This window comes from Falsihalocynthiibacter sp. BN13B15 (genome assembly GCF_041205415.1).
Lineage (GTDB): Bacteria > Pseudomonadota > Alphaproteobacteria > Rhodobacterales > Rhodobacteraceae > Falsihalocynthiibacter > Falsihalocynthiibacter arcticus.
In genome coordinates this window covers 115,344-172,563 of record NZ_JBGFCE010000009.1, presented here as the reverse complement: position 1 = coordinate 172,563, position 57,220 = coordinate 115,344, and the positions used below count along the sequence as shown (strand labels likewise).

Sequence of the window (57,220 nt, the reverse complement as noted above, 5' to 3'; positions counted from 1 at the left end):
ACTTTCGTATCTCAGCCGCTAAGGCCCCCCGAGGTAGGACCACATCTATTGATCTGATTGCAGGGGTGCAAGGCATATCCACTTGAGCCAAACGCAGGGGACATGTACAGATCAGAGCAAAGGAGCCGCATATGTCGATGAACAGTTTTGGACACCTCTTTCGCGTCACAACTTGGGGTGAAAGCCACGGACCTGCCCTTGGGGCGACGGTTGACGGCTGCCCGCCCAATGTAGAAATCAACGAGGCGATGCTGCAAAAATGGCTCGACCTGCGCAAACCCGGTCAGAATAAATACACGACCCAGCGGCGCGAAGCAGATGAAGTTCGGATTCTCTCGGGTGTTTTTGAGGGGAAAACCACTGGCACGCCCATTCAATTGATGATCGAAAACACCGATCAACGCAGCAAAGATTACGGCGATATTGTCGAGAAATTCCGCCCCGGTCATGCGGACATTACCTATTATCAAAAATACGGCATTCGCGATCATCGTGGCGGCGGGCGCAGCTCGGCTCGCGAAACGGCGGCACGTGTAGCCGCAGGCGGGATTGCGCGCGCGGTTCTTGCTACGCTTTTACCCGACCTCAAGATCAAGGGTTTCATGGTGCAAATGGGACCGCATTCCATTGACCGCGAAAATTTTGACTGGGATCAAATCGATCAAAACCCCTTTTGGACACCCGACGCGATATCGGCCAAGGACTGGGCCGCCTACTTGGACGGGTTACGCAAATCTGGAAGTTCCATCGGAGCGATTGTTGAGGTTGTGGCGCAGGGCGCGCCCGCAGGCCTCGGCGCGCCGGTTTATGCCAAGTTAGACACTGATTTGGCCGCAGCGATGATGAGTATTAACGCGGTAAAAGGCGTTGAAATTGGCGAGGGCATGCATGCTGCAGTACTGACGGGCGAAGAAAACGCCGACGAAATTCGTATGGGTTCGAACGGACCGGAATATACTTCAAACCACGCGGGCGGCATTCTGGGCGGGATTAGCACAGGCCAAGACCTCGTGGTGCGCTTTGCGGTCAAACCAACATCCTCGATCCTCACGACCCGCAAAACAGTGTCTAAAGCAGGCGAAGATACCGAAATTATCACCAAAGGCCGCCACGACCCCTGTGTCGGCATTCGCGCCGTTCCCGTGGGCGAAGCAATGATGGCCTGCGTGATTTTGGACCATTTTTTGCTTCACCGTGGGCAAGTCGGCACGAACCAAGGGAAGATCGGCTAGGCTGCGATTCCCGCATCCAACAGAGCTTTGATTTCTTCCTCGCTGGTGCCAAGGGTGACGCGGCCAATTTCTGCGTCGCCTTTTAGAACAACCAAAACAGACCGGCGTGGAATTTTCAGGCGGCGAGCTAATTCGTCTTTTGAATATTGATCCCAATCAAAATACACGAACAATAGACCCGCATCATAGGCCGGATTTTCCGCTCGTAACTTTTGAATTACGCGGTTCTGCGCCGCGCAGGTGGTGCACCAATCCGTGGCGAAATCGATGAAAACAGTTTTCCCTTCGGCGAGGGCTTTGTCGACCAATCCGGGCGTATAAGCCACCGAACCAGAATTCGCTTGGGCGCTTAGGGGAAGCGTTGCCAAGGCGGCAGTGAAGGCAAGAAAATGTCGTCTGTCCATTGGGACCTCCTAGATTGAAACGGAAAAATCAACGAGCCACGCAGGAAGGTTTTGCAACGCCCAGCGCTCGAGAATGATGTGAAGTTGAAAGTAGATTGCAGTGCCCACGAGGATAAAGGTGATCCCCATAATGACGCGCGACTTTGCCGCAATTCGGCGCATTAGAGCCTGCCGCTTGAGCAAAGTCGCGCGCGCGCCATAGGCCAATAACAGGATCACTGTCGAGACTCCGAGGGCAAAACTCACCATAATCAGCGTGGCCCAAACGAGGCTCTCTCCTTGGGTGGCAAGCGCAATCGCGCCGCCCAAGGTGGGTCCAACACAGGGACTCCAGACCGCGCCCAACAGTGCCCCGCCCCAGAACTGTCCCCAAAGCGACTCGCGATTTAAGCCGTCAATGTTTTGATCTGCTTTCTGTGAAAGGCCGGATGTCGCGCGGCTGAATTTATCGCCGAGCTTGGGCACCAGTAGAACTATGCCAAAGACCACCATCAACACCGCGCCGATACGGGCGACATCCTCTGGCAATATCCCCACCGCAAGGCCGATGGTGGAAAGCGCCACGCCAAGGATAACAAAGGTCAGCGACATGCCCGCAGCAAGGGCCAGCGGGCCGCGTGGACTCGCCTGAAGGGCCGTCGCCAAGACAATCGGCAATACCGGCAAAACGCAGGGGTTGATCAACGTTAGAAGTCCCGCCAGATATCCAAAAACTAATTCCATATTTCGGAGCTAGCAGGTTTCAAACGCCCTGTCAGGCGCGCGCGGTAAGGGTCGCGCGTTTGTGAAGCTTCGTTAGATTGGTTTTTGGCGCGCGAGTTGAACCGCAAGAATGCCAAGAGAAATTATCACCACGCCGATGATGTCCCACATGCCCAAAGTTTCGCCCAGCATAACGGCCGCCACCGCCGCCCCTAGGAACGGATTGAGAAAGTGGAATGTAGCCGCGCGGGTCATGCCAATGCGATCCACCAGTTTGAACCAAATGACCGTGGCCATCAGGCCCGGCACAAGAACAGTATAGGAAAACGCGGCAATCAGTTTAGGCGAGAAATTCACCGACATGTCTTCGCCAATCACAACGGAGGCAATCGCCAAAACAATCGCTCCGACAAACATTTGCAAGCCCACGATCATCATCACATTGCCGCCCGATGACGCGCCGCGCATCGAGAGCGTGGCGATCGTAAGGCCGAGCACACCAACGATACAATAGGCGACTCCGATCAGATCAACGCCACCACTTAAACGCGTTCCGAGAATCAGGAATGTGCCGACAAAGCCCGCGGCGAGACCCACCACCGCCTGTTTGGGGAGGCGTTCAGACAGAAATACCCAACCTGCGAAGGCCACAAGAAGCGGCATTGTCGAGGCAATGATCGACGCAAACGAGGCCTCAATGCGCTGCATCGCCATAAAGAACAGCCCGAGGTAGAGCGCATTTTGGCAGAGACCGAAAACAAATGTCGATTTCCATTGTGTGCGGGTGAGGTGCCACGTTTGCCCCATCGCGCGGGCGATCAAAACACCCAAGATTCCCGAGATGAAAAACCGAAACGAGAGGGAGGCCAAGGGCGGCGCGTCGGCAACAATGATCCGCGCCGATGTAAAGGCGGAACTCCATGCGAAGGCAAAAACAAGCCCCATCAACAAAGACCGAAAGTCCATCTGCGTCCCCTTTTTGGAAATTTCGTGAAGCCAATAGAAAAGGGCCGCCAAAAGGCGACCCTAAACAATTTCTGCGCCGCCACAAGGGCAGCACATCCGTTTAAAACAGCTTAGCCGTTCACGCTATCTTTAAGCGCTTTTGCAATTGTCATTTTGACAACTTTATCAGCTTCTTTTTGAATTTGCTCGCCAGTTGCTGGGTTGCGAACTGTACGCTCAGGACGCTCGCGGCAATAGATTTTGCCAACGCCTGGAAGTGTCACGGAACCACCAGCAGAAACTTCGCGTGTAATAATCGCGATTACGGCATCAAGTGCGCCGCCTGCGGATTTTTTGTCTGAGCCCATTTCCTCTGCGAGTGCAGCTACAAGTTGGGTCTTGGTCATTGGTTTTGCCATTTTATGGTCTCCTTGTTCTGCCCTTGATATTGGGCCTCATCGTCGGCATTTAACTGAATATTGTTGAACTACACAACGATTAGTGTCGAAAAAAGACACTTTTTCTAAGTTTTTTTCAAAAAAACGACGGTAATTTACAAAAATGCCGTTTCATCGAAGCTTCTGAGCTTGCGAGAATGGATTTTCTCCAAAGGTTGCGAGCGCAGACTCTCCATGGCCTGTATCCCGATTTGGAGATGTCTGGCCACCTGAGTCTTGTAAAAATCGCTCGCCATACCGGGGAGTTTGAGTTCACCGTGGAGGGGTTTATCCGAGACACAGAGCAGCGTTCCATAGGGGACACGGAAGCGAAAACCGTTGGCCGCAATGGTCGCACTTTCCATATCCAGCGCCACAGCGCGAGACTGTGAGAGCCGTTGAACAGGACCGGATTGGTCGCGCAATTCCCAATTCCGGTTGTCGATCGTGGCGACCGTTCCTGTCCGCATAATCCGCTTCAAATCATACCCCTTTAGTTGGGTCACAGATTCGACCGCATCCTCAAGGGCGATTTGAATTTCGGCGAGGGCGGGAATCGGCACCCAAGGTGGAAGATCATCGTCCAAAACGTGATCTTCGCGTAGATATCCGTGCGCGAGAACGAAGTCGCCAAGGCTCTGCGAATTCCGAAGCCCCGCGCAATGTCCCACCATGAGCCACGCATGAGGACGCAGCACCGCGATATGATCGGTGGCAGTTTTAGCATTACTCGGCCCGACGCCGATATTGACCAAAGTAATGCCCGAACCATCTTTGCGTTTCAGGTGGTAGGTCGGCATCTGTGGGGACTTTTCGGGCGGGATGATCGGCGTGTGCGGATCAGTAATCACAACATTGCCCGTGGACACAAAGGAAGTGTACCCAGAGGACTTGTCGGCCAAGACCTTGCGGGCATAGGCCTCAAATTCCTCAACATAGAACTGATAGTTGGTAAACAAGACGAAGTTCTGGAAATGCTCGGCCCGAGTTGCGGTATAGTGTTGAAGGCGCGCCAATGAATAATCGACACGTTGCGCGGTAAAGGGGGCCAAGGGGCCCGTGCCATCACTCGAAACCGTGTTGAACCCGTTGACGATATCGTCGTTTGTTGTAGCCAAATTGGGAACGTCAAACACATCGCGCAGGGGGAATCTCATCGCACCATCTTGGGGTACTGTCACATCCTCATCATTGGCGACGGCAAAATGCACCGGCATCGGAGTCGTCGAGATACCCACAGATACAGGCACGTTGTGGTTGCGGAGGAGCAGTCCGATTTGCTCAGTCAGATAGCCTTTGAACAAATCCGGTCGTGTGATTGTCGCGGCATAGGTTCCAGGTTCGGCGACATAGCCAAAGGACAAACGGCTGTCGGAAAGCGCAAAACTGGTCGTTGTGATTCTAATCTCCGGGTAAAAGGCGCGGTATTTTGCATCGGGGCGCGGGCCCAAAACTTTAGAGCTAAATTTTTCGCACAAAAAGCTGGAGGCTTCTTGGTAGAGTTCTGTAAGACGTGCGACCGCTGCCTCCGCCGAGTCAAAGTTTTCGGGCCGAGCTGTCGGTGGTGTGTGGACTGGTAAATTTAAGTCTTCGGTTCTCATTCTTTATCCTCAATCAAATCGGTCAGTTCGAATTTTGTTACATCCACAAGGCCTAGGTCGCTGATCCGTAACTCGGGGATCACAACCAACGCCAGCAAGGAATGCTGCATATACGCATTGTTCAGGGTGCAACCACAGTCCAACATCGCTTCGACCAATTTGTCAGCCTTCGCCGCCACAACTTTGGCAGGTAAATCCGACATAAGCCCAGCAATCGGAAGTTCGACCAAAGCCAGCTCCTTACCGTCCTGAAACACTGTCACGCCGCCGCCGACTTCGCCCAAACGGTTTGCCGCTGCTGCCATATTTGCGCGGTCCGTTCCAACGACAATCATATGGTGGCTATCATGCGCAACAGTCGAAGCAATAGCCATGCGGCCTTGATATTGGAATCCGGAAACAAAGGCATTGGTCACGCCGCCGGTGCCCAAATGACGTTCGACCAAAGCAATCTGGCAAACATCTTGTGCTTGATCCCCTTCGATCAAGCCATCAACCACCAAAAGATCCCGTGTTAGAGCCTTTGTCGGTGCTTGATTTTCAACCACGCCAATGACTTTAACAATCACTGCATTTGCCCCTTCGGGCGCTTTGATTTCGAAATCTTCAGCCACACGGTCACGACCAAGGTTCACAGTTTGCCGCGCATGTGTGGGCCACTCAAGATGGGGGCAATCGACCTTGATCTCTCCATCCTGTGCCACGGTCACGCCACGCGCAATCACGCGGTCAATCGGTAGAGTTGTCAAATCGCTCGTGAGGATCACATCGGCGCGCCTTCCTGGTGCAATAGAGCCTAATTCTCGCTCCAAACCGAAATGCGTGGCTGTATTGATCGTCGCCATTTGCAGCGCAATTACAGGGTCACATCCACAAGCAATCGCGTGGCGCACCACACGGTTCATGTGGCCCTCATTTACCAACGTCCCTGAATGGCAGTCATCGGTGCACAGAATAAAGCTGCGCGGGTCGAGGCCTTTTTCGGTCACGGCAGTAATTTGGCTTTCAACGTCATACCAAGCGGAGCCAAGCCGCATCATGTGGCGCATCCCTTGTCGCACGCGCGCAATCGCATCGGCCTCACAGGTTCCCTCGTGATCATCCGCTGGACCACCCGCCGCATAGGCATGAAAGGCAGGGCCTAAATCGGGGCTGGCATAGTGGCCACCAACCGTTTTATTCGCATTCTGGGTGGCGGCGATTTCGGCCAGCATTTTTGGATCGCCATTGACCACACCAGGGAAGTTCATCATCTCGCCAAGGCCGATAATTCCGGGCCAGTTCATCGCCTCAACCACATCCTCTGGCGTAATTTCAAAACCCGTCGTCTCCAACCCCGGTGCCGAAGGCGCACAGCTTGGCATCTGGGTAAACACGTTAATGGGCTGCAATAGAGCCTCATCATGCATCAAACGCACGCCCTCAAGCCCAAGGACATTGGCGATTTCATGGGGATCCGTGAACATCGACGTCGTACCATGGGGCACAACGGCACGGGTAAATTCAGCGGGCGTCAACATGCCGCTCTCGATGTGCATATGCGCGTCGCACAGACCGGGGATCATAAACGCGCCTTCGGCGTCAATGATCTCCGTGTCTGGACCAATGCAATGTTGCGCGTCAGGCCCACAATAGGCAAAGCGCCCGTCCGCGATGGCTAAATCATAACCTTCAAGCACTTCGCGCGTGTGAACATTGACCCATTTGCCATTGCGAATGACGAGGTCTGCGGCTTCTCTTCCGGCCGCGACAGCAACCAGTCGGGCTGCACTTTCGGGCCAAGTTTTAAGGGGGCTATTTTCCATAGGTCATTTGTTCCTAGATTTCGGGTATGTGCAAGTGAAGAAAATGCGACAATGGCGTTTCTCGCTTGCGGCCCGAAGCGAGATTTCGCATCCTATCCCGATGAAAAAACACCTCTTATCCTTCGGCCACGGCTACAGCGCACAGGCATTTGGTGCCCTATTAGACCCTGATCTATGGCAAATCACAGGCACAAGTCGTGCGGGTGGCAACCAGACCATAGCATGGCCGGGAACGTCGATTTCCCTCGCATTAGAAACTGCAACGCACGTGTTAGTGTCGATTGCGCCGGATGAGAATGGTGACGTTGTCCTCAATGCACTTGGCGATGAAATCGCCCGCGCTGCACCGCACCTTGAATGGGTTGGGTATCTTTCGACAACGGGCGTTTATGGCAACCATGACGGCGGTTGGGTTGACGAGGCTACCCCCCTCACCCCCTCAACTAAACGCGGCGAAATGCGCGTCTTGGCAGAATCTCAGTGGCAAAAACTGGCAAAATCAACGGGACTGCCACTTCATATATTTCGCCTTGCAGGGATTTACGGCCCCGGACGCGGACCCTTTGCGAAAGTCCGCAATGGAACGGCACGCAGAATTATCAAGAAAAATCAGGTCTTTTCGCGGACCCATGTCGCGGACATTGCGCAAGTTTTGGCGGCAAGCGTGGCGCACCCCAATCCGGGGGCAATTTATAACGTCTGTGATGATTTCCCTGCGCCGCCCGAGGACGTGATCGGCTTTGCCGCCGAACTTCTTGGCGCGCCAATCCCACCCGCAATTGATTTTGATACCGCAGAAATGTTACCGATGGCGCGAAGCTTTTATGCAGAGTCAAAACGGGTTCGAAACGACAAAATCAGAGTCGAATTAGGCGTAAATCTGTTGTTTCCCGACTATCAATCGGGCCTACGCGCCTTATTAGAGGAAGATTAAGCACGTTGACTTGAAATCTGTGCCACGCACAGCACATCCAGAACTTTTGCTTCAATATGCTCGCTGTTCATCGCCGCATCCGCATACATATCAACTGGATTTGCATGGTCGATAAACGTGTCCGGCAGCACCATTGACCGGAACTTAAGTCCCGTGTCAAAAACGCCCTCTTCGGCCAGCAATTGAGCCACATGGCTTCCAAAACCACCGATTGCCCCCTCTTCGATTGTGATTAGCGCTTCGTGGTCGCGTGCGAGGCGAAGGATCAATTCGCGATCCAACGGTTTCGCAAAGCGCGCATCAGCAATCGTTGGGGTGATACCCCGCGCGGCAAGTTTCTCTGCGGCTTTTTCGACTTCTGACAGACGTGTCCCAAACGAAAGGATCGCAACCCGTGCGCCTTCTTGGATCATGCGCCCCTTACCGATTTCAAGCGGAATACCCCGTTCGGGAAGGTCAACGCCCACGCCTTCGCCGCGTGGAAAGCGGAAGGCACTGGGGCGGTCATTAATGCTGGCGGCGGTCGCGACCATATGCACTAGTTCCGCCTCATCTGCGGCGGCCATCACGACAAAATCGGGAAGGTTGGCCAGAAAAGCGATGTCAAAGCTACCAGCGTGGGTCGCGCCATCAGCCCCAACTAGGCCCGCGCGATCAATCGCGAACCGGACCGGAAGGCGCTGGATTGCCACGTCATGAACCACCTGATCATAGCCGCGTTGCAGGAAAGTGGAATATATCGCACAGAAGGGCTTTATCCCACCGGCAGCAAGGGCAGCGGCAAATGTAACGCCATGTTGCTCGGCAATTCCGACGTCAAAACAACGGCTAGGATAGCGTTCGGCGAAGAGGTTTAGGCCCGTACCGTCCGGCATCGCGGCCGTCACTGCCGCGATTTTGTCGTCTTTTGCTGCCTCGGCGAGCAATGCCTTCGCAAAAATATTGGTATAGCTTGGAGCATTCGAAGGCACTTTTTTCTGCTCGCCCGTCAAAACGTCGAATTTCGCAGTCGCATGCCCCTTGTCGCGGGCGCTTTCGGCAGGGGCGTACCCTTTGCCTTTTTTCGTCAGCACGTGAATGAGCATCGGCCCCGTCGCACGGGATTTCACTGTCCGTAAAACCGCCAATAGCGCGTCCATGTCATGGCCATCAATCGGACCGACATAGGAAAAGCCAAGTTCCTCAAAAAGCGTGCCGCCTACGGTCATGTGTTTGACCATTTCCTTGGCGCGTTTGGCCCCTTCTTGGAAGGGATGCGGCAACAGGCTCACCGCCCCACGCGCAGCCGCTTTCAATTCTTGAAACGGTGCGCCCGCGTAAAGGGAGCTTAAGTAGCTCGACATCGCACCAACGGGGGGCGCAATCGACATTTCATTATCGTTCAAAATGACGAACATGCGTTTTTTCAAGTGACCCGCATTGTTCATGGCCTCATAGGCCATGCCCGCGCTCATGGACCCATCGCCAATCACCGCGATTGCGTCGCCGATGCCGTGCTCAGGGGCGCCGCCCAAATCGCGCGCCACAGCAAATCCCAACGCTGCCGAAATCGACGTGCTTGAATGCGCCGCACCGAAGGGATCGTACGGGCTTTCGCTGCGCTTAGTGAAGCCCGACAGACCGCCTTTTTGGCGCAAAGTCCGAATGCGATCACGGCGACCCGTGAGAATCTTATGGGGGTAACACTGGTGGCCCACGTCCCAGATCAAACGGTCCTTGGGCGTATCGAAAACGGCATGGATCGCGGTTGTCAGTTCAACAACGCCTAGACCCGCCCCAAGATGGCCTCCTGTGACGGAGACAGCTGAGATCGTCTCTGCGCGCAACTCGTTCGCAAGTTGAGTCAGCTCAGGGTCACTGAGGGCTTTCATGTCGGCGGGGGCCGAAATGCGATCAAGAATAGGCGTGACTGGTCTTTGGCTCATGCGGCCCTCCTACGGGCTTAACTTTCGCGTGCAATAACGAAACGCGCGGCTTCGCGCAAGTTCTGTGCATTGTCGCCGAAGGGTGCAAGGGCGGATTCGGCCTCATCAATCAGGTCAGATGCGCGTTTTTTCGCCTCATCCATCCCCAAAAGCGAGACAAACGTTGCCTTTCCGGCCTCGGTGTCTTTGTTCAGGCGTTTCCCAGCTTTTTGCGCGTCGCCTTCAACATCCATGATGTCATCTGCGATTTGAAACGCAAGGCCGAGCGCATTGGCATAGTGACGCAGAGGCCCCACATCCTGCCCCGCAAGGATCGGCCCCGCCATAGCGGACCACTGAATAAGCGCGCCGGTTTTATTTGCCTGAAGCTCGGTAATTTGGTCCAAGTTCAGCGGCGTTAGAGCCGTTTCTGATGCTATGTCTTGCATTTGCCCCAGCACCATCCCTTGCCCACCAGAGGCCCGCGCCATTGTTTGGATAAGCTCAATACGTGTCGAAGCCTTGGGCGCGCATTCCTTGCGGGCAAGCAGGTCAAACGCGAGGGTCTGTAAGGCATCGCCGACCAAAACGGCGGTCGCCTCGTCCCATTTCACGTGGACGGTGGGCAGGCCACGGCGCAAATCATCGTTGTCCATGCAAGGCAAATCATCGTGCACCAGCGAGTATGCGTGCAGTGACTCCACTGCCGCGGCGGCCCAAATAGATTGCCGTGGATAGACACCGTATAACCGTGCACCTTCGATCACCAAAAACGCCCGAAGCCGCTTTCCACCCGTCACCGCGTAACGCATTGCGTCGGTCAACGGGACGTTGGGGTATCGCGCAAGCGTTTGGGTAAGACAGGCCGAAACCTCGTCTGCGGCCTGCGCCAAAGCGTTTTCAAACATGTGTTAGAGACCTTCAACCGGCGTCGTACCAATCGGGACACCGCCCTCGCCCAACTTAATGGCGGCGACTTTTTCTTCAGCTTCTTTAAGCTTAGCGTCACAGTGTTCTTTGAGTTTGGCACCGCGTTCATACAGCTTGATCGACTCGTCCAACGCCACTTGGCCGTTGTCCAATTGTCCAACCACTGCTTCAAGCTCGGCCATCGCCTGTTCAAAACTCATTTCGCTCACTGGGGTGTCGCTCATGCGCCGCGCTCCATCAAAATTTCCACATGCGCGGCCGTCGCTTCGGCCAACGCCTCCAAATCATACCCGCCTTCGAGAGACGAGACCACCCGTCCCGAACAGGTTTGGTCCGCCAAATCACAAATCTTTTCCGTGAGCCATCTAAAATCGTCGGTTTCCCAATTGAGCCCTGCCAATGGATCGGCGCGATGCGCGTCGAAACCTGCGGAGACAAGGATCAATTCAGGACGGAATAGAGCCATATATGGGAGAATTTTCTCGGAATAGACCCTGCGCATTTCGACCCCACCAGACCCTTCCGCAAGGGGGACGTTCATCACATTGTTCACGGAACCCGTTTCATCGGCCGCCCCTGTTCCAGGGAACAGTGGCATCTGATGGGACGAGGCAAAGGCAATGCGCGAATCCCCCTCTATGAGGTCTTGGGTGCCATTTCCGTGGTGCACGTCGAAATCAATGATCGCGACACGCTTGAGCCCATGAACTTCCACCGCATATTTGGCCGCAACGGCAACTGAACCAAACAGGCAAAACCCCATCGGCGTTTCGCGTTCCGCGTGATGACCGGGCGGACGCACGGCGGCGAAAGCATTTTGAACCTCGCCCGACAGCACCAAATCGACGGCCCGCACACAGGCCCCCGCCGCGCGATATGCGGCGGCAACCGAGCCCGCCGACATATATGTATCGCCCTCGATTTGGGCGATTCCAGCATCGGGTGCTGAATCCCGAATATCCATGATATGCGATTTCGGATGCACCCTGAGCAAATCATCATCCGCCACCAAAGGGGCCTTTTTGCGCAGAATAGGGTCGAATTTTGCATCCGAAAGCGCCTCAAGGACCCGCTCCAAACGTGCGATTTGTTCGGGGTGGCCCTGGGGCGTTTCGTGCAGAAGGCAATCGGCATGGGTGAGAAGAGCAGTCGTCAAAACGAACTCCTGTTTTAGAGGGTCAATCGCTTCCCAGCATATAGCCTGCGCCCCGAACGGTTTGAAGATAGCGCGGCTGCTTGGGATCGGCCTCAATTTTGCGACGCAGGCGGGTGATTTGCACATCCACGGCGCGTTCTTGCGCCTGCCCCTTGTCGCGTCCAAGGTCCTCAACAAGCTGCCCTCGCGAAAGCGCCTCGCCCATGTTGGCGGTGAAAATTTTCATCAATGCACTCTCAGTTGCCGTTAGCCGGATTGGGGCATCGCCTCGCGCCAATTCCGCACGACTCACGTCGTATCGCAGCGCACCCAAGGTGATTATCTTCGGCCCATTTTGCGCATCAATCGCCGCAGGAATCCGCCGCAAAATCGCGTTAATCCGCAAGAGTAACTCTTTGGGCTCAAACGGTTTGGCAAGATAATCATCCGCTCCGGCCTCAAGCCCTGCAATCCGGTCTTCTGTCTCGCCTTTAGCGGTCAGGAGTAAGATCGGTGTGGTAATCGTTTCGCGCAAACTACGCGTCAGGCTGATCCCGTCCTCGCCCGGCATCATGACATCCAACACGATTAAATCAAACTCAAGCCCGGATAAGATGCGACGCGCATGCACGGCGTCCCGCGCAGCCGTCACCCAAAAACCGTTCCGAATGAGAAACTTTTGAAGCAGACCACGGATGCGCTCATCGTCATCGACAATTAATAGGTGGGCTTCGTTTGCATCGCTCATGAACCGCTCTCCTTGAAATTCTTATACTGGCGCCGCTGGTCCGGGTCCATCATTGCTTCCAAAACTTGCCTAAACCCCGATACGGCCTCGGGCCCCGCTGCGCGAAACGCCGTCCGCATACGGGCACGCTGTGCATCAGAAAGATCCGCCTCGAGGACCTCACCGCTTTCGGTCAGAAACAAATGCCGTTCCCGCTTATCTTTCTTTCCTATACGGCTTTCAACCAAACCGTCTTCGATCAAAGTCCGCAAGACACGATTTAGAGACTGTTTCGTGACCCCAAGAACCAATAATAGATTATTTACTGTGGTTCCCGGACTTCGATGAATGAAATGAACCGCACGATGGTGCGCGCGACCGTACGCGTAGTTCGCCAAAATCCGATCTGGATCGGCCGTAAATCCACGATAGGCAAAGAACATCGCTTCAATCCCTTTGCGCAAATGCTCATCTGTCAGAAACAAAAGGCTTTCTCCGCCTTGAGCTGTCGAACCATCGGCCATATCGATCTCCTTGCGAATGCTATTCAGTTCGATTTTATGTCAGCCTTGTTGACTTTCCAAGAATCAAATAGTAGCAAAGATCAGTTTTTACGCAATAATATGTCCGAAACGGTCATTACTTGCGCAACTTATGAAAAATCAGCCGCGCAGCACGGCAAAATTCGAGGAGAGACCAAATGACCACTGGATATGATGACCGCGACGGAAAAATCTGGATGGACGGAAAACTTGTCGAATGGCGCGACGCAAAAGTCCACCTTTTGACCCATGGTTTGCATTATGCGTCCTCCGTATTCGAGGGCGAGCGTGCCTATAACGGCAAGATTTTCCGCAGCATGGATCACTCGGTTCGCCTGCGCAAATCCGCTGAATATATCGATTTCGAAATTCCCTTCACCGTTGAAGAAATCGAAACCGCAAAATACGAAACGATGAAAGCCAACGGCCTCACTGACGCATATGTGCGCGCGATCGCTTGGCGCGGCGCAGGTCCGGATATGGGTGTCGCCTCCGCGCGCAATCCTGTGCGCCTAGCAATCGCGGCGTGGGAATGGGGCAACTACTACGGTGACGCAAAATATAAAGGTGCGAAACTGGACATCTCCAAATGGAAGCGTCCAAGCCCGGAAACAATCCCTTGCTTCGCAAAAGCAGCCGGCCTTTATATGATCTGCACAATGTCAAAACACGCCGCCGAAGCCAAAGGCTGCTCCGATGCGATGATGTTCGATTACCGCGGCTATGTTGCCGAAGCGACCGGCGCCAATCTTTTCTTTGTCAAAGACGGCGAAGTTCACACACCCTTGCCTGATTGCTTCCTCAACGGATTGACCCGCCAAACAGTCATCACAATGCTGGGCGAAAAAGGCATCAAGGTTCATGAGCGTCACATCACTGTGGAAGAGCTCGAACGCTTTGAGCAATGCTGGCTCACAGGTACTGCGGCGGAAGTAACGCCCGTGGGGCAAATTGGCGCCTACAATTTCGAAGTCGGTGCACTTGCACGTGATATTTCGGAAAGCTACGAAAAACTCGTCCGCGTTTAAGCTAAACTGTGTGACAATAAGAATTCGGCGTCCGACTGATCGGGCGCCATTTTTTTATGCGAATTTCATCGTATTAGAGCCTTTTAACACCCCTGTTCGCTTTAAAACCACAAGCGTCAACAGAAGGACAAAAACCTCGGCAACAGCGCCAGATATCCAAATCCCAATTTCCCCAACCAAGCTCGGCATGAGAACCAATAGCGGAATTCCGAAAATATACGTGCGCGAAAGGTTGAGAAGTGCTGCACGCCGCGCGTCCCCGATGGCTTGAAAATACATTCCCACCATCATCTGTGGCCCAAAAAGAAATAGCGTGAGCGTTGCGAACGGCAGAATGCGTGCAAACTCGTGAACTGTTGCAGCATCAGTCACAAATATTTCACCGATTTCTGAACGAAACAGATACAAACACGCCTGAAACCCTGCGCAATAGACCCCTGCACAGATCATCGCCACTCGAAGCGCAGCCCGCGAACGTTCCGGCTTCCCAGCCCCGAAATTGTTTCCCACAATCGTCTGGGTGGCAAACGACAATCCCAAAATTGGCATAAACACAAACGTCATGACCCGTGTCGAAATACCATACGCACCCGCGATGGCTTGGTAATCGACGGACCAAATTTGCAGCAAGAGAATCGTGATTCCGGCACTAAGCGCAAAGCCGATATAACCGAGGCTTGCTGGCGCACCCAAAGCCAGAAACGTGCGCCATAATTGGGGGGAGGGAGTAAAGCTATGGCGCGAAACTTCAAAACTCCAGCCGACCTTCGCTCGATAGGCGAAAATCGCGGCAATCGCCAGCATTTGAGCCACAATTGATCCCCATGCAGACCCCGCGACGCCCATCTCAAGCTCTGCAACAAAGATGTAATCGAACAGAATATTGAGCAATGCGGACAGGACAGAAATTAACGCCATCGCCGCCATACGCCCCTCCGCCCGTAAGGAATCCGTATTAATAGACAGGAAAAACACCAAGGGTGACCAATAGATCGAGAGGGAAATATACGTGTACCCATGGCGTGCTAGCTCCGCAGAACCATTCGCAGCCCAAGCGACCAAATTCAGACCGAACACTAGAAAAACAGTCACTAATAAAGCGCAAAACAACGTTGTGAGGAGCGAAGCCTGCACGTAACTGCGACCCGCTTCGAACGTGTCACCGGCGCCCAATTGGCGCGCTAGAACGCTGGAAAAACCTGCTGCCACAAGAGTTGAAAGAGCAACAACAAACATGAAAATCGGAAACATCAACGTTACCGCTGTTAAAGCTTCGGCCCCAACATAGCGCCCGAGAAAATACGCATCAATCGTGGCAAAGGATCCGTTGATGACCATCACGAGGATAATTGGAAATGCAGTACGGGCGAAAACAACTCCAAGTGGGTCGGTCAAAAACGGGTTCTTTACATGAATAATGGACGTCATAAATACTCCTGTTTCGCCCCAGTTACAGGGACACGACCATGTGCGGATGGCCATTCGTAGTTCTATCGACAGAAACACCATTCGTGTTGATAATTTTATTCGCGCGGTTCTTCCAATTGGAGAAACTGTCAAAAATAACCACGTCGATCAGGGCATCAAACTCAATATTCACGCGGAATAGACCCGCATTTTCTGATTTTAGCGACAGTACTTTCCCCGAGAAAGGCACCTGAAGATAAAGCCCAGATACGCGCTGCCCAACCTGAACGGGGGGTTGGGGGCCGGCGGACGCGACCAGTGTATTCCAATCGCGATATCCATATCGTTTGGCAATTTCTTCAAGAGCACGGCTATGAGATATTTCCCGCGTCGTGCGCATTGCTTTGGCCTGCTTTTTCAAGTCAGCCAAATAGGGGAGTTCGGGAGACATTTCGCGGTCCTTTTCATTCAGATCACGGGAAAATCGGGGCGCTCGCATTGCCACATTCCCATCTGATGAAAGAAACGGCGGGATTAAAGAGGACTTCACCAATGACGAATCAGCGAGCGGCAGGGGCCTCACCCTTGGGTGCCGAGTAAGTCATGCCGGATACTCTGTCAATTGTCCTGAGGATTAAAGCGGGCCCGTAACTTTGCGCTGCTGGGCACGCTTCAAACCAAGATGCCGCTCTCGAAGGATAATCGCGACCCCCGCCGCCATAACCAAGCCAGCCCCAGAGAGCATGACAGTCGTTGGCACTTCGTCGAACAAAAAATACCCGACAAGCAGCGCCATTATCATCGATGAATACTCAAAGGGAGCCACAAGAGATGCATCGGACAAGCGGTAACTGGAGGTGAGGAATATCTGACCGAACCCGCCAAGAATTCCCGCGAGAACAAGGAAGACGAGGCTCCATGCACTGGGCCAAACCCACCCAAACGGAATCGTAAAGAGCGACAGAATTGTGGCGGTAATCGAGAACCAAAAGACCACCGCACTCGTGCGCTCGGTCCGAACCAATTTCCGAATAAACACCTGTGCTAGAGCAGCAAAACACGCCCCCATGAGCACCAGAAGCGCACCGAGCGCCTCCTTCTCTGCAAGGCCATTCCCCAAGGTGGAAAAACGTGGCGACAGGACGATCATAACGCCGACCATCCCGACGAACACCGCCGACAAACGAAAAACACCGACCTGTTCGCCCAAGAACATTGCCGCGAAAATGACGACCAAAAGGGGGGCTGTATACCCGATTGCGGTAAATTCAGGGAGGGGAAGAAGGGTAAGCCCCGCGAAACTCAACCCCATCGCTGTCGTACCAACAAGACCGCGCCAAACATGCCCCATCGGGCTTTTGACGGTCAGACCGGTCGATAATTTCTTTTGCCAGATTAACCATACTAGAATAACGGGCAGAGCAAAAAAAGACCTAAAGAACACGAGTTCCCCTGAGGGGACCGTCCCATTGGTCGCCTTTAAACACGAAGCCATAGCCACGAACATTGTGACCGACGCAATTTTAAAAAATATCCCTGAGAAGTGTTCCATGATTAATTGATAGGGGAATTAGCTAACCATGGAAAGCCGTGCTTTGGCCCAGATTGCAGCATCCCGAACTACCGCGTCTTCGTCCGATAAAAGTGGCTCTATTGAGGGCCTAAAGCGTGTTTCTCCGCTATTCCCGATGGCATAGAGAACATTGCGAATGAACCTTTTACGCCCTATCCGCTTAATAGGTGAGCCGGAAAATTTTTCCCGAAATTGCGTGTCGGTGAGCGTCACGAGTACGTCCAATGGAGGGGCAATCAGATCGCCCTTGGCGGCGTAACGAAGCTCCTGCGCCTCGACTGCAAATTTATTCCAGGGGCAAGCCGCAAGGCAATCATCACAGCCATAGATATGGTTGCCCATGAGGGCGCGAAGTTCTTCGTCCACGGGTCCGTGATGTTCAATGGTCAGATAGGAAATGCAGCGCCGCGCATCCAGTTGGAAAGGCGCAGGAAAGGCCTTGGTCGGGCAAGCATCAAGACAAGACGTGCAAGAGCCACAGTTTTCACGCACGGGGGAATCCACAGGTAGCTCAATCGTTGTAAAGATAGCGCCTAGAAAAAACCAACTCCCGAGATCACGGGACAGAAGATTGGTGTGTTTCCCTTGCCAACCCAGCCCCGCAGAGGCAGCGAGCGGCTTTTCCATAACAGGGGCCGTATCGACAAACACCTTGATTTGGGCGTCGGGATCCTGCTCCAAAAGCCACCTTCCCACACGTTTGAGCCGCTTTTTAACAATATCATGGTAGTCGCGATTTTGTGCATAGACACTAATTGCACCGCAATCACGCTTGCTCAAAACGTCGCGCGGATCATGCGTTTGGGTATAGGGTTCCGCCAACATAATGACGCTTTTCGCCTCAGGCCAGAGGGCATCGGGGGCGCCCCGCCAATGCATGCGCTCCGCCATCCAGCTCATTTGCCCATGGCGTTCCTTGCTGACGAATGCTTCCAATCGCGCGGCGATTTCAGGGATCGAATCCGGGCGGCAAACGCCCATTTGGGCGAACCCTTCGATCTTGGTTTGCGCGGTGAGTTTTTCTTTGAGCAGGGCGCTCAAAAATCAAGGTCCGTGTAATGTGCGGGTGGCGGGAAACCTGGCACTTGGTCGGCGAGAATACTGCGAAATGCGGGGCGCGACTTAATTTTTGCATACCACGTTTTTACGTTGTCATTCCGATTCCAGTCGACGTCCGAAATATAGTCTAATGCAGACAAATGTGCCGCCGCCGCGAAGTCTGCGAGGGACATGGCATCCCCTGCAAGCCAGCGCCTTTGGTCCAATATCCACCCCATGTAGTCGAGGTGATACTTAATATTGCGCGCGCCTGCCTTTACGTTTGCACTGTCCGGATATCCTTGCGCCATGACCTTTTTATTGACCCGCTCGTACAGCAACTTTGAGGTGACTTCATGATGGAATTTATCATCAAACCAACTCACCATCCGGCGCACTTCAAACCGCTCCACGGCACCTTTTGGTAAAAGGCTCGGCGTTGGGTGGGTCTCTTCAATATACTCGCAAATCGCCGAACTCTCGGCCATCATCATCCCGTCCATTTTTAGAACCGGCACCTTGGCTGCGGGGTTGCGACGCAAGAACTCGCCGTCCTTTTCCCAGTACCGTTCCTCGACCAACTCTACTTCAAGTTTTTTTTCGGCCAAGCTTAGGCGTACCTTGCGGCAAAAAGGCGAGAGCGGGGAATGGAATAGTCGGATCATAATAGGTCACTCAAGATGGTTTCCCCCTTAACTGCCGTGAATCTGTCCAAAATTCAACCTTCGAAACACGCAGAACGACCGTCTGCTTTGATTGTCGCGGCTCCGTCGGCGATACTGCGCGCATGTTTGCTCAGCCAAGTTGTCGGCTTGCTTGCCGAACGCCCTTTAGGGTTGGGAAGGACAGCCGCAAGGAGGCTCGCCTGAGTTGCCGTCAACTCCGAAGGCGTTTTCCCGAAGTAGTGATGGGCGGCGGCGTCCACGCCAAAAACACCTTCGTCAAACTCGGCTATATTCAAGTAAACTTCGACGATTCGTTTTTTGGTCCATACGGCCTCAACAGCGGGGGTCAAACCCGCTTCGAGAACCTTGCGAACCCAGCTTCTGCCATGCCAAAGATAGACGTTTTTCACCACTTGCTGCGAAATTGTCGACGCGCCGCGCGTGCTGCCTGAATCCAGTGCTGCGCGGATCGCCGTCATATCAAACCCCCAATGATTGCAGAAGTTTGCGTCTTCTGCAGCAACAACGCTGCGCGCCATATGCGGGGAGACATTTTCGATAGCAATCCATGCTCGATCAATGCCACCAAGCCGTCGCGCTTCGGACAAAATATACGGTGTCGTCGGCGGGCTAATGACGGAATAGACAATCACCCCAAAGGCCAAGAAACCTAGAACCGCAAATACAGCGCGGCGTATCCAACGGCGGACAAATTGAGCGGGTTGAAACCGTGACCCCGAATCGCGCATGGCTTTTTCCACCTGCTTCTCACGGGTCTCGGGCTTGGATGCTGCCCGTTTGACTGGTTTCTTTTTTGCTTTTCTGACCACAAAAGACACTGAGCATGCACAATCAAAATGGTCAAGTCATACCCACAAAAAAGCCGAGCATGATGGCCCGGCTTTTTTTATTCTAGTGTCGCGTTTAGGCGATTGCCGCGCTCGATTCATCACTCAAAGGATGCGGTATATGGACCAACATTTCTTTGGGACAAATCTGCAGGAATCTCGTTTTCTCAAGCTCCCAATGCTGCAAAATATCCGCACCTTTTTGGCTGCCTGTTTCCTTAACATGACGTTCGATCAACTCTTTGAGTTGATCCTGCCAATACTCAACGGTCACAGGACAAGTCACGAGCGTCTCCATATTCATCAGCGAATCCGCAATGCCGTTGGGATCGTAAACATAGGCCATTCCGCCAGACATCCCCGCGCCAAAGTTCGCGCCGATCTTGCCTAGAATGACCGCTGCGCCTCCGGTCATATATTCGCAACCGGACGCCCCACAGCCTTCGACAACGACCTTGGCGCCTGAGTTACGCACCGCAAAACGCTCGCCAGCGCGACCAGCCGCGAAAAGATACCCAGCGGTGGCGCCATAAAGGACAGTATTGCCGATGATGGTGTTTTTCGACGCTTCAAGCGGGCTGTTCATTGGCGGACGTACGATGATGATCCCGCCCGACAGGCCCTTGCCAACATAATCGTTCGCATCGCCGGACACCTCGATTTTGAGGCCAGGTGCCGCAAAGGCGCCTAGGGATTGCCCAGCGGAGCCGTTGAGTTTGATCGTCAGGTGATCCTCTTGCAGCGAATTGCGCATACCAAAGTTTTGGACAATGTGGCTCGACGTGCGTGTCCCAATGGTACGGTCAGTGTTTTGAACCGCATATTGAAGCTGCATTTTTTCGCCATCGTTCAAGAAGCGCGCGGCATCTTTTACGATTTCAGCGTCCAACGTATCAGGTACGAAGTTGCGCGGTTTGTTGCGATCATAGACAATCTGCGACGCCCCATCGACCGTGATCAACAGGGGGTTAAGATCGAGATCATCAAGATGCGCCGACCCACGAGAAACCTGCGAGAGCAAATCCGCGCGACCAATCACTTCATCCATGCTGCGCGCCCCGATGCTCGCGAGAATTTCGCGCACTTCTTGGGCGTAGAATGTGATGAGGTTCACGACCTTATCTGCCGTTCCATCGAATTTCTTACGCAGGTCTTCGTCTTGGGTACAGACACCAACAGGACAAGTATTCGACTGGCACTGGCGCACCATAATACAACCCATCGCAATCAAGGCCGCGGTGCCGATGCCGTATTCTTCAGCACCCATCATCGCGGCCATAACCACGTCACGCCCGGTGCGAAGTCCGCCATCGGTGCGCAAAGTTACCCGCTCGCGCAGGTTGTTCATCGCAAGAACTTGGTGCGCCTCAGTAAGGCCCATTTCCCATGGCAAACCTGCATATTTGATCGAAGTCGCAGGCGAAGCGCCCGTGCCGCCATTGTGACCCGAAATCAGGATAATGTCGGCTTTGGCTTTCGCAACACCTGCCGCAATTGTCCCAACACCCGATGCCGCAACCAGTTTCACAGTTACTTTGCAGCGTGGGTTGATTTGCTTGAGGTCGTAGATCAGTTGTGCCAAATCCTCGATGGAATAGATATCGTGGTGTGGCGGCGGCGAAATCAGGGTCACGCCTTTTGTCGAGTGACGCAAGCGCGCAATAAGGTCGGTCACTTTCATGCCCGGCAATTGGCCGCCCTCGCCCGGTTTTGCACCCTGCGCAACTTTGATTTCAAGCTCTTCGCATTGGTTCAAATATTCTGCGGTTACGCCAAAACGACCCGAAGCCACCTGTTTGATCTTCGCAGACGGATTGTCGCCATTTGCCTCAGGTACAAAGTGCGCTGGATCTTCGCCACCCTCGCCCGAATCCGATTTAGCTCCGATACGGTTCATCGCGACATTGAGGGTTTTGTGGGCCTCAGGGCTCAACGCACCAAGGGACATGCCCGGTGTGACAAAGCGCTTACGAATAGCCGTAATGCTTTCGACTTCCTCAATCGGAATCGCTGCGCCCATCGGCTGAATTGCCAGTAGATCGCGCAAGTGGATTGGTGGGTTAGACCGCATTTTGGCCGAATATTGCTGCCAAATTTCATAGGACGCCCGCGCACAAGCGGCCTGAAGCATATGCATGCTTTGCGCTTCCCATGCGTGGGTTTCACCGCTTGCACGGGCTTTGTAAAAACCACCTATTGGTAAAATGTCGCTGCCACCAAGCCAGCCCAAAGCATGGACCTTTTCAGATTTATGCTGAATGCCCGACACACCAATTCCAGAAATACGGCTTGTCAGACCGGGGAAAAACTCGGCAACCATAGCGCGCGAAAGGCCCACAGCTTCAAAGTTCAAACCGCCGCGATAAGAGGAAATAACCGAGATCCCCATCTTGGCCATAATCTTGAGAAGTCCCGCATCAATGGCACCGCGATAGCGTGCAACCGCCTCGGAAAGCGTGCAATCAATCAGACCGCGCTCAATACGATCAGCAAGGGAATCTTCCGCCAAATACGCGTTCACAACCGTGGCACCGCAGCCGATAAGTACGGCAAAATAATGTGGGTCGATACACTCTGCCGACCGCACCGAGATCGAACAGAATGTCCGAAGGCCCTTACGAGTCAGACCAGAATGGACCGCAGATGTTGCGAGGATCATCGGCATTGCCACGCGGGCTTCGCTTTGGGTCATATCCGAAAGAACGATATGCGCGCCACCTGACCGCACAGCGTCTTCGGCTTCGGCGCGAATCCGAGTCAGGCCTGCACTCAACGCGTTTGCCCCAGCATTCACAGGGAAAGTACAATCGATCACCACGACGTCTTTGCCCAGATGTTCAATCAATCCATCGAATTGCGCATTGCCCAAAAACGGGCTGTCGAGCACCAAAATCTCGGTTTGACTGGAGTCTTCGTCCAACACATTCTTGAGATTCCCAAAGCGCGTTTTCAGACTCATGACACGGTACTCGCGCAGGGAATCAATCGGCGGGTTTGTCACTTGCGAGAAGTTTTGACGGAAGAAATGGCTTAACGGACGGTATTTCTCGGACAGAACGGCACTCGGGGTGTCATCGCCCATTGAGGCAATCGCTTCTTTGGCATCTTCAGCCATAGGTTGAAGAATTTGCTCCAACTCCTCAATGGTATAGCCCGCCGCGATTTGACGCTTGCGCAGGTCTGCACCCGCAAAAACAGCCACCTCGGTTTTGTGCGCAAGTTCGTCTTCCATGTTGGTGATTTTTTGCACCCATTCGCCGAAAGGCTGGCTTGCGGCGAGCTGATCTTTGATGGCTGTATCGTGGTACAAAAGCCCGTCTTGCATATCGACGGCAATGATTTGACCCGGCCCCAAAGCGCCTTTCTCGACAACACTTGCCTCGTCAATCGGGATCATGCCAGCCTCGGAGCCAGCAATCAAAAGGCCGTCTCCTGTCACCACATAGCGCATGGGCCGCAAACCGTTGCGATCCAAACCAGCACAGACCCAGCGACCATCTGTCATGGCAAGGGCGGCGGGGCCGTCCCATGGCTCCATAACGGAGTTGCAATAGGAATACATATCGCGCCACGCATCGGGCAACTCAATCGCTTGCTGACTCCAGCTTTCTGGAATCAACATTGTTTTCGCCATCGGCGCATTGCGCCCTGCACGAACCATGACTTCAAAAACGGAATCAAGAGCAGCGGAATCCGAAGATCCAGCGGGAATGATCGGCTTAATATCTTCGGCCATATCGCCAAAGGCACTCGAAGCCATGCGGATTTCATGGCTCTTCATCCAGTTGACGTTGCCCCGCAGCGTGTTGATTTCACCATTGTGCGCAAGCATGCGGAACGGTTGGGCCAACCACCATTGGGGGAACGTATTGGTCGAATAGCGTTGATGGTAAATCGCAAAGGCACTCTCAAAACGAGTATCTTCAAGATCGGGGTAAAACACGCTGACTTGCTCCGCCAACATCATGCCTTTGTAGATCACCGACCGACAGGACAATGAGCAGATATAGAGCGAAGGAACCTGCGCCGCGAGGGCTGCTTTCTCAATCCGGCGACGGATAACATAAAGCTCGCGCTCAAAGGTTTCCTCATCAACACCCTTAGAGTTGCTGATCAAAATCTGTTCAATTTCAGGGCGGGTTGTGTTGGCTTTTTCACCCAAACACGAGATATTCACGGGCACATGGCGCCAACCGTAAATGTAATACCCCATCCGCAAAACTTCGCTTTCAACGATTGTGCGGCAAGTTTCTTGGGCCCCGAAGTTGGTGCGCGGCAAGAACACCATGCCCACAGCGATCTGTTGACCAGCTTTGGGTTCGTGACCTGTGCGGCGGATTTGATCCTCAAAGAATGTGGTGGGGATTTGCACGTGAATACCCGCGCCATCGCCAGTTTTCCCGTCCGCATCCACAGCGCCACGGTGCCAAATCGCACGCAACGCTTTGATGCCATTGTCAACGACAGACCGCGAAGGTTTACCATCGATAGAAACCACAAGGCCAACCCCGCAGGAGGAATGTTCGTCTTCCTCGGAGTACATGCCATTTTCAGCCATCCATTGGCGTTTCGCCTCCTCGGCGGCTTTCCAGTTTTGGTCAAACTTGGTCATGTTCTCTCTCCATAATTTGCCCCGTTGGGCGCGTTCTTTTGGCAAGGATTGGCACATTTAGTCGTCGTCAAATTCGAATTTTCACGGGTCACAACAATGCCTCCATTGATAAATTACTTAGGTCAGAAAGCCGAAGCTGCGCAGGGCAGTTTCTGTCTACCAGCCCCAACAGTGCCTTACTCCGCGGCCAGAACGGCGGCGCTATTAAAGGTTTCAAGGATGTTTTCGGCCGCGTCGCGACCATCCTTAATCGCCCAAACAACAAGGCTCGCACCCCGCACAATATCCCCAACGGCATAGACCCCAGGGATGCTGGTTTCATGGGTGCGGAAATCGGCTTTGATGGTGCCCCACCGAGTTACTTCAAGCGCCTCTTCTCCCCAGAGGGTTGGCAGGTCTTCCGGTGTAAAGCCCAGCGCCGCGACCACAAGATCGGCTTGCTCGGCATAGTCCGCACCTTCGATCAACTCAGGCGATTGACGTCCAGATGCATCGGGTTTCCCAAGGCGCATTTTCTGAACGAGAACGCTTTCTACGCAATCGCCAACAAAGGCTTTGGGGGCCGACAACCACACAAATTCCACACCTTCTTCTTCGGCGTTTTGAACTTCGCGTTGGCTTCCAGGCATGTTGGCTTTGTCACGACGATACAGGCATTTCACGCTCATTGCGCCTTGGCGAATGGCTGTGCGCACACAGTCCATCGCGGTGTCGCCACCGCCAACAACAACGACGCGTTTGCCCGAGGCATTCAACTCGCCGCTTTCGTATTCAGGCACAATATCGCCGAAGCTTTTACGGTTAGACGCGGTCAAATAATCGATTGCGCGCACAACGCCTTCCGCTCCAGAACCGGGGGCTTGGAAGTCGCGGGAATTGTAGACGCCCGTGGCAATCAAAACTGAGTCATGTTGGCCTTGGATCGCTTGGAACGTGATGTCTTCACCCACGTTGCAGTTCAAAACAAATTGAACGCCCGCGTTTTCAAGCTGGGCAATGCGCTTTGCAACAACGTCTTTTTCGAGTTTGAATCCGGGGATGCCGTAGGTCATTAGGCCTCCGGCGCGGTCATAACGATCATAGATAGTGACTTGGATGCCTTGACGGCGGAGCACATCCGCTGCGGCCAAACCGCCCGGACCAGCTCCTATAATTCCAACACTTTCTTCGCGCTCGGCTTTGGGCTGGATCGGCAGAACCCAACCATTTTCCCAAGCGGTGTCTGTTAGATATTTCTCAACGGCCCCAATAGTTACAGTACCGTGTCCAGACTGTTCAATCACACAGTTACCTTCACACAGACGGTCCTGCGGGCAAATGCGACCACAGATTTCGGGGAAAGTATTGGTGGCTTGCGACAACTCGTAGGCCTCTTGCAAACGCCCCTCGGCAGTCAATTTGAGCCAGTCAGGGATATTGTTGTGCAACGGACAGTGGTTTTGGCAAAACGGCACACCACATTGGCTACACCGGCTACTTTGCTCTGCAGCTTTTGTTTTGGCAAATTCCGCATAGATTTCGTGAAAATCTTGACTGCGCTGGTCGGCATCCCGTTTCGTGGGCATGGACCGCTCAAGCGATATGAATTTTAGCATTGGCTGTTTTGCCATGGCGAGGCCTCCAAGAAATGACACGAGCGCCTTTTTTAAGCAAAAGGGATTCAAATGAAAAGGCAGCCGTGCTGACCTTTATTCCGTTTTATAGTCGTCGCGCAACATTTTCAGCACTACCAATTCGTATTTTAGGTCAATATCAGTTACCTAAAATACGACTTTCCTTTTATTTTCCAGCGCTTAGACTGCCCTCGTGATTCAATGGGAAAACAGACCATGAGCTTCTATCATCTTGTACTTGTGGCGATAATCCAAGGTATCACCGAGTTTTTGCCGGTTTCGTCCTCGGGTCACCTGATTCTTTTACCGAATCTTCTAAATCTTCCCGACCAAGGCCAAGCCATAGATGTGGCCGCACATATCGGCACGCTCTTTGCTGTGATCCTCTATTTTCGAACTGATGTAGCGCTGGCCTTTCGCGGATTCATACCCATGCTAATGGGTCGTCTCAACGCACCCGGTGCGAAACTCTGCTTCCTGCTCGCGGTGGCCACTGTTCCTGTCGTGATCATTGGACTGATCCTAAAGCTCACAGGCCTCGATGACGTGATGCGTAGCCTTACGGTCATTGGATGGACCATGCTCGTTTTTGGCATCGTCCTTTATGTTGCCGATCAACGCGGGGCGACCACTAAGGCAGATGGCGATTGGAATTTGCGCGATGCGATCATCATGGGCCTCTGGCAAGCGGTTGCCCTGATCCCCGGAACATCGCGTTCAGGCGCGACAATAACAGGCGCGCGTGCGCTTGGGTATAACCGCCAAGATGGCGCCAAACTGTCGATGCTCATGTCGATCCCAACGATCATTGCGTCGGGCACTCTCGCTGGCCTCGAAGTTATAAAAACTGCGGACGCATCCGTTGCCCTCGACGGCGCGATTGTCGTGGTGCTTTCCTTCGTAACAGCCCTTCTGGCACTGACCCTAATGATGCGCCTTTTGCGCAGCACAAGTTTCACACCCTACGTGATTTACCGCATAGGGCTGGGCCTTGGCCTCCTCTGGATTGCCTACACTTAAGCTTTGAGGTTTTTCGCTGAATCGCGGATATCGTCGAACTGACCATCAGGACGAAAGCGCCACAGGTAGCTCGGCATAATCGCATCCATATTTGTCGGGGTGATGTTCAGGTCGGAAAAACCCTTCGCACCCTCTTCAACGATGTTATCTGATCGCAAGCTTTTGACTTGATCGAGCGTCAAGATACCATTGCGCACAAGCCCAAGGGACACCGCTTGGGTGAAATCCAAAAGACCAGCAATGATACTGCCCGCAAAGAAAGGCTTGTTCACGATCAAACGCCGACGATGCACAACCGCGAGAACCTTCTCGACGATCAGGCGCAAGGACATAATATCCGGTCCACCAAGTTCGTAGACACCTGATTTTCCTTGCAGAATAGCCACTTCCGCGGCGGTCGCGACGTCATCCACGAAAACAGGCTGAAACTTTGTCGTCGCACCAACGAGTGGCAAGATCGGTCCAAGCCGCGACATGAAGGCAAATTTATTGAGGAAACCATCCTCGGCACCAAAAATAACCGAAGGGCGCAAAATAGTGGCCGTCGGGAAATGCTCAAGCACCTCAACCTCGCCCTGCCCTTTGGTCTGCGAGTATTCCGAGGCGGCTTCCAAATCAGCACCTATGCTAGAAAGATGCACAAGAGACGCAACCCCTTGCTCGGTTGCGATCCGCGCCACTCTACCGGCGGATTGTGCATGAATCGTGTCAAACTTGTTGCGGCTTGTTTCTGCAAGGATGCCAACGCAATTCACAACAGCATCAGCACCAAGCATAACCGCTGCAACAGAAGCATCGTCGCGCACGTTACACAAAACAGGCTCAACCTGACCAACGGCCCCAAAAGACTTTACAAACAACGCCTCGTTGGGACGTCGTACGGCAACGCGCACACGCCAACCAGCTTTGGCCATCCGGCGCGCAATGTAGCGGCCAACGAATCCGGATCCGCCGTAAATAGTGACAAGTTTAGACATGGTTGGCCTCCAACAAAACAGTTCTATTGCCTCAATACATTCCCAGACGCACCGGAACAAGCGGGTATCGCGTCGCAGGATGAATGCAGCGTAAATCCCCACGATTTCCGTTGACAGCCTGCCTTCGCCCCGTTAACCCCCACGGCTACGACACCTGCCCAGGTGGCGGAATGGTAGACGCGCCAGCTTCAGGTGCTGGTGTCTGTATGGACGTGGAGGTTCGAGTCCTCTCCTGGGCACCAGTTGACACTTGATTTTCCCTTATATTTAAGATAACTCGCTGTTATAAAGGGATATACTGAACCATTTTCCGAACCGTTTTGCGAACCGTTTTCGTCGAAATCGATCACAATTGTGTCAGGTTCGGTCGCTCCATCGAAGCGCTGACTGGTGATACTAGCCCTGAAGTTTTCGATGAGAGGGTTGAGAGATGGCGAAGAGCAAAAAACTGCCGAAGTATGTGCGACAGCGGACCTGGGGTGCGTATCAGTATAAACGCAACGTTCCGAAACGACTCATTTCAGTGGTTGGCAAGGAAACGATCTACCATAGCCTTGGCTCCACCTACTCCGAAATGATCACCAAACTCCCAGTTGTTCATAGAGCAGTGGAATCTCTTTTTGCTCGCCTAGAGGGCCAAGACGCCACTGACCGCACACTGGCCTTGGTCGAGACCCACTACGGCAAAAGAGCCGCTGATATGCTTGCGGCAGGAGATATCGATCAAAACCTAGATGGTGGTCTTGAGGCATTGGCCGACTTGCTTGAAGATGAAGTTGAGCCAGAGGTGTTTAATAACCTCCTCGGTGCGTCCGTCCCCAAGAAAATCTTCACCCTTAGCGATGCGTATGCCCTCTACACAGAGTTCAAGGACGCGGAAAACAACCGCAATCTGAGCAAGTATCTCAAACGAACCAGTTCGGATCTCGAGGGTATCCTTGGGAGCTATAAGTTTAACAAGGCGGCACTGACCACGATCACAAGGAATGACGCCAACGAGTATCGCGACGTTCTCCTAGGGCGCGTTTCCCCCAACAGCGTGCACCGGTACAACAACACGGTGAAGGCCGTGATTAACCATGCCGTCACAGAGCTTGGTATCTCTAACTATCTCAACCCCTTCAATAAGCTGAAGATCAAAGGTGTGGGAAATGCAGCAACGGACCGCCTAAGCCTCAGCAGAGAAGAGGCTGACATGGTATTTGATGCCCTCCCCCATAAGGACGACCTACAGGCCATCTTTGTAACCCTCTGTGACACGGGTGCACGGTTAGCTGAAATCTCCGGACTGTTGTGTGGGGATGTGTTCCTTCAGGAGCAGTACGTCCACATCAGGCCCAATACCTTTCGATCGCTGAAGACCGAAAGCAGCAGTCGTTCAATACCGCTTTCCGATCGAGCCGTGGAACTGCTACAAAAAAATCGACTAGGCAAACAAGACGATGAGCCCCTGTTTGCGCGGTATGGCCGTATCGGAGGGAACACCGCTTGCTCCGCGATCCTAATGAAGCACTTTCGCGGGGTTATCTCGGAGCCGAAGAAATCCCTGCATAGCCTGCGTCATAAGAAAAAAGACGAGTTGCGACGTACGCACTGCCCGGAGGAAATAAGTAAGGTTCTTCTTGGTCACAGCAACAAAGAAGTCGCGGCAAGAAACGGTGACGGCTTTGAAATCGTGACCCTCAGAGAGCACCTGGCAAAGACATGGTAGATCAGCCCGCACGTCAATTTGATCCCCATCGTCGTGCCAAGTCAGCAGCCGCTGAGACCATTGTGGAATCTGTTCTACATGTTCTTAACCGCTATGCAGAAAAGCATGCCCTTCGTAAACGAAAGCGTAGAGCGGTTGATCAAGCGACCTATGAGATCACGGTTGAAGCGATCATTTGCGACTTGCTGTATCGTCGTCTTGAGGCCCCAGAAGGCAAAATCCATCTCAGTCAGAGCAATCAGATCTTAGGTAAAAAGTCACGTTACAAGGGGCAGGCCATGGGCAAGACACTCCCAGATATCTTGAAGATCATGGAGTCTCCGGAAGTAGGTGTTGTTGAAATCACACCAGGATCGAAGTCCTTTAAGGGGAAGAATTACAGTCCTTTGCTTGCGGGCGCTGGGCGACAAACGGTGCTTACTGCTGGCCCAGCGCTACTTGGTTTGCAGGAACACTTCAAGGTGTCCTTCGCTGGCATAGGTCGCTCCCCAGATGAAGAGGTACTCTTGCTGCGGGATGTAAAGCCGAAGAATGAAAAACAGCCAAACAACAGACCGGGCCAACTCGTTGAATATCAAGATACAGAGGAAACAAACCTCCTAAGGCAGGAAATTCAAACCCTGAATGCTTGGTGCGAGACCGCTCCACTGTCCTGTACGGATCCGGAAATCAACACAACCGACCGGCGTTTAAGACGGATCTTCAACAACAAAGACTTCGCTCAAGGTGGACGACTCTATGGTGGGTTTTGGCAGGGGATGAAGCATGATGCGCGGTTGGAAACTATCCTGCTGAACGACGACACGCTGGTTGAGCTTGACTACGGACAGGCCGGTTTGTTGCTGCTCTATGGCTTGGTTGGGGCAACTCCTCCCGCAGGCGACCTCTATGACCTGACAGAGTATGGCTTCGCAACAAGCTGTCGGCCAGGGATCAAGAAGGTCATTCAAGCGTCGATCAATGCCAGCAAACCTCTGAACCGCATGCCGAAAGATGTGCGTAAGTCGATCCCCGCCAGTAAGTCCTTAAGCGAGACCCTTGCAGCAATTGGGCAGCGCCATCCTGCGATCATACATCTCTTTGGCTCGGGCATTGGGTTGAAGTTGATGCGCACCGAGTCTGATATTCTGGTCGCGGTGTTGTTGGAGCTTAAATCCAGAGGTATCTTTGCCCTGCCGATTCATGACGCGATCCTGGTTGAGCCTAGGTATGAGCAGGAAGCAACCGAGGTGATGCAGGCGGTGTTTAAGGAGCGGATTGGGCTAATCCCTGAGGTGTCGGTTGAGAGTTCCTGATTATCAGCGGATATCAATTGTAGTAAATAAATATTGTAGCTGTATATGAGATAGATATAGATATATTATTGTTATTATTCATATGATTAAACTAATATCAAATAGTAGGTTCATTGGGACCTAAGGGAACCCCCATTAGATTAACTATTAGGTCTCCCCCTCCTCATATATGGGACCCGTAAGAGGTTTCCCCTCCCCAATCAAAGGTACCAATCCGATCAAACGGCCCGTATATCGTGAGGCGTTTCAAGACCGTTATGCTAGCGCAGCAATCGTCACTAAGGGCGGTGAGCGGTCGTTCGCTGCAGCTGCGCCTGATAGATTCTTTTTTAGGAAGCGGACGTTCAACAGGCTACGAAACTGCATTTTTGTGCTGCACTGCTCTCATAGTGTCTCGGCACGTTTGTCGTAAAGTGGTGCCTGATCCGAACTGGAAAGTGGCAAGGTGAAAACAAGTTTACCGCACCGGAATGCGTCAAAAGCGCACCTGAGTTTATACCATGCGCAGAAATTTTAACTTGGCCTCAAAGCAGGCTAACCTTCAGGAGAAGGCGTTCCACTTGGGGAATGCCAGTTACAGGAAGATCACAGGCGATTAAATATCGTCAGAAGAAATATATAAATGGGATATCTGAAATGAAAATGAAGACTTGGACGATGTGTGTGCTGGTGGTTGGGATGCTTGGCTCCACCCAAAGCGCGTGGGCCAGCGAAACCGTTACCGTGGATAATTTCGTGCGTGCTGAGACTGACATGACGATGCGGCGCTATGAAGCGGCTGACGGTTTCGGCAAGATGTTTCACATTCGCCAACCAACGCCTTTAGACAAGCAAGATGTCATTCGTATGAATCAAGATACTCTCTATTCCATTGGCATTTTTGATCTCGCCACTCCGGTCACCATTACCAAACCAGAGACTGATCGCTGGCAATCCTTGATGTTGGTAAATCAGGATCATTCTATCCCTGCTGCGATTTACGAGCCGGGATCATACACTCTGACACAAGAAGAAATTGGGACGCGATATGTCACCGTGGTGTTTCGCACCCTGGTAAATGCCAACGATGAAAATGATATAAAGCTGGCAAATGCTGTTCAGGATCAGATTGGGGTGGCGCAAGAAAGCATGGGGTCCCTTGATGTTCCGGACTGGGACGAGGAGTCGCTTTCGAAAATTCGGGATGCAGTCAACGTGCTCGCCTCATCCGTCAGTGACACCTCAGGTATGCTTGGCATAAAGGACGACCTCAACCCTATCGATCATCTGATGGGAACGGCAATGGGTTGGGGTGGCAATCCCAAAGAGGACGCCATTTACGTAAACGTAGTTCCAGAGAAAAACGATGGTGAGGTTAACTACGCTTTGAGCGTCAAGGATGTGCCTGTGGACGGCTTCGCCTCCATCACTGTGTATAACGAGCAGGGCTTTATGGCGAAGAACGACCTAGGTGTGAATTCTCTCAACAACCTGACTGCTATGCCAGATGAAGGCGGCGGTGCCACCGTTCACTTCGGTGGGTGCGAGGATGGTCGTAAGAACTGTATTCCGATTTCAGATGGTTGGAACTACATTGTGCGCCTCTATCAACCTCAGCAAGAAATCCTCGACGGGACTTGGACGTTCCCAGCCCCTACAATCGTGGAATAGAAATTAGGCCAAATTAGCTTCGGCCGTCATCGAGATGGTTGGAGCTTCAATCCTTTGGCTCAAGTATGCGGGTCGAAAGTAAACTACCGTGTCTGCCCATAGAATGATATCGACAAGCAGAGTTGGAAAGTCACCCCGCTACTCGGGGAATACGGGTCAAGACCATATGGCGTGGGGCGAGCGGTGTCTTGCTCCCTCCACAAAGCACCGTTTCGTCCAACATAGTCGTAGTCCGCGCACTGGAAGTACTTCGCAGAGAGCGAATGTCGGGTTTGGGGAGTGGCACGTTTATAGGCCCAAGGTGGTGTCGGCCCGAACATCACCGTCGCTGATGAGGAGATCGCCCGCAAGGTTTCAACCTCGAGCGTGCGAGACGGAATTTTCGTGAGCCAGGGCGGATATTTTGCGGGCACGGGGACCGAAGGCACCAATATCTCGCGAGTCAAATGATCGCGATTCCAAATCTGTCAGACGGACTGGCGTGTCTAGCCCACCAGGCGGCTACGGATGTCAGATGGTAACGCTCCGGTCGTCTTTCGGAAGGCGCGGGAAAAATGCGACGCTGTCGAATACCCAAGATCGGCCGCGATGCTGGACACAGGCATTTGTGTTTCGCGAAGCAGTTCAACCGCACGTTCGGCCCTCACCTGCGAGACAAGGGTTCTGAAATCAATCCCTTCGTCAGCAAGCCGCCGCTGCAGCGTTCGGGGACTCAATGAAATCAGGCTGGCAACACTGTCGATATCGATCTCGCTGTCAAGCAACCGGAACCGTACGAGTTCCTTCACGATGCCGATCAGCTCAGTGGGTGCAGCAAGACACGAACGTCTCAGATCAGATTGGGTTATAAACGGAGGCTTCTTTCGCAAAAACACTAACCCTGCTTCTTCCCGATGGATGGTTATGCGCGTGCTGGGGTTATCAAAGGTCACCGGGCACTGAAAAACATCCTCGAAGGATGCCAAGTAACGCGTTTTCTGAACGTCAAGGTCGACGCTTAGCGGGCTCCAGTGTCTGCCCATGTAGTGTCTGCACAAATCCATCATCACGGTCGCTGCCGCGATGGAATAATGTCGCCGCCCGATCAGGTTTGGCAATCCCGATGTGTAGACAAAGCACAGGTGGTCGTCTTTTTTTTCCACTGTAAACTTGTCGGCAGTAATGTGAAATCTCTGCGATTCCTCCACTGCGAAGAGCGCTTCTTCCAGCGTATCAAATGAAAGCAGTAAACGTCCCCAGGTGCCAAAGTTCACCATATGAACATGAACGCCAAAGGTCAGGCCAAAATTCTGGTCACCCAGTTGGCGCGCGATGTCTTCGAAGAACCGAAACAGCAATTTCTGAGGCATGAAAACCTCGGGGCGTTCCATCGATGGCACGGGGATATGTGCCGCCGTCAAAGCCGCATCTAACCCGTCCTCCCCAACGTAGCTGACGAACGTGTCATGCAATCCCATAAGAACGCGCGCTGATATGAGCGGAACTCTCATTGTGGCCCCCCTAACAGAAAATAAACGGTATTTTTTGTTCCAGAGCTTGTCCAGCAAAATCGCCCAGGCGATTCACGGCACTTTTTGGCACAGATCGGCACTTTTCGGTGCGTTTTATGGGCGGCCATCGGCGTGCTCGTCGCAAAGTGGTGCCTGATCCGGGCTGGTGTCAATCGCAGAGTAAAAAGGGTCCAGATCGCGGCGTAAAACTGGTCCACTGACTTCTCGTTTGTCGTGCGCTTTGGCGCGTGTGCTCCCCATTTAGCTAACGCGTGCCAAAGCGCATGTTGGCCCTTGGGCCGACATTGTTCTGATCTTGATGTGTTTTGGTTATTGGCGGCTCTTACGGCTGGCGGATGCTTCTTTAATATGTGAATGCAGTGGTTGCTTCACATCTAGATTGTCTTTGCCCCATATTCGGGAAAAGAGAGAAGTAATGGCCCGAAAGGTTAACCCTACTTCACCCAAAGAGTAGGCAGCCTTTAAGAGGGCTCTGTAGTCCTCGATTGAAATGGCGGTTTCTTCCTCCGAACCCTCGGCTATTTGGAGAACTAGATCGGGTGTGTCAGTGTTTCGGACAAAGCGAAAATGCTTATCACCGAACTTGAAACGGAACTGATAGTCATGGTGGCCTAGTGCTTTAGGCACATCGCTGTTGTGTTGAAGAAAGCTGTCCCCGCCAAAAGCGAAGTCGATAACCATCAAAAGATTGGACTTCCCGATAGAATTGGTTGCGGCGTGATCGCCGAGCACTACATTTAAACCAGTGTGGAACTTGATCGTTTTGGTTTTAAATTTCTTACAGTGAATCTCAGTCAACATAAGTAATTATTCCCGTACTTTCGTTGAAGTCGATTTTGCCGAGTGCAAAGAGTGTGTCCAAGGCTAAGATAAAGTCTGCCACGTCAGGAAACTGCTTGACTGTTTCTGAGCGCAGTTGGCCAACTGTTACTTGGGCTCCAACCTCCATCAGCAATTTGGTAGATTGACCTACAATGGAGTTGTCGATGGATGTAAATTTGTCAGGGCAGATCATTCAAAAACCTCGCAATTTTGGACGAAGAATGAGGTAATAACTTCCGCAGCATCATTGCTCTCAGCCTTTGTTTTGGCATTGAGCCATTTGACAATATTGTCAAATGCGACTTGCTGGCTGACGCCCTTTCCCTTTTGAACGAGGTAAAAACCTTTAACTTGGTGGGAAATGATTTCGGAAGTGCAGTCACCCGCCTTATCAAGCAATGCCAATTTATCTCGAATAAATGTGTAATAGTCGGTTACGTTGTGCTTAATTTTTCGGCGCGTAGGTTTGGAAATACTGTCGTTAAGTTTCTCGTCGACCTTCATGGAAGTGAAGGTGATTTCTGCTTCAATGCCTTCTTCAGCATCGGCGTAGATGGCGTCAACAATTTCTAGTATACTTTCCTCAATAGGGTTTGCTTTCCACAATTCTTCTTGTCCGCTTCGTTCAACTGCATTCTTTTTTATGGCAACTAGCTCTCGGTACTCCTCAACTGTTCTGGGTTTGTCGAACTTACTGTGGCACAAACTGCAAAGCGGTATTAGATTGTCTTCATCATTTAGGTCTTTTCCAAGACGCTCTTCATTCTGCAAAAGCAGTTCTTCAGCGGAGGTCGGGTTTAATGGGTAAATGTGAGCGATTTCGTAATTCTTGAAAGATCTTTGACCCTTCTTGTAGAATAGCGGCTCCGCATCTAATGGGCAAACGCGGTCAACTTGTGAAATAAGGGCAAGTTGCTGCGCATCTGATAGTTTTTTCCGTTCTTTCGACAAATTTTTGTACCGCCCCAAAAAAATCACTTGGTTTTGCGTAAATTGCTTTGGGCGACACTAGTACTTATTTTTCATGAAAGTCACGCAAAACGTTCTCCCAGAGGTTGTTTCGGGGGTCATTGTGGTAACAGTTGGCCCAGTCGACTTTTGAGCGCCGAACCAAAGATTGCGCTTGGCTGAAGATAAGAGACAAGGCGAAATGTTGTTAAGATCAATTGAAATATGCGCGGCGAATGTCAGTCATCCGCCCTTAGCAACAATTGCTGCACATAAAATACCCTTAAAGGAAGAATAGGTTCGATTGTCTAATAATATAGCGTGTAATTTATATGTAGTTTGCGTAAACTTTAGATCGCGCCAGAGGTGCATTGCTCGAGCTACAATGCACCTCTGGCGTGAATTTATGCAATCTTATGGGCTAATTGCGCAGACTTATGCGGCGCATGCAGTAATTTGCGCGTCCCTACACCGGGTTAAAAATCAAGGTTCTCCACATTCAACGCATTTTGCTGAATGAACTCACGTCGTGGCTCAACAACGTCGCCCATCAACTTGGTGAATAGGTCATCCGCCTCTGCCATGTCGTCGACCTTCACTTGCAGCAATATACGTGCATCTGGGTCCAAAGTGGTTTCCCAAAGTTGACCGGGGTTCATCTCGCCAAGGCCTTTATAGCGTTGAAGTGATAGACCTTTTTCGCCTTCTGAAAGGATAGCTTTTAGCAGTTCACTTGGCCCGTGAATAAGCACTTCTTTGTCTTTGCGCACCAAACGGGAGGGCTTGTCGTAAAGCTCCAAAAGGGACTCCGTGAAGGTCCCTAGTTTACGGGCCTCCCCAGAGCGCATCACGCCACCATCCAGCGTGCGAACTTCCTCAACACCGCGCAAAAGACGCGCTAAACGGATACCTTTGTCTTGGGTTGGGCGGCCTTTCCAGCCACGCTCATATTCTACTGCGATACTGTCCAGACGCGATGCAATAGCGTCTGCAACACCCTGCAGGTTTTGATCGACCGCCCCCGGAACAAAAGCAGCTGCAATCGCGGCTTGCTCCAAGATATGCTGCGGGTAATGCGTTGGGAATGCTTGTAAAATCCGACGCACCTGACGTGCTTCTTCGATCACACGCCGAAGGTCAGCACCGGAAATCTCTTCTCCGGAGGCAAGGCGCAGGATGGTACCTTCAACGCCCATTTCGATTAAATAATCATCCAACGAGGCTTGGTCCTTGAGGTAAACCTCGGACTTGCCGCGTGACACTTTATAGAGGGGAGGCTGAGCAATATAAAGATAGCCACCCTCGATAAGCTCTGGCATTTGCCGATAGAAAAACGTCAGCAACAAAGTGCGAATATGTGCGCCGTCAACGTCCGCATCCGTCATAATAACGATTTTATGATAGCGCAGTTTGGAAATATTGAATTCGTCACGGCCAATGCCCGTGCCCAAAGCCATCACAAGGTTTCCGATTTCTTGACTGGCGAGCATCCGGTCAAAACGCGCCCGCTCTACATTCAAAATCTTACCCTTTAGCGGCAAAATGGCTTGTGTCATCCGATCGCGGCCCGTTTGCGCCGACCCGCCCGCAGAGTCCCCTTCCACGATGAAGATTTCGGTTTTAGAGGGGTCTTTTTCGGAACAGTCCTTGAGTTTCCCAGCCAAGAAATTCACATCAAGTGCCGTTTTGCGGCGGGTAAGGTCCCGCGCCTTGCGCGCGGCTTCGCGCGCCACAGCGGCCTCAACGATCTTGCCAACGACGATCTTGGCCTGGGTCGGATTTTCTTCAAACCACTCCGCGAGTTTCTCGTTCACGAGGCCCTCAACTGCGGGGCGAACTTCGGAGGAAACAAGCTTATCTTTGGTCTGACTAGAGAATTTAGGATCAGGCACTTTAATTGACAACACACAAGTCAATCCTTCGCGCGCATCGTCACCCGTGAAGGAGATTTTTTCCTTTTTCGCAATCCCGCTGGTTTGAGCGTAATTGTTGATCGTACGAGTCAGAGCGCCGCGAAAACCAGCCAAATGGGTTCCGCCATCGCGCTGGGGAATATTGTTGGTAAAAGGCAAAACGTTTTCGTGGTAGCTATCATTCCACCACATTGCCACTTCAACGCCGATATCATCTCTTTCGCCGACCATAAAAATAGGTTCCGGCATAATGGACGACTTGCTGCGGTCCAAATATTTAACAAACTCGCGGACGCCACCATCGTAATAAAGCTCGGTGCGTAGATGTTCGACTGGTCGCTCATCTGTCAGAATAATCCGAACACCCGAATTCAAAAACGCTAGTTCGCGCAAACGCTTCTCAAGCGTCTCAAAAATGAAATCGCGGTTTGAGAACGTATCCAATGAAGCGAGGAAGCGCACTTCCGTCCCTTTACGGCCATTCGCATCGCCAACAACACGCAGATGTTCAACAGTGTCGCCATGCTCAAAGCGCGCATAATGTTCTTTTCCGTCGCGCCAAATCCGCAATTCCAGATAGTTGGACAGCGCGTTCACCACGGAAACGCCAACGCCATGAAGGCCGCCAGAAACCTTGTATGAGTTGCTGTCAAATTTACCGCCAGCGTGGAGTTGGGTCATGATAACTTCAGCGGCCGAAACGCCTTCTTCGTCGTGTATCCCAACGGGAATTCCGCGACCGTTATCGCTAACCGAAACCGAGTCATCCGCATGAATTGTGACGTTTACCGCGTCCGCGTGGCCTGCAAGAGCTTCGTCGATGCCGTTATCGACAACTTCGTACACCATATGGTGCAAACCCGAACCATCATCAGTGTCACCAATGTACATTCCAGGCCGTTTTCGAACAGCCTCTAAGCCCCTGAGAACTTTAATAGAATCGGCACCATATTCTTCGGGAGTCTGCGCGTTATCGGCCATTTGAGGCATCCTTCGTATTTTTGATATTTATACGTTTATTTGCAAGGGATGTCACGCGATTGAGGCAATTAAACGAGCGCAGTTGCCCCTAAAAACGCCCCCACAAAAACGAGCAACACTCCGGCCACAACATTCAGGAGCCTGATCGCCTCTGGCGACTTCAAAAACGTCCGCGCGTGGGCAATCAAAGCTGCAAAAGCGAGGTTGCCAAAAAAGGGAACAATAATAGAAATCAGGACAATTGCGGCAATGTCTTGGCGAGTTACAGAGGTGAGATCAAAAAAACCGGGCAGCATGCCCATGTAAAACAAAATCGCTTTTGGGTTGCCAAGAATAACCGCCACGCCAGCCAGAAACCCCGCCAAAACACCCGGCTTGGTCAGACGACTATCAGCCTTTAAGATACCACTGGGCTTGCGTATGAGGCTCATACCCAAAAAGATAAAGAACGCGGCCGCAAAGTAGCGCAGCCAAATCATCAGCCCCGCAACCTCCCCAGCCAGCCAACTAACGCCAAGCACCGCAAGAAGAGGCCAAAATGCATCGCCTACAGCAACACCCAGCGCGAGTGGCCACGCAGCACGAAAGCCACCGCTCATTGCACGCGCCATGATGGCAACCCAAACGGGGCCGGGCGTCATAAACAGGATAAAAATTGCGAAGGCATAAAGCGCGAGATCTGAAGGAGACAAAGTCATGTTGCAGCGACTACTTTGGAGGTTCCGTCAATATCTTGAACTTCATAGACATCTGAGCGGGACTCAATTTCGGCGAAAAGTTCGGGACCGGTGCCCGTCATGAAGGCTTGCGCCCCGACAGTACAGATTTCGTCATAGAGGGCCGCGCGGCGGTTCGCATCCAAATGCGCGGCGACCTCATCGAGAAGGAGCACGGGAGGAGCGCCCAAGTCCGATGCGAGGGCGCGGCAGTTTGCAAGAACAAGGGAAATGAGCAGCGCCTTTTGCTCCCCCGTGGAACAATCGCGTGCGGAAATATTTTTGTCACGATAATGCGCCGCAAGGTCAGCGCGATGCGGCCCAACCAGCGTACGGCCCGCCGCGATGTCGCGTGACCGCGCCCGCGAAAATGCGTCGCGCAGGGCGGCTTCAGATTGCGGCCCCAGTGGGGATCCGTCGGGTTGAATTAGCTCCAAGTCCGCTGTGGGGAAATGGGTTTGAGCGGCGTGTTGGGCGGCCTCAATATGCGCCAAAACCGTCGCGCGATTTGACGATATCTGTGCGCCAGAAATGGCCATCTGATTTTCCAGAGCGCCATACCAAGCAGGGTCTCGAATTTGATCTTTGAGAAGCCGATTGCGCTCCCGCATGGATTTTTCGTATGCCAAAACGGACTCCGCGTGACTTGGCAGGAAACTCAGCGTCATGCGATCAAGAAACCGTCTGCGCCCCTCAGCTCCCTCAATCCACAGGCGATCCATCGCAGGGACGAGCCAAAGCACACGTGCAATTTTTCCGAGGGCAATTTGGGGCGCAGCTTTTCCGTCTATCCGTACTTGGCGCGGAGCACCCGCCTCAGACCATGTTTCCACCTCGTGCAGGTCATTGGGCGTCGCGATGACGGCCGAAATTTTCCACCCGATAGCTTCTGTTTTGCGGGTCATTTCTTGCGTGGTTGCGCGCCGAAGGCCGCGCCCCGGAGACAAAAGGGAAATCGCCTCCAGAAGACTGGTTTTTCCAGCGCCGTTCGCGCCGTGAATGGCCACAGGGCGCCCAGATAATTCTAAATGAGTCGCCTTGTGGGACCGGAAGTGCGAGAGTTTAATATCTCGGAGGGCCAAGCCTGTCACGGGGAGAACCTGCCCGCTGCGAAGCCCTTAGACCCGCATCGGCATAACGACGTAAATCGCGGACGTGTCATTACCTTCGCGCATCAAGGTCGGATCCGCCGAAGAGTTGAACATAAACACGGCGTTTTCACGATCCACTTGGCTGGCAATTTCGAGCAAATACTTCGCGTTAAAACCAATTTCCAAACGCTCGTCCCCATAAGCGACAACCAGTTCTTCATCGGCAGCACCACTATCTGGTGCGTTAACGGAAAGGATCAAACGATCTTCATCGAGCGAGAGTTTCACAGCACGACTACGCTCAGAACTCACGGTCGCCACACGATCAACAGCTTTCGCGAATTCAGCCGCGTCCACCTCGAGTTTGCGGGTGTTTCCTGTTGGAATGACGCGTGTGTAATCGGGGAAAGTTCCGTCGATGACCTTTGATGTCAACGTGATTTCGGGCGTGGCAAAACGAATTTTGGTTTCGCTCACAGAAACCGCAATTTCAGCATCGTCAACGTCAAGGAGCTTGCGCATTTCATTAACTGTTTTACGTGGAACAATAACGCCGGGCATATCCGCAGCACCCTCAGGCATTTCAGCATCGATCCGCGCCAAACGGTGACCGTCTGTGGCCACACAGCGCAGAACTTTTCCGCCTTCGGACTCCGAAATATGCATGTAGACGCCGTTGAGATAATACCGTGTTTCTTCAGTCGAAATTGCGAATTTTGATTTGTCAAAAAGACGTCGCAGAACACTCGCCTTTGCGGTAAAGTTTGATGTGTATTCCGAAGAGGCCATCACAGGGAAATCTTCGCGAGGCAGTGTCGCGAGCGAGAAGTTGGAACGCCCCGCCTCCACGGTGAGGCGGCCAGCAGCACCATCGTCGGTGAGTTTGATCAATGCGCCATCCGGCAATTTGCGGACAATTTCATGAAGCAAAACAGCCGAAACCGTTGTGGCTCCAGCCCGCTCCACTTGAGCAATGGTCTTGTCGACAACTTCGATATCCAAGTCAGTGGCACGAAATGAAACATTTTCCCCTTCGGCTTCAATCAATACGTTCGCCAGAATTGGGATCGTATTGCGGCGCTCAACCACGGACTGAGCTTGGGAAATGGCCTTTAGCAGGGCCGCGCGTTCGATACTGAATTTCATTCAATGCTCCTATTGACAGGTGCAGGGGCGAAGAAGCCAACGCTTCCGCCCGTTGTTAACTGTTCGTCAGAATGTCCGATTATATCGGGGGGCCGTCAAGGCCTGAGACGCTTGTTGCGTTAGTTTTCAAGCCTCAAGGCTGCGGCGCAACAGTTCTAGGTCTTCGGCCATCTGACTGTCGAGCTGTTTTAGCTCTTCGATCCGTTTTACGCCATGCATAACCGTCGTATGGTCGCGTCCCCCAAAGCGGCGGCCAATCTCAGGAAGGCTGCGGCTGGTGAGTTGTTTTGCTAGGAACATCGCAACTTGGCGTGGCCGTGCGATAATCCGTACGCGGCGCGGGCCGATCATTTCGGAAAGACGGATATTGTAATGCTCGCTGACGCGACGCTGAATTTCCTCAATGGTAATCTTACGATCACTCGCGCGCAGAATATCTGCGAGGCAATCTTGCGCAAGTTCCAGCGTGATTTCGCGACCAACAAGAGAAGCAAACGCGAAAAGCCGCGTGAGAGCCCCTTCAAGTACCCGAACATTGGTCGAGATTCGGTGTGCCAAAAACTCCAAGACGCCGTCGGTTAAAACCAAACCGGAATATTGCTTACGATAATGCTCGACTTTTTGCTGAAGGATTCCGAGACGCAGTTCATAATCGGTTGGGTGTAAATCCACGACCAAACCACACTGAAGGCGCGATTTAATGCGGTCTTCGAGGTCTTTGATTTCACCCGGTGCGCGGTCAGCGGAAATAATAATCTGTTTGTTTTGATCAACCAGCGCGTTGAACGTATGGAAAAACTCTTCTTGCGTGCTGTCTTTGCCGGCGATGAATTGAACATCATCAACCATGAGGACGTCAACGCTGCGGAAAAGCTCTTTGAAATCCATCATCTTGCGTTCGCGCAAAGCCTGAACGAAGCGGTACATGAACTGCTCTGCGGAAAGGTAAACAACATTCAACTCAGGGCGGTCGCGCCGAAGTTCATGTGCAATGGCATGCATCAGATGGGTTTTACCAAGCCCTACACCGCCGTAAAGGAAAAGTGGGTTGAAGGACACGGGCCCGCCCTCAGCAACGCGTTTCGCAGCAGCGTGCGCAAGTTCGTTCGGCTTGCCAACAACAAAGCTTTCGAACGTGAAACGCGAATCCAGAGGAGCTCCGGGAACAGAAACATCCGCTGTAGGCTCAACGGTTGGGGCGTGTTGTGCGGCTTTCTGTGCCTTTGACGCAGGACGCGCCACTGGCTTGCTCGCGACGGCGAACTCCAAGCGGCTAACAGCGGCCCCTGCTTCGTTCAGAAGATGTTTGATCTGATCGCCGAAATTCCGCGAAACCCAATTGCCCATAAAGCTCGTCGGAACTGCAAACACTGCAATTCCGTCTTTCAAGCTCGAAAACTCTAGAGGTTCAATCCAGTTTGTAAAATTGCTTTGCCCAACGGTTTTTTGCAGCTCATTTCGTACGGTTCCCCAAGTCTCATTCGTCATCTTTTTTACCCGCTTCGCCAGTTATCTTTTTAGGCCAATGACCTTCTGATTTCGTGTGGGTAGACCCCCCAAGTCGTCCTTCACATCCCTCGATGATCACGTTTGCAGAAAACGCAAAAACCGCCCTAAGGCAGTGCCTTGCGGGTACTGCCTTTCGAGATTGATAGGAGCACGAGAAGTCCCTTTCTCAAGCTCATTCAAACCTCACGTCGTGAGTAGATGGAGACCGATTTAACTTTAAGCCCTGATCCAAGAATAGAAATCAGGTTAAAAACAGTAATAACTTCAAGAAACCAGGCAAGAACTGATCCAATTCAAAATTACCACTTCCGCATCAGAGATGTGGGAAGCCCAAAACTCAGATACAGTTGCCGCCTCTAATGGATTAGAGATGGCTCAAAATTCGTCGTGTCTCCAGCGAAGATGTGAATCGCATGACCTAAGTAGCAACTGGTCGCGTTGCTTCGCAACTTATCTTCGACCTTGACTCGAACTTTCTCAAAACGAATCTAATTGCCCTTTAAAACCTACCTGCGCTGCAGCAATTTTGCCGCACGCGCACAAAAAAAGAGCGCCCTCGAAAGGACGCTCTTTTAAAACTAATTAAGTCTTAACGTCTTAGGCGATTGCCTTAACACGTGAAGAGAGACGCGACATTTTGCGTGCAACAGTATTCTTGTGAAAAATACCTTTTGTTACACCGCGCATCAGCTCAGGTTGAGCGGCACGCAATGCTGCAAATGCATCGTCCTTGTTGCCGGACTCGATCGCCTCTTCAACCTTGCGGAGGAAAGTGCGAACGCGTGAACGGCGTGCTTTGTTTACTTGGAAACGACGTTCGTTTTGACGAGCGCGTTTTTTTGCTTGGGGCGTATTAGCCATATCTCGAATTCCCACTTTTTGGGGTCGCATAAATCTGAAGTTGGGCTTCTAGACCCGACTCAGCCGTAAGTCAACGGGGTGTGCGACGATTTTGTTATTTATCGCGAAACTGCGCTTCTCGTTTTTCTTGAAATGCAGCCATACCTTCTTTTTGATCTTCTGTTGCAAACAACGAGTGGAATAGGCGACGCTCAAAGAGCAACCCTTCCGAAAGTGTTGTTTCATAAGAGCGATCAACAGCTTCCTTAGCGGCCTTCGTCGCCAGTAAGGATTTTTCTGCAATCTTTTGAGCGGCAGACATCGCCTCTTCCATTAATTTTTTGGCAGGAACCAATCGGCTAACCAATCCCGACCTTTCTGCTTCTTCCGCGTCCATGAAACGCCCCGTGAGGTGCATATCCATCGATTTCGATTTTCCAACGAATCGTGTCAGGCGCTGGCTTCCACCCATTCCAGCAATAACACCAAGGTTAATCTCTGGCTGGCCAAACTTCGCGGTATCTGCCGCAATAATGAAATCACACATCATGGCCAGTTCGCATCCACCGCCCAGCGCATAGCCCGCAACGGCGGCAATGACCGGCTTGCGATTGGCCAAAAGGCTTTTGCATTCCGCACCAAAGAAGTCTGAACTGAACATCTCCACAAAGGTTTTGTCAGCCATTTCCTTGATATCAGCGCCTGCGGCAAAAGCCTTCTCAGACCCTGTCAGAACAATGCAGCGCACTTTGTCGTTCTTTTCGGCAATTTTCAGGGCCTGCGCGAGCTCACTCAGCAATACCGAATTGAGGGCATTTAGCGCCTCTGGCCGATTAAGCTTGATGAGGGCTACGTGATTTTCAACTTCGACAATGAGTGTCTCATACGCCATGATAGGCCTACCGTATAATTTCTGTTAAGCTCTGACTTACCAGTCTTACAGTTCCGATCAAGTCATCTTTGGCATTGCGAACAATAGAAGCTTGAGCGACCCGACTGTGCAATCCTCCCAATCGTCCCTCCACAGCCTTCGCGCAAACACGGTTCTCCTTCTCGGCCGTAAACCTTAAAATTGTGTTGAAAATAACCCAATTCACCATCTGCTTGCCGATGGTCTTTCAGGGTTGAGCCTCCTGATTCGATGGCTTCGTTTAGGACGTCTCTTATGGCTGGAACCAATCCATTTACAGAGGCCTTAGAGAGGGTGTTTGCTGGTGTTTTTGGCGATATCTGTGTCCGGAAAAGCACTTCACAGACATAAATGTTGCCTAACCCTGCGATGATTCCCTGATCTAGCAGCGCGGATTTAATTGGTGATTTCTTATTCCCCAAGCGCTCCTGCAAATAGATACCGTTGAAATCGTTCCCTAGCGGTTCTGGCCCCAGTTTGGCCAAAAGCTTGTGTGCATCAATTGTATCTGTCGGCGCCAAATCCATCGCACCAAACCGTCGCGCATCATTAAATGCCACGCGAACACCACCCTCCAGATCCAAAATTACGTGGTCGTGCTTGAGCGGCGTAGGAAGTTCATAGTGCAAATTTCCCTGTGGTTCCCCCGAGATGAGCATGCGGCCCGACATTCCCAAATGAATGAGTAACGTCTCGCGCGTGTCCAGATCGGCCAAGATATATTTGGATCGCCGTCGTAGGCCCAGCACCCGCGCGCCCGTGAGCCGCTCCGCCATATTAGGAGGGAACGGCCACCGCAAGTCTGGACGGCGCACATCCGCATTAAGAATTGTTTTACCTTCCATAACAGGTGCCAAACCGCGACGAACCGTCTCGACTTCGGGTAATTCGGGCATCGGCAGCTTTCCTTTAGTATTGCGAACGTTGTAACCACATGTGAGCACTATATAAGAGTCGAGATGAATTAGAATGGGCAAGGCAAAATGACCGAGAATTCCCAGAAAACCACGCATTTCGGTTTCCAAACCGTAGATGAAGACGCAAAAGCGGGCATGGTCCACGGCGTTTTCACGAATGTTGCGAGTAAATATGACGTCATGAATGACGCAATGTCGATGGGCATCCACCGCATCTGGAAAGAAGCGATGATGGATTGGCTTGCACCGCGCGCAGGCCAGAAGCTGCTCGATGTGGCGGGTGGAACGGGCGATGTTTCGTTCAAATTCCTCAAGCGAGCCGGATATGGCCACGCCACTGTCTGTGATATGACCGAAGGAATGCTGATTGCAGGTGCGCAGCGCAAGGAAGCCATTGAGCGCGCCGACGAGCTTGATTGGGTGGTCGGCGACGCAATGGCCCTCCCCTTCCCGAGCAACACGTTCGACGTCTACACCATCAGTTTTGGTATCCGGAACGTCACGCGAATTCCCGATGCATTGGCGGAAGCCTACCGTGTTTTGCGCCCAGGTGGCCGGATTATGGTACTTGAATTCTCTCAGCTTCCCAATGAGTTGATGCAGAAAGCTTATGATCTGTACTCGTTCAATGTGATCCCGAAAATGGGCAAGCTCATTGCCAATGATTCCGAGAGTTATCAATATCTTGTGGAGTCCATTCGGAACTTTCCGGATCAGGAAACCTTTGCGTCGTTGATCCGAAATGCTGGATTTGAGAACGTAAAATACCGCAACCTCTCCATGGGAATCGCGGCGCTTCATTCGGGATGGAAAATCTAGATGCGCGGCCCACATAATATTTGGCGCCTCATTCGCACGGGTGCAACGTTTGAACGCAATGGCGCGATGGCACCGATTCTCGAAGCCATTGATGCGCCCCCCCTTGTTCGTGTGGCGTTACGATCATTGGCGTGGCCATTTAAGTGGCTTGGCGTCAAAGGCGACCCAGCATTAACCCCTGTGACCCGCGCCCTTAACGCCTTGGGGCCTGCGTATATTAAATTTGGCCAAGTTCTGTCCACGCGCCCCGATATTGCTGGAGAAGATTTAGCGCGGCAACTTCGGGTCTTACAAGACAAGCTTCCCCCCTTCCCGACTGAAATCGCAAAAGCATCGGTCGCCGAAGAATTGACCTATTCAAGTGACGTACTTTTCAGTGAATTTGGCGATGCTGTGGCCGCCGCGAGTATCGCACAGGTGCACCGTGCGCGGTTGGCTAAAACGGGTCAAGAAGTTGCGGTAAAAGTTCTACGCCCCGGTATTGAAAAGGCATTCCGAAAGGACATTGATGCCTTTTACTTTGCGGCCAGCGTCTTTGAATTTCTATCGCCTGCGTCTCGAAGGTTGCGACCAACAGAAGTGATCCGACACTTTGATAAAGGCGTCACCGGCGAACTTGATTTGCGGCTTGAAAGCGCTGCGGCATCGGAGTTTGGCGCCAACACAAAAGACGATTTAGCATTTCAAGTTCCCGCCGCCAATTGGGAACTCTCAGGTCGCCGCGTCATGGTTCTTGGTTGGGCAGAAGGTACGCCGATTGGCGACAATGCAGCTTTAGATGCGGCGGGGCATGATCGCGTAGCCCTCGGTGCGCGTGTGCTGCAACTCTTTTTGAGCCACGCCTTGCGCGACGGGTACTTCCACGCCGACATGCACCAGGGCAATATGAAGGTTGCCGAGAACGGCGACATTATCGCCTATGACTTTGGGATCATGGGGAGAATCGACGAATACACACGCCGCGTCTATGCCGAAATCCTTTATGGCTTCATCACCCGAGATTACAAACGCGTCGCGCAAGTCCATTTTGAAGCAGGGTATGTGCCCGCCGACCGTGATGTAGAAGAATTCGCAAATGCACTGCGCGCCGTTGGTGAACCCATTTTCGGAATGGAAGCGAGTGGAATTTCCATGGGCCGCCTCCTGCACTACCTCTTTGAAGTCACCGAGCGATTTGGGATGGAAACGCGCACCGAGTTGATCCTCCTCCAGCGCACGATGGTTGTCGTCGAGGGCGTGGCAAGGTCGCTTGATCCGCAAATCAACATTTGGCACGTGGCACAGCCAATCGTCGAAGGGTACATCAAAGAAAGCATTGGGCCCAAAGCAGTGGTGTCAGACTTGGTCAAGACTCTTCGGATTTTAAGCCGGTTCGGCCCGCTTTTACCCGGAATGGCCGAGCAAGCCCTAATTGCGCGCACGACTATGGCAGATACCGCGCCGAAGAAAAGCTTGGGCGTGTACGCGCTAGTGTTCCTCGCGGGGATGGGCGTTGTTTCCGTCGGCCAATGGATCTGGCTGCACGTTTCTTAGTTTACACGAGACGATTAAGGGCCATCATTTCCAGCGCGTAGCCCTGCGCATAATCTTCGACACCTTCCCCTGCCTTCCACAGGCAGTATGCTGCCATGCGCCAGTGGTATAGCGGTTTTAGGATATGATAACGTTCGATTACATCTTTGTTCCCATACGAGCGCAGGAACTCTGCTTCTTGATGCTCGTCAAGCGGCTTGTCGGCATACAGGTACTGCATCGCCGGTGACAAATAAGTTGCAATATCCTCACAGGGGTCGCCAAGCGCGGGACACTGCCAATCAATAAACCGCACGTTTATCTTGGTTCGAATGATATTTGCGGGCACCAAGTCCCCGTGCAACAAGACCGGAGTAGCCGCCGGCAAGTTCGGAAGAACCGGCATTAGTTTTTGGTGTGTCTGTGCAGTTCGAAAGGAGCAGACATCCAAAATTTTTACCCCGTGAAGCGATACTCCATTTGGTGAAAGCGAAAGCTTTCGCAGATGGGTTCTTACCGGAATTGGCGTGTTGTGCAGTTGGGCAAGAGTTTTGCCAACTTCGCCCGCATCGACGCCAGAAATGGCGTCGCCATCAAGAAAGCAATAAAGCACGCAAGTACCAAAAGTCGTTTCTTGGTATGCAACTGGATCGGGAGAAAGATTTGCTCTTTCGAGTAACTTGAGTACCGAGAACTCGTCGCTTGGACTGTTTGGAAAAAGAGGGTTGTTTTGCCCTTTTTGAAACAATTTGCAAACAACATCGATTTCCTGATTTTTTATGCGCCAACAGGTATTGGTGCGCCCACCGCTCAACTGTTGCCACGCTGCTTGGCTTGGCACTAAACAATTCTGCGAAAGCTCGCGTGCGAGTTGAGTTTGCATAGAGGTTAGAGACATTCCACTTAGGCCGATCCTTGGTTTCATGCAATTTAGGGATGCGTAGATTCCAAGGCAAGTGAACTATGAAACAGTATACATCAAGCAGCTTCGCGCAGGCCAGTGACATCTGCGGAGTTAGCCATTGCCCCCCCTTCCAGAACAAGAACTGTTATCCCTCCTTCGCCCCGAGCTTCCGTTACACGACTATAAACTTCAACGGGAATCTCGCCCATTTGTTCTCCATTTTTGAAACTGTCCAACGCAAAAGTATACAGACCGTTCTCAAAGGGCGTTCCGCCGTCGTCTACACCAGCCCATTCTAACGCTCCTGCACTCACTGGAATCTCGTTTCGCTGAACGACTGTTCCGTCGGAATCCCGCACGACAAGGAAATTCTGATCTGCTCCTACAATCGGATTTGGTGAAATTGTAACTGGGCTCCCTGAAAAATGCGCCGGGGCCTCGATCCGCGCCTCCATACCTACCCAACTTGCCATTTCAGCCATCCCAGAACCGCCAAATTGAGCGACCAAATTTTCTAGGAGTTCATTCGTTTTCACTGATTGCTCTACATTAGAAAACGTCGCAAGCTGTGCGGCAAAGTCTGTAGAATCGGTCGGATTCAGGGGATCTTGATTGGTGACTTGTGCAGTCAACATCTTGAGAAAAGTATCAAAATCCGACGAAAGCGAAGCGGCGTCCGTTTGGGATTCAGATACGATCTGGCTGGAGGATGTTTGGAGTGCAGGCGAAGATTGGGTAACTTCCATTGTAACGTCCTTTTAAATACGAATGTCGACGCGATCAGATTGCGTCAGATCTATTGCAATCGGACCCGATTCCGGTGTTCCAATAGGCTGGAACTCTGATGGCGGCACGTGTGGTTGATCCGGAGAAGACTGACCATTTTGCTGCTGCTCGGAACCAGATTGATTAAAGTTGAACGAAATTTGATCGTACCCCATTCCAAGAAATTCCTGAGCAAGGGAGTTAATGTTTCTACGCATTAAATCGAGCGTTTCCGGTCGCTCTGCTAGTACCGAAACGACCATCCCACCCTCAGTGGGGGAAAAAGTAAGCTTTACACGTCCAAGCTCCTCCGGAGAAAGTGCAAGCTCCAGCGGCCTATTGGCCTCGCCAATTGATGCGGAAGCCAGTTGTTGTGCAACTGAACGCGCCAAATCGGGATGTAATTGTGGGGGAGTCGCTAGAGCTTGGTGTTGGGATTGTGCGAGAGGAACGCGGCTAGATTCTAAATTCATCGTGTCCGGAGTAAAACTCAAGTCACTTGCAAAATCTTCGACCAAAGGCGCGGCCATATTATAAGGTGTGTCGATCAGGGCATTAGGAACTTGTGGCGGAGATGTGGTCGACGTGGTTTGCGCAAGTGTAGTGGCGGCTGGAGTTGAAGCCGTTTTCACTGCGGTCTCATTAGGAGAAACAGATTCCGAAGTTAAGGGAACTACATTTATGACATTAGTAGAATTGCCCTGAATAGGTTGAGAGGGTGCTACAATATGCTGGTGATCAGAAGCTGAGCTTAGCTTTTGCGTTGTCAGTTGTTGCTCACTTGGTAAGGGCGTGGGTTCGGCGCTCTGTGGGACCGTTTTTACAAAGGTTGCCACATCGTGATTCACTCGAAATCCGTCCTTTTGCAAACTCACTCCCCCATTTGAAGTTGAAAGCGCTTGAGAATAAGAGCGGTCCTGCCCGGTAGATGCCAACCTGTCTTTTGGAGATGCAGAGACTCCGCGTAAAACTTCACCGTCATTTGCGAAAACTTGAGGGCGCGCGACACGGGTCTCATTTGAGGTTGGCATCATTGCCCTAAGCACCGACGTGGCGTCACGAAGTTGCGATTGCATCTGGGGGGGTTCAGTAGAATTTGTGGAAGCCTCCGAGATCGCTGCACTATTGTCTGGTTTTGCGGTTGGCATCAAACTTGGAGGCGAATCAACAGGGTTTCTCATGGAGGAAGCGATCTCCGTTTGAACGTTCGTCGACGCATTGTTGGGCGCTTGCAAAGTGGCACTTTCATTTAGAAGTGAGGAAGGAGTGAAAGTTGTCTCGGCCTTCCCTGTTTTGAAAGGTTTGTCGGTGGCTTCCGCCTTCAATGTAATGCTTTGTTCAAGAGCACGAAGTGGCACTGTCCCTTCTGACGATTCAGATACAGGAACTGGCGAAACAAAATCAGAAGGAACTTTTGGTAGATCAGTTTCGAGAGTAGTACTGGCGGTTATACTATTTGTACTTTCTGTCAATTTAACAGGGTATTGGCCTCCAAAACTCAAGGGTAATGTTTGAATGTTTGACGGATGACCAAATAAAACTGCGGAATCCAAAACAGCTTGCGGTTCTTTTTGCACGACGTCGGATATCTCTCCGTCAGCGCTGGAATACGTTGAACCGGCTTTTGTGGAATTAGTATTCTCAAGAAGAAGTTCGGGTGTTCCTAAGCCGGAACTGCTAGGCTTTTTCTCTAAGCTTCCATTAAAAATGTCCCCGAAAGTGGCTTCGCCATTCAACTCATGCACCGTATTCGCCCCATTTTGAGACGGAATTGAAACTAGGGCAAGCCCAGCTTTGCTTTGAGCTTCCGGAGTGTTGCGAGAAGGTAGGCTTGCACTTTCACCTTGAACCAAAGGCCCATTGGAATGCGAATCCAAACTACTTGGCGCGCGGGAAACTATCGAAATCAAATTGTTCATCGTAGCCTTTCGGGAATTCTTCCTCGTGGTAGTGCTACTATGTGATGACTTGGTTACCAGATGTTTACTGGTTTGATCCAATATTGGAGAAACTGTCTAGAATTGAAAGCATTCCGATGTCCGATCTGATCGCACCAACATTTTCCCAGAACAGAACAAGCCCTAAGCCGTTATCCTCTGAAGATACCAAGCTTATGGATGCCGCAAAAAAGCTTGAAGCCAGTTTCCTTGCGGAAATGTTGAAATCTGCTGGGTTTGGAAAATCGCGTGAGAATTTGGGAGGGGGAGCAGGGGAAGATCAATTCGGTTCTTTTTTAGTTCAAGCTCAGGCTGAAGCAATGGTTGAGAAAGGCGGCATTGGCCTTGCCCAATCGCTTTTTGAAGCCTTGAAGGAGTCCGAGAATGAATAGTACATCCCCAGCCACCTTGGCTGTAGAGTTAGAACTCTTGCTAGATAAGGAACGTGAAAACATCCTCGCAGGTGCAATAGAGAACTTCGCTAAGTTTACTCAAGCAAAGGCTCTTCTGACGGAAAAACTTTTAAAAGAGCCTGCACCTGAAGCCGCAATTTTGGCTCGAATCCGCATAAAAGCAAGCCGAAATCAACGACTTTTGGGGGCTGCTGTGCGTGCAGTTCGCAGTGTAAATGGGCGGCTGACAGCAATACAAGGCCAAAACAAAGCCCTCACCACGTATACAAATACAGGGCAACGCGAACAACTTGGAAGCAATGGTAACGTTCGATTTGAACGACGCACCTAATCTGTCTGATTGCCTCCTTCCGAGGCATACCTTGCCCGATTAGAACCTCAACCTACAGGAACTTCACTACAATCTCTTTCAGCGCGGGTCTCTTAAAAGCCATCTTCAGTTCTACACGTTCCAAACCAAACGGGTGGACCACTTCAAAGAGGGAAATCCATGAACTATGTATCGTTTGGCGCACCTAGCGCCGCCGACGGCTCAAGCTTGTCCCGCTTTAGACGTCGCTTTGGCTTGGTCCGCAGATTCAGCCCCAGTTCGCAATAGATCCACCTCTCGGTGATTGATTCGCATTTACCTGTCAGCTTATGAGATAGACCCGTTTGCGGTTCCACCCGTAGCCTTGCACGTTACGTAGATACAAGAAACATAAGCCGAAGCCCCAACTGTGTTTGGCGTTGTCAAACGCTCCGACCGATCGGAAATTTCTTCGTTCTCGTAGCTCAGAACCGTGCTGGACCGATAACAGGTTTCGCTTATCTGGAATGTCCGACAGGCCAGCGCAATACTGACCCCATGCAATGCCATCACATACATGGCCATCTCCCTAAACTAAGGGGATGCGAAAATAGAATTTTCTTGGCAAGATATCTGAGGAGAATTTGATGAAGATGGCGAGATATTGCGAACCCCAAATTCTTGCGATCCTATACCAAGCCGAAAGCTGTGTGCCGGTAACGGAGCTGTGCCGCGAACATGGCATGAGCAACGCGTCGTTCTACAAATGACGGGCGAAGTATGGCGGGATGCCCTCTCAGTGATGCAGGGCATCACCTGCCGGGTAATAGACGCGTCGATGATCAGCCAGATGAAGCCCTAGGAAAAAAGTGCTCCGGCCAGCCCTGCGCCGGGGTCTGGCCGAGAACGCGGTGGCGCGCCACGGTACTGGCATTGCGCTGGCCTGCCGCACGTTTGATGTCAGTGAGACGGGCTATCATTACAGCCCTTTCTTGATCAATGAGAACGAAAAGATTGCCGATTTTCTGGTTGGACTGACGGTCGCATGGAAGACTTGGGCGGTTGGGTTATGTTTCCAGCATCTACCTAACGTGCAGGGCTATCCATGGAACCACAAAAGGGTGTATCGGATTTACTGCGAACTGGAACTGAACTTGCGGATCAAACCTCGGAAACGGTTAAAGCGGGACAAACCCAATGTGCTGGCAGTGCCTCGCGTACCGAACGTGACCTTGTCGATGCACTTCATGGCGGATCACCTCGGCCCCTCTCATGCATGTAAGCATGCACCGCCGCGCAATGGATGGTCGAGCGTTTCGGCTCTTGAACGTGCTGGAATATTTAAACCGCGAGGGATTGGGCGTCGAGGTCGATTTTTCTTTGCCAGCCGAACGGGTTATTCGCAGCCTTAATCGGATCATTGAATGGCGAGGGAAACCAGAAACTATTCGGGTCGATAATGGGCCGGAGTACTGAAGTGGTAAGCTGCTTTTCAGGACAGGCTTCATGATCCCTGGCTTTCCATATTTGGCGATAGCTTCATCCAGCACCTCAACACAGAAGCCGGCATCCAGGGTATTTGAGAGCCGCCAGGACAGCACTTTACGGGTTGCCCAATCCATATTTCTCGGGGTGTAAACACCCCTCGCGACCAAGTACAAAAAGCCGTTTTTCACGGGTATGTAAGTGATGTCGCTGCACCCGAAGCCCAGCAGGGCATGTTTACATGCCCGAGAGGAGAACATGTTTAGGACGCGTAATTGGCAGCTTTCTCAGCAAGTATGGGTAAATGCTGTGCTGAATGTGTTGGGGCCTTTTTGGATGGCCTGCAAGCCCATAATGCCCATCAAACGACGAACACGGTGCCAACCTGCTGAAAACCCCAGCTGGGGAAGATAGGCCGTAATCTTCCGGCTGCCAAAGAAGGGATGCTTCGTAAATATTCGATCAATTTCACGCATCAGATCATGCGTTGCCTGATCAAGGGCGACCGGCGTGTAATGATCGACGGGCGGCGAATCTTGAGCAGCTTGCATTAGCTTGTCAGGCTCAAATCGGTGTTTTCTGTGCGGATCATCTCGCGGCGGTCTGTCGGGCTCATCGCTTCAACCCTTGTGACAAAAAATCGTTCTCCACCTGTTGGCTGGCAGAGGTATTTACACCCCGAGATGCGCCAACTGACCAATCTTGGCGTGAAGGTCCTTGATCTCGCCCTCGTTATTCTCAGCCTTCTTGACCTTGTCCGAAAATACGCCTACCTCCCCTTCAATCGCCGGCCGTTTCCATGAACTCACCTGCGTTGCCTGTCGGGCATGGGTGGAGCTGGCGCTTGGCCGCGATCTCCTGAACTGTTCTTATCTCCACGCAGCGCTTCCAACACCACAGCAGCCTTAAACTTGTCCGAAAAGTTCCGCCGCTTCGTCATTCTCGTATCCATTCATTCGTGTTGGATACACCTTAGCACGCTGTCCAGTTTTGCCGGACCACTTCAGCCGCAACAGAACGCTTACATCGAGCGTTACAGCCGCACTGTCATGCATGAATGGCTGGACCAACATATTATTAAAAACATCGAGGAGGCACAGGACTTCGCCACACTATGGCTATGGAGTTACAACAATGACCGCCCGAATATGGGCATCGGCGGCATGCCCCCCGCCCAGAAACTTAAAATGGCCGCGTAAGTTCTACAGCCGCACCCCGTTAAAAATGGGGGGATTACCAGCCCAGCCCGTCACATCCGATCTACTTCAAGTTGAAATCCAGCAAAATAAAAAATAGTTGTGTACATTAGTGTCTGAAACTTAGGGAGAGGTTTACTAGGTTCACAGCCAGACTAGAAGAATTGTTGGGAATTGGAGAAATATGAGCGCGAATTTTGAAGCAAGGACAGTGCTGCCCGCCCAGATTGAACACCGATATTAATGCTATTAAGTTGAGAGCGGACTAGAAACTGTTGAATTAAATCTTCTTGTTTCTCCGGGTCGGAAAATTGTGTTAGGTCACTGGAACCAAATAATCTTTCCGCTCTATCTTGAAAAACTTCAAGCTGCCTATCAAGATCCAAAGCACCAAACGAAGACGGTAAGTTGAACACAGTGTCAAAAACGCTTCGCAAAGGCGGATTTCCCATTACGGTAAACCATTTACTGTTTGAGGTCATGTCATCATTGGCTATGTCGGTCAGATCTCTTTGAACCGTTAAAGCTAAACGCATACTATCGTTTGCCTGCCCAACGGCCACTTCAAACTGGCGTCCTTTATACGCCTTAACAATTTTGTCTCCAAAGTCGGATAGTTTTGACCTAGGAGTTCCAAGATCAAAGCCAAAGGCTACCGTCATTTCTAAATAGCGCTTGTCGCTAAGGCGATGCGCAAAAGCGTCTTCCAAAAGTGAACCTTCCACCAGTACTTTCTCAACAAATGCTTTATTTGGCAAATCAGCATCGAGTCCAAACGCTCCGAGGGCAACCTTCAAAAGAGTCCGGTCTTTGACCAATTCTTTGGCCGTTGAAATTTTCGAAATATTTTCCTTGAAGTATTCTACTTCTCTTGAAATCAGTTGGGAATTATCATGCACTTCTTGTTGAGATTCTCTTGTGCGAGTCAAGAATGTCCATCCAGCATATCCCGAGAGAGGAATAAGAGCTTGGAAGGTCATAATAGTTCTGCGGCGGCCATCAACCGCTCTTCGCGCGGAAGAAGTGTGCGAAGTAGCTTTAATGCTTGGTAGTATTGCTCTTCTATCACTGCATCAGTCGCTGCTGTTAGTTGATCTCGACTATCTAAATCCACAAGGACTTGGCTCAATTGCTCGATCCCCCGCAGCATTTGGATTTTGGCTTCGCTTTTGTCCGCATCACCGGACAACACCAGTTGTGCAATATAGCACACACGACGGACAGGTGTGTTTACTTCCTCTGGATGTATTGCGTCTCGTAAGCGTAAAATATTAGCGTTTGGTGTAACAATTGAAAGGCGCGAGCGCCGATCTCCGTTTTCGATTACCGCTCCATTAATTAAGACACGCTCTTTTGGACCCAATTTCAATACCAGACCACTCATTTCGCCACCGCCCCGGCTCTTAACCCACGCATTATTGAGGAGTTGACGTCTACCAAGACTTCGGCCGACGCCTCGTCTTTAAGAATTCGGCGGGTGTGGAAATTCGTGAACTCTGCTAAATAGAAAATTCGGGCGCGCAACTCTTCTGGTAGTGCATTACTTTCCTCAGAAACGTCTGAGGCGAGAATTGTCCAAAGCTGTCGATTTTGATGCAAAGCCATGGCGAGCTCCCTAAAACCCTGTTTACCTTTGGCTTCTGCAACCTTTAAGGCGTGGGTTATGCGAGCAAACGCCTCGTATTCAATTCCACGTGAAGTTCGAGTTGTCTTTTGGGTTGAGCCGTAAGCCGTCTTGGCCTGATGTAATGCGTTCACTGTGAGTCCTTCCAGGAAATAGCACAATAAAATTAAATTTGTGTCCGGAGCGCCTTTCCGGCGCTCCGGTTTTTATCGGCTTAGCGGAAGAGTGAGAGGATCG

Annotated in this window: 53 protein-coding genes, 1 tRNA gene, 3 pseudogenes and 1 riboswitch (2 of these 58 only partly in view); of the genes and pseudogenes, 14 read left to right on the top strand and 43 right to left on the bottom strand. The window is 52.1% G+C overall.

What is annotated here, in order from left to right:
• A riboswitch (TPP riboswitch) is annotated at window positions 1–41 on the bottom strand; it reaches 57 nt to the left of the window's first position.
• 90 nt (window positions 42–131) lie between these two features.
• Window positions 132–1,232, top strand: a complete 1,101-nt coding sequence (gene aroC / locus AB9F26_RS15445) for a chorismate synthase (RefSeq protein ID WP_369768398.1) — start codon at window positions 132–134, stop codon at window positions 1,230–1,232.
• Here aroC and AB9F26_RS15440 read toward each other — a convergent pair.
• The 6 genes from AB9F26_RS15440 to ade all read right to left on the bottom strand — a co-directional run bounded on the left by AB9F26_RS15440 (window position 1,229) and on the right by ade (window position 7,126).
• Complete coding sequence (locus AB9F26_RS15440) at window positions 1,229–1,636, bottom strand: thioredoxin family protein (RefSeq protein WP_369755773.1); 408 nt, start codon at window positions 1,634–1,636, stop codon at window positions 1,229–1,231. The genes aroC and AB9F26_RS15440 overlap by 4 nt on opposite strands.
• 9 nt (window positions 1,637–1,645) lie before the next feature.
• Window positions 1,646–2,359: a cytochrome c biogenesis CcdA family protein gene (locus tag AB9F26_RS15435; RefSeq protein ID WP_335586140.1), complete on the bottom strand. Its 714-nt coding sequence runs from the start codon at window positions 2,357–2,359 to the stop codon at window positions 1,646–1,648.
• 72 nt (window positions 2,360–2,431) lie between these two features.
• The gene (locus AB9F26_RS15430) at window positions 2,432–3,304 is read right to left on the bottom strand and encodes a DMT family transporter (RefSeq protein WP_335586139.1); all 873 of its coding nucleotides are present in this window, start codon (window positions 3,302–3,304) and stop codon (window positions 2,432–2,434) included.
• A 110-nt stretch (window positions 3,305–3,414) separates the two neighbouring features.
• Window positions 3,415–3,702 (bottom strand): HU family DNA-binding protein, encoded by a 288-nt coding sequence (locus AB9F26_RS15425; RefSeq protein ID WP_039003236.1) that lies wholly within the window; start codon window positions 3,700–3,702, stop codon window positions 3,415–3,417.
• Between the two features lie 134 nt (window positions 3,703–3,836).
• A complete protein-coding gene (locus AB9F26_RS15420) occupies window positions 3,837–5,321 on the bottom strand; it encodes an AMP nucleosidase (protein ID WP_039003237.1) in 1,485 nt (494 codons plus the stop codon).
• Window positions 5,318–7,126, bottom strand: a complete 1,809-nt coding sequence (gene ade, locus AB9F26_RS15415) for an adenine deaminase (RefSeq protein WP_369768397.1) — start codon at window positions 7,124–7,126, stop codon at window positions 5,318–5,320. Before ade ends, AB9F26_RS15420 begins: the two co-directional genes overlap by 4 nt.
• Window positions 7,127–7,226: 100 nt before the next feature.
• Between ade and AB9F26_RS15410 the strand changes: the two genes are divergently transcribed.
• Window positions 7,227–8,060 (top strand): SDR family oxidoreductase, encoded by an 834-nt coding sequence (locus tag AB9F26_RS15410; RefSeq protein ID WP_369768409.1) that lies wholly within the window; start codon window positions 7,227–7,229, stop codon window positions 8,058–8,060.
• Here AB9F26_RS15410 and dxs read toward each other — a convergent pair.
• The 6 genes from dxs to AB9F26_RS15380 are packed head-to-tail and all read right to left on the bottom strand — an operon-like array spanning window position 8,057 to window position 13,280.
• Window positions 8,057–9,985, bottom strand: coding sequence for a 1-deoxy-D-xylulose-5-phosphate synthase (gene dxs / locus AB9F26_RS15405; protein WP_369768396.1), 1,929 nt, complete (start codon window positions 9,983–9,985; stop codon window positions 8,057–8,059). The two genes, AB9F26_RS15410 and dxs, sit on opposite strands and share 4 nt — an antisense overlap.
• A 17-nt stretch (window positions 9,986–10,002) precedes the next feature.
• Window positions 10,003–10,872, bottom strand: a complete 870-nt coding sequence (locus tag AB9F26_RS15400) for a polyprenyl synthetase family protein (protein ID WP_335586136.1) — start codon at window positions 10,870–10,872, stop codon at window positions 10,003–10,005.
• Between the two features lie 3 nt (window positions 10,873–10,875).
• On the bottom strand, window positions 10,876–11,118 hold the full coding sequence (locus AB9F26_RS15395; protein WP_335586135.1) for an exodeoxyribonuclease VII small subunit: 243 nt from the start codon (window positions 11,116–11,118) through the stop codon (window positions 10,876–10,878).
• Window positions 11,115–12,050: a histone deacetylase family protein gene (locus AB9F26_RS15390; protein ID WP_369768395.1), complete on the bottom strand. Its 936-nt coding sequence runs from the start codon at window positions 12,048–12,050 to the stop codon at window positions 11,115–11,117. The genes AB9F26_RS15395 and AB9F26_RS15390 overlap by 4 nt, the downstream gene beginning before the upstream one ends.
• A gap of 22 nt (window positions 12,051–12,072) precedes the next feature.
• Window positions 12,073–12,777, bottom strand: a complete 705-nt coding sequence (locus AB9F26_RS15385; protein WP_039003243.1) for a response regulator — start codon at window positions 12,775–12,777, stop codon at window positions 12,073–12,075.
• Entirely contained in the window at window positions 12,774–13,280 is a 507-nt protein-coding gene (locus AB9F26_RS15380) for a MarR family winged helix-turn-helix transcriptional regulator (protein WP_039003244.1), read from the bottom strand. Before AB9F26_RS15380 ends, AB9F26_RS15385 begins: the two co-directional genes overlap by 4 nt.
• 176 nt (window positions 13,281–13,456) lie before the next feature.
• Between AB9F26_RS15380 and AB9F26_RS15375 the strand changes: the two genes are divergently transcribed.
• Window positions 13,457–14,326: a branched-chain amino acid aminotransferase gene (locus AB9F26_RS15375; RefSeq protein WP_369768394.1), complete on the top strand. Its 870-nt coding sequence runs from the start codon at window positions 13,457–13,459 to the stop codon at window positions 14,324–14,326.
• 54 nt (window positions 14,327–14,380) lie between these two features.
• Here the strand turns inward: AB9F26_RS15375 and AB9F26_RS15370 are convergent, their stop codons facing one another.
• The 8 genes from AB9F26_RS15370 to AB9F26_RS15335 all read right to left on the bottom strand — a co-directional run bounded on the left by AB9F26_RS15370 (window position 14,381) and on the right by AB9F26_RS15335 (window position 26,079).
• A complete protein-coding gene (locus AB9F26_RS15370; protein ID WP_369768393.1) occupies window positions 14,381–15,754 on the bottom strand; it encodes an MATE family efflux transporter in 1,374 nt (457 codons plus the stop codon).
• A gap of 22 nt (window positions 15,755–15,776) precedes the next feature.
• Window positions 15,777–16,184 carry a glyoxalase superfamily protein gene (locus tag AB9F26_RS15365; RefSeq protein WP_369768392.1) on the bottom strand — a complete coding sequence of 136 codons (408 nt, stop codon included), beginning with the start codon at window positions 16,182–16,184 and terminating at the stop codon, window positions 15,777–15,779.
• Between the two features lie 183 nt (window positions 16,185–16,367).
• Window positions 16,368–17,285 carry a DMT family transporter gene (locus AB9F26_RS15360; protein WP_369768391.1) on the bottom strand — a complete coding sequence of 306 codons (918 nt, stop codon included), beginning with the start codon at window positions 17,283–17,285 and terminating at the stop codon, window positions 16,368–16,370.
• An 18-nt stretch (window positions 17,286–17,303) separates the two neighbouring features.
• Window positions 17,304–18,347: a tRNA epoxyqueuosine(34) reductase QueG gene (gene queG, locus AB9F26_RS15355; RefSeq protein ID WP_369768390.1), complete on the bottom strand. Its 1,044-nt coding sequence runs from the start codon at window positions 18,345–18,347 to the stop codon at window positions 17,304–17,306.
• Complete coding sequence (locus AB9F26_RS15350) at window positions 18,344–19,009, bottom strand: glutathione S-transferase family protein (RefSeq protein WP_039003248.1); 666 nt, start codon at window positions 19,007–19,009, stop codon at window positions 18,344–18,346. The genes queG and AB9F26_RS15350 overlap by 4 nt, the downstream gene beginning before the upstream one ends.
• 53 nt (window positions 19,010–19,062) lie before the next feature.
• Window positions 19,063–19,758: a monofunctional biosynthetic peptidoglycan transglycosylase gene (gene mtgA / locus AB9F26_RS15345; protein ID WP_335586127.1), complete on the bottom strand. Its 696-nt coding sequence runs from the start codon at window positions 19,756–19,758 to the stop codon at window positions 19,063–19,065.
• Window positions 19,759–19,933: 175 nt separating this feature from the next.
• Window positions 19,934–24,469, bottom strand: coding sequence for a glutamate synthase large subunit (gltB, locus tag AB9F26_RS15340; protein ID WP_335586126.1), 4,536 nt, complete (start codon window positions 24,467–24,469; stop codon window positions 19,934–19,936).
• Between the two features lie 176 nt (window positions 24,470–24,645).
• Window positions 24,646–26,079: an NAD(P)-dependent oxidoreductase gene (locus AB9F26_RS15335; RefSeq protein WP_335586125.1), complete on the bottom strand. Its 1,434-nt coding sequence runs from the start codon at window positions 26,077–26,079 to the stop codon at window positions 24,646–24,648.
• Between the two features lie 219 nt (window positions 26,080–26,298).
• On the opposite strand from AB9F26_RS15335, the gene AB9F26_RS15330 reads away from it, so the two are divergent.
• The gene (locus tag AB9F26_RS15330; RefSeq protein WP_369768389.1) at window positions 26,299–27,102 is read left to right on the top strand and encodes an undecaprenyl-diphosphate phosphatase; all 804 of its coding nucleotides are present in this window, start codon (window positions 26,299–26,301) and stop codon (window positions 27,100–27,102) included.
• Here the strand turns inward: AB9F26_RS15330 and AB9F26_RS15325 are convergent.
• Window positions 27,099–28,079 carry a complex I NDUFA9 subunit family protein gene (locus AB9F26_RS15325; RefSeq protein ID WP_369768388.1) on the bottom strand — a complete coding sequence of 327 codons (981 nt, stop codon included), beginning with the start codon at window positions 28,077–28,079 and terminating at the stop codon, window positions 27,099–27,101. The two genes, AB9F26_RS15330 and AB9F26_RS15325, sit on opposite strands and share 4 nt — an antisense overlap.
• 156 nt (window positions 28,080–28,235) lie before the next feature.
• Between AB9F26_RS15325 and AB9F26_RS15320 the strand changes: the two genes are divergently transcribed.
• The 4 genes from AB9F26_RS15320 (at window position 28,236) to AB9F26_RS15305 (ending at window position 32,735) form a co-directional block, all read left to right on the top strand.
• Window positions 28,236–28,321, top strand: a tRNA-Leu gene (locus AB9F26_RS15320).
• Between the two features lie 188 nt (window positions 28,322–28,509).
• Window positions 28,510–29,790 carry a tyrosine-type recombinase/integrase gene (locus tag AB9F26_RS15315; RefSeq protein ID WP_369768387.1) on the top strand — a complete coding sequence of 427 codons (1,281 nt, stop codon included), beginning with the start codon at window positions 28,510–28,512 and terminating at the stop codon, window positions 29,788–29,790.
• Window positions 29,784–31,085 carry a hypothetical protein gene (locus AB9F26_RS15310; protein ID WP_369768386.1) on the top strand — a complete coding sequence of 434 codons (1,302 nt, stop codon included), beginning with the start codon at window positions 29,784–29,786 and terminating at the stop codon, window positions 31,083–31,085. Before AB9F26_RS15315 ends, AB9F26_RS15310 begins: the two co-directional genes overlap by 7 nt.
• 636 nt (window positions 31,086–31,721) lie before the next feature.
• A complete protein-coding gene (locus AB9F26_RS15305; protein WP_335585095.1) occupies window positions 31,722–32,735 on the top strand; it encodes a DUF1214 domain-containing protein in 1,014 nt (337 codons plus the stop codon).
• A 485-nt stretch (window positions 32,736–33,220) separates the two neighbouring features.
• Here the strand turns inward: AB9F26_RS15305 and AB9F26_RS15300 are convergent, their stop codons facing one another.
• The 12 genes from AB9F26_RS15300 to mutM form a co-directional block, all read right to left on the bottom strand.
• Window positions 33,221–34,225, bottom strand: coding sequence for an AraC family transcriptional regulator ligand-binding domain-containing protein (locus AB9F26_RS15300; RefSeq protein ID WP_335585096.1), 1,005 nt, complete (start codon window positions 34,223–34,225; stop codon window positions 33,221–33,223).
• A 330-nt stretch (window positions 34,226–34,555) separates the two neighbouring features.
• Entirely contained in the window at window positions 34,556–35,047 is a 492-nt protein-coding gene (locus AB9F26_RS15295; RefSeq protein ID WP_369768385.1) for a hypothetical protein, read from the bottom strand.
• Window positions 35,037–35,261 (bottom strand): ABC-three component system middle component 7, encoded by a 225-nt coding sequence (locus AB9F26_RS15290; RefSeq protein WP_335586115.1) that lies wholly within the window; start codon window positions 35,259–35,261, stop codon window positions 35,037–35,039. Before AB9F26_RS15290 ends, AB9F26_RS15295 begins: the two co-directional genes overlap by 11 nt.
• Window positions 35,258–36,019, bottom strand: a complete 762-nt coding sequence (locus AB9F26_RS15285; protein ID WP_369768384.1) for an ABC-three component system protein — start codon at window positions 36,017–36,019, stop codon at window positions 35,258–35,260. Before AB9F26_RS15285 ends, AB9F26_RS15290 begins: the two co-directional genes overlap by 4 nt.
• A gap of 473 nt (window positions 36,020–36,492) precedes the next feature.
• Window positions 36,493–38,910: a DNA topoisomerase (ATP-hydrolyzing) subunit B gene (gyrB, locus tag AB9F26_RS15280; RefSeq protein ID WP_335586953.1), complete on the bottom strand. Its 2,418-nt coding sequence runs from the start codon at window positions 38,908–38,910 to the stop codon at window positions 36,493–36,495.
• 68 nt (window positions 38,911–38,978) lie between these two features.
• Window positions 38,979–39,608, bottom strand: a complete 630-nt coding sequence (locus tag AB9F26_RS15275) for a LysE family translocator (protein ID WP_369768383.1) — start codon at window positions 39,606–39,608, stop codon at window positions 38,979–38,981.
• Window positions 39,605–40,717, bottom strand: coding sequence for a DNA replication/repair protein RecF (gene recF, locus AB9F26_RS15270; RefSeq protein ID WP_369768382.1), 1,113 nt, complete (start codon window positions 40,715–40,717; stop codon window positions 39,605–39,607). Before recF ends, AB9F26_RS15275 begins: the two co-directional genes overlap by 4 nt.
• 27 nt (window positions 40,718–40,744) lie before the next feature.
• Complete coding sequence (gene dnaN, locus AB9F26_RS15265) at window positions 40,745–41,863, bottom strand: DNA polymerase III subunit beta (protein WP_335586950.1); 1,119 nt, start codon at window positions 41,861–41,863, stop codon at window positions 40,745–40,747.
• Window positions 41,864–41,989: 126 nt separating this feature from the next.
• The gene (gene dnaA / locus AB9F26_RS15260) at window positions 41,990–43,351 is read right to left on the bottom strand and encodes a chromosomal replication initiator protein DnaA (protein WP_369768381.1); all 1,362 of its coding nucleotides are present in this window, start codon (window positions 43,349–43,351) and stop codon (window positions 41,990–41,992) included.
• Between the two features lie 618 nt (window positions 43,352–43,969).
• The gene (gene rpsT / locus AB9F26_RS15255) at window positions 43,970–44,233 is read right to left on the bottom strand and encodes a 30S ribosomal protein S20 (protein WP_039003978.1); all 264 of its coding nucleotides are present in this window, start codon (window positions 44,231–44,233) and stop codon (window positions 43,970–43,972) included.
• 94 nt (window positions 44,234–44,327) lie between these two features.
• Window positions 44,328–45,104, bottom strand: a complete 777-nt coding sequence (locus AB9F26_RS15250) for an enoyl-CoA hydratase (RefSeq protein ID WP_039003977.1) — start codon at window positions 45,102–45,104, stop codon at window positions 44,328–44,330.
• A gap of 62 nt (window positions 45,105–45,166) precedes the next feature.
• Complete coding sequence (gene mutM / locus AB9F26_RS15245; protein ID WP_335587008.1) at window positions 45,167–46,018, bottom strand: bifunctional DNA-formamidopyrimidine glycosylase/DNA-(apurinic or apyrimidinic site) lyase; 852 nt, start codon at window positions 46,016–46,018, stop codon at window positions 45,167–45,169.
• Between the two features lie 87 nt (window positions 46,019–46,105).
• Between mutM and ubiE the strand changes: the two genes are divergently transcribed.
• Window positions 46,106–46,858 (top strand): bifunctional demethylmenaquinone methyltransferase/2-methoxy-6-polyprenyl-1,4-benzoquinol methylase UbiE, encoded by a 753-nt coding sequence (gene ubiE, locus AB9F26_RS15240; RefSeq protein WP_369758154.1) that lies wholly within the window; start codon window positions 46,106–46,108, stop codon window positions 46,856–46,858.
• The gene (gene ubiB / locus AB9F26_RS15235; protein WP_335586960.1) at window positions 46,859–48,391 is read left to right on the top strand and encodes a 2-polyprenylphenol 6-hydroxylase; all 1,533 of its coding nucleotides are present in this window, start codon (window positions 46,859–46,861) and stop codon (window positions 48,389–48,391) included. It abuts the gene before it with no gap.
• Between the two features lies 1 nt (window position 48,392).
• Here ubiB and AB9F26_RS15230 read toward each other — a convergent pair whose 3' ends face one another.
• From AB9F26_RS15230 to AB9F26_RS15220, 3 genes are all read right to left on the bottom strand, one after another.
• Complete coding sequence (locus tag AB9F26_RS15230; protein ID WP_335586959.1) at window positions 48,393–49,253, bottom strand: phosphotransferase; 861 nt, start codon at window positions 49,251–49,253, stop codon at window positions 48,393–48,395.
• 95 nt (window positions 49,254–49,348) lie between these two features.
• On the bottom strand, window positions 49,349–50,020 hold the full coding sequence (locus tag AB9F26_RS15225) for a flagellar hook capping FlgD N-terminal domain-containing protein (RefSeq protein ID WP_335586958.1): 672 nt from the start codon (window positions 50,018–50,020) through the stop codon (window positions 49,349–49,351).
• Between the two features lie 12 nt (window positions 50,021–50,032).
• Window positions 50,033–51,958: a flagellar hook-length control protein FliK gene (locus AB9F26_RS15220; RefSeq protein ID WP_369768380.1), complete on the bottom strand. Its 1,926-nt coding sequence runs from the start codon at window positions 51,956–51,958 to the stop codon at window positions 50,033–50,035.
• A gap of 194 nt (window positions 51,959–52,152) precedes the next feature.
• Here AB9F26_RS15220 and AB9F26_RS15215 point away from each other — a divergent pair, with 194 nt between their 5' ends.
• Entirely contained in the window at window positions 52,153–52,368 is a 216-nt protein-coding gene (locus tag AB9F26_RS15215; RefSeq protein ID WP_236940073.1) for a rod-binding protein, read from the top strand.
• Window positions 52,361–52,720 carry a hypothetical protein gene (locus AB9F26_RS15210; RefSeq protein WP_335586955.1) on the top strand — a complete coding sequence of 120 codons (360 nt, stop codon included), beginning with the start codon at window positions 52,361–52,363 and terminating at the stop codon, window positions 52,718–52,720. Before AB9F26_RS15215 ends, AB9F26_RS15210 begins: the two co-directional genes overlap by 8 nt.
• A gap of 167 nt (window positions 52,721–52,887) precedes the next feature.
• Here the strand turns inward: AB9F26_RS15210 and AB9F26_RS15205 are convergent.
• Window positions 52,888–53,269, bottom strand: a pseudogene (locus AB9F26_RS15205) (hypothetical protein); the annotation flags it as partial.
• A 56-nt stretch (window positions 53,270–53,325) separates the two neighbouring features.
• Here AB9F26_RS15205 and AB9F26_RS15200 point away from each other — a divergent pair.
• A pseudogene (locus AB9F26_RS15200) lies at window positions 53,326–54,151 on the top strand (transposase); the annotation flags it as partial.
• A 299-nt stretch (window positions 54,152–54,450) separates the two neighbouring features.
• On the opposite strand, the gene AB9F26_RS15195 reads toward AB9F26_RS15200, so the two are convergent.
• A complete protein-coding gene (locus AB9F26_RS15195) occupies window positions 54,451–54,714 on the bottom strand; it encodes an IS3 family transposase (RefSeq protein WP_369768379.1) in 264 nt (87 codons plus the stop codon).
• 120 nt (window positions 54,715–54,834) lie between these two features.
• Window positions 54,835–54,972 (bottom strand): hypothetical protein, encoded by a 138-nt coding sequence (locus AB9F26_RS15190; protein ID WP_369755804.1) that lies wholly within the window; start codon window positions 54,970–54,972, stop codon window positions 54,835–54,837.
• Between the two features lie 189 nt (window positions 54,973–55,161).
• Here AB9F26_RS15190 and AB9F26_RS15185 point away from each other — a divergent pair.
• Window positions 55,162–55,362: pseudogene (locus tag AB9F26_RS15185) on the top strand (integrase core domain-containing protein); the annotation flags it as partial.
• 152 nt (window positions 55,363–55,514) lie between these two features.
• On the opposite strand, the gene AB9F26_RS15180 reads toward AB9F26_RS15185, so the two are convergent.
• The 4 genes from AB9F26_RS15180 to AB9F26_RS15165 form a co-directional block, all read right to left on the bottom strand.
• Complete coding sequence (locus AB9F26_RS15180) at window positions 55,515–56,339, bottom strand: DUF1217 domain-containing protein (protein ID WP_335584644.1); 825 nt, start codon at window positions 56,337–56,339, stop codon at window positions 55,515–55,517.
• Window positions 56,336–56,743, bottom strand: coding sequence for a flagellar biosynthesis repressor FlbT (flbT, locus tag AB9F26_RS15175; protein WP_335584643.1), 408 nt, complete (start codon window positions 56,741–56,743; stop codon window positions 56,336–56,338). The genes AB9F26_RS15180 and flbT overlap by 4 nt, the downstream gene beginning before the upstream one ends.
• The gene (gene flaF, locus AB9F26_RS15170) at window positions 56,740–57,117 is read right to left on the bottom strand and encodes a flagellar biosynthesis regulator FlaF (RefSeq protein ID WP_039000250.1); all 378 of its coding nucleotides are present in this window, start codon (window positions 57,115–57,117) and stop codon (window positions 56,740–56,742) included. Before flaF ends, flbT begins: the two co-directional genes overlap by 4 nt.
• A gap of 80 nt (window positions 57,118–57,197) precedes the next feature.
• On the bottom strand, window positions 57,198–57,220 hold the 3' end of the coding sequence (locus AB9F26_RS15165) for a flagellin (protein ID WP_335584642.1). Its footprint extends 1,513 nt past the window's final position; 23 of the gene's 1,536 nt are visible here — the last part of the coding sequence; its start codon lies off the right edge, out of view — the gene reads right to left on this strand; it ends in the stop codon at window positions 57,198–57,200.

Coding starts and splice junctions, on each gene's coding strand:
- AB9F26_RS15180 (WP_335584644.1), bottom strand. CDS start 56,339: ATGACCTTCCAAGCTCTTATTCCTCTCTCGGGATATGCTGGATGGACA.
- AB9F26_RS15400 (WP_335586136.1), bottom strand. CDS start 10,872: ATGTTTGAAAACGCTTTGGCGCAGGCCGCAGACGAGGTTTCGGCCTGT.
- AB9F26_RS15420 (WP_039003237.1), bottom strand. CDS start 5,321: ATGAGAACCGAAGACTTAAATTTACCAGTCCACACACCACCGACAGCT.
- AB9F26_RS15440 (WP_369755773.1), bottom strand. CDS start 1,636: ATGGACAGACGACATTTTCTTGCCTTCACTGCCGCCTTGGCAACGCTT.
- AB9F26_RS15215 (WP_236940073.1), top strand. CDS start 52,153: ATGGATGCCGCAAAAAAGCTTGAAGCCAGTTTCCTTGCGGAAATGTTG.
- AB9F26_RS15435 (WP_335586140.1), bottom strand. CDS start 2,359: ATGGAATTAGTTTTTGGATATCTGGCGGGACTTCTAACGTTGATCAAC.
- AB9F26_RS15365 (WP_369768392.1), bottom strand. CDS start 16,184: ATGTCTCCCGAACTCCCCTATTTGGCTGACTTGAAAAAGCAGGCCAAA.
- AB9F26_RS15230 (WP_335586959.1), bottom strand. CDS start 49,253: ATGCAAACTCAACTCGCACGCGAGCTTTCGCAGAATTGTTTAGTGCCA.
- AB9F26_RS15310 (WP_369768386.1), top strand. CDS start 29,784: ATGGTAGATCAGCCCGCACGTCAATTTGATCCCCATCGTCGTGCCAAG.
- AB9F26_RS15305 (WP_335585095.1), top strand. CDS start 31,722: ATGAAAATGAAGACTTGGACGATGTGTGTGCTGGTGGTTGGGATGCTT.
- ubiE (WP_369758154.1), top strand. CDS start 46,106: ATGACCGAGAATTCCCAGAAAACCACGCATTTCGGTTTCCAAACCGTA.
- AB9F26_RS15335 (WP_335586125.1), bottom strand. CDS start 26,079: ATGGCAAAACAGCCAATGCTAAAATTCATATCGCTTGAGCGGTCCATG.
- AB9F26_RS15250 (WP_039003977.1), bottom strand. CDS start 45,104: ATGGCGTATGAGACACTCATTGTCGAAGTTGAAAATCACGTAGCCCTC.
- gltB (WP_335586126.1), bottom strand. CDS start 24,469: ATGACCAAGTTTGACCAAAACTGGAAAGCCGCCGAGGAGGCGAAACGC.
- mtgA (WP_335586127.1), bottom strand. CDS start 19,758: ATGCGCGATTCGGGGTCACGGTTTCAACCCGCTCAATTTGTCCGCCGT.
- AB9F26_RS15350 (WP_039003248.1), bottom strand. CDS start 19,009: ATGATCCGACTATTCCATTCCCCGCTCTCGCCTTTTTGCCGCAAGGTA.
- mutM (WP_335587008.1), bottom strand. CDS start 46,018: ATGCCCGAATTACCCGAAGTCGAGACGGTTCGTCGCGGTTTGGCACCT.
- AB9F26_RS15300 (WP_335585096.1), bottom strand. CDS start 34,225: ATGAGAGTTCCGCTCATATCAGCGCGCGTTCTTATGGGATTGCATGAC.
- ubiB (WP_335586960.1), top strand. CDS start 46,859: ATGCGCGGCCCACATAATATTTGGCGCCTCATTCGCACGGGTGCAACG.
- AB9F26_RS15375 (WP_369768394.1), top strand. CDS start 13,457: ATGACCACTGGATATGATGACCGCGACGGAAAAATCTGGATGGACGGA.
- AB9F26_RS15275 (WP_369768383.1), bottom strand. CDS start 39,608: ATGACTTTGTCTCCTTCAGATCTCGCGCTTTATGCCTTCGCAATTTTT.
- AB9F26_RS15290 (WP_335586115.1), bottom strand. CDS start 35,261: ATGATCTGCCCTGACAAATTTACATCCATCGACAACTCCATTGTAGGT.
- gyrB (WP_335586953.1), bottom strand. CDS start 38,910: ATGGCCGATAACGCGCAGACTCCCGAAGAATATGGTGCCGATTCTATT.
- dnaA (WP_369768381.1), bottom strand. CDS start 43,351: ATGACGAATGAGACTTGGGGAACCGTACGAAATGAGCTGCAAAAAACC.
- AB9F26_RS15295 (WP_369768385.1), bottom strand. CDS start 35,047: ATGTTGACTGAGATTCACTGTAAGAAATTTAAAACCAAAACGATCAAG.
- aroC (WP_369768398.1), top strand. CDS start 132: ATGTCGATGAACAGTTTTGGACACCTCTTTCGCGTCACAACTTGGGGT.
- AB9F26_RS15195 (WP_369768379.1), bottom strand. CDS start 54,714: ATGCAAGCTGCTCAAGATTCGCCGCCCGTCGATCATTACACGCCGGTC.
- AB9F26_RS15330 (WP_369768389.1), top strand. CDS start 26,299: ATGAGCTTCTATCATCTTGTACTTGTGGCGATAATCCAAGGTATCACC.
- AB9F26_RS15210 (WP_335586955.1), top strand. CDS start 52,361: ATGAATAGTACATCCCCAGCCACCTTGGCTGTAGAGTTAGAACTCTTG.
- AB9F26_RS15360 (WP_369768391.1), bottom strand. CDS start 17,285: ATGGAACACTTCTCAGGGATATTTTTTAAAATTGCGTCGGTCACAATG.
- AB9F26_RS15410 (WP_369768409.1), top strand. CDS start 7,227: ATGAAAAAACACCTCTTATCCTTCGGCCACGGCTACAGCGCACAGGCA.
- dnaN (WP_335586950.1), bottom strand. CDS start 41,863: ATGAAATTCAGTATCGAACGCGCGGCCCTGCTAAAGGCCATTTCCCAA.
- AB9F26_RS15385 (WP_039003243.1), bottom strand. CDS start 12,777: ATGAGCGATGCAAACGAAGCCCACCTATTAATTGTCGATGACGATGAG.
- ade (WP_369768397.1), bottom strand. CDS start 7,126: ATGGAAAATAGCCCCCTTAAAACTTGGCCCGAAAGTGCAGCCCGACTG.
- AB9F26_RS15325 (WP_369768388.1), bottom strand. CDS start 28,079: ATGTCTAAACTTGTCACTATTTACGGCGGATCCGGATTCGTTGGCCGC.
- AB9F26_RS15395 (WP_335586135.1), bottom strand. CDS start 11,118: ATGAGCGACACCCCAGTGAGCGAAATGAGTTTTGAACAGGCGATGGCC.
- AB9F26_RS15225 (WP_335586958.1), bottom strand. CDS start 50,020: ATGGAAGTTACCCAATCTTCGCCTGCACTCCAAACATCCTCCAGCCAG.
- AB9F26_RS15220 (WP_369768380.1), bottom strand. CDS start 51,958: ATGAACAATTTGATTTCGATAGTTTCCCGCGCGCCAAGTAGTTTGGAT.
- dxs (WP_369768396.1), bottom strand. CDS start 9,985: ATGAGCCAAAGACCAGTCACGCCTATTCTTGATCGCATTTCGGCCCCC.
- flbT (WP_335584643.1), bottom strand. CDS start 56,743: ATGAGTGGTCTGGTATTGAAATTGGGTCCAAAAGAGCGTGTCTTAATT.
- AB9F26_RS15425 (WP_039003236.1), bottom strand. CDS start 3,702: ATGGCAAAACCAATGACCAAGACCCAACTTGTAGCTGCACTCGCAGAG.
- AB9F26_RS15430 (WP_335586139.1), bottom strand. CDS start 3,304: ATGGACTTTCGGTCTTTGTTGATGGGGCTTGTTTTTGCCTTCGCATGG.
- AB9F26_RS15315 (WP_369768387.1), top strand. CDS start 28,510: ATGGCGAAGAGCAAAAAACTGCCGAAGTATGTGCGACAGCGGACCTGG.
- AB9F26_RS15370 (WP_369768393.1), bottom strand. CDS start 15,754: ATGACGTCCATTATTCATGTAAAGAACCCGTTTTTGACCGACCCACTT.
- rpsT (WP_039003978.1), bottom strand. CDS start 44,233: ATGGCTAATACGCCCCAAGCAAAAAAACGCGCTCGTCAAAACGAACGT.
- AB9F26_RS15380 (WP_039003244.1), bottom strand. CDS start 13,280: ATGGCCGATGGTTCGACAGCTCAAGGCGGAGAAAGCCTTTTGTTTCTG.